The sequence below is a fragment of the Pikeienuella piscinae genome, from assembly GCF_011044155.1.
In the GTDB taxonomy this organism is placed as follows: Bacteria; Pseudomonadota; Alphaproteobacteria; order Rhodobacterales; family Rhodobacteraceae; genus Pikeienuella; species Pikeienuella piscinae.
Map to the genome: position 1 here is coordinate 170610 of NZ_CP049056.1, position 55919 is coordinate 226528.

The 55919-nt window shown below is 66.6% G+C and carries 53 protein-coding genes and 1 pseudogene (1 of these 54 only partly in view); 30 read left to right on the forward strand and 24 right to left on the reverse strand.

Annotated elements, in window-relative coordinates; genetic code table 11:
* The first annotated feature begins 111 nt into the window (after window positions 1-111).
* The 10 genes from rpmH (at window position 112) to G5B40_RS00820 (ending at window position 7752) form a co-directional block, all read left to right on the forward strand.
* Window positions 112-246 carry a 50S ribosomal protein L34 gene (gene rpmH, locus G5B40_RS00775; protein WP_165093813.1) on the forward strand — a complete coding sequence of 45 codons (135 nt, stop codon included), beginning with the start codon at window positions 112-114 and terminating at the stop codon, window positions 244-246.
* Window positions 247-250: 4 nt separating this feature from the next.
* On the forward strand, window positions 251-697 hold the full coding sequence (rnpA, locus tag G5B40_RS00780; protein ID WP_165093815.1) for a ribonuclease P protein component: 447 nt from the start codon (window positions 251-253) through the stop codon (window positions 695-697).
* Complete coding sequence (gene yidD / locus G5B40_RS00785) at window positions 694-936, forward strand: membrane protein insertion efficiency factor YidD (RefSeq protein ID WP_165093818.1); 243 nt, start codon at window positions 694-696, stop codon at window positions 934-936. The genes rnpA and yidD overlap by 4 nt, the downstream gene beginning before the upstream one ends.
* Window positions 929-1747: a tRNA 2-thiocytidine(32) synthetase TtcA gene (gene ttcA / locus G5B40_RS00790; protein ID WP_165093820.1), complete on the forward strand. Its 819-nt coding sequence runs from the start codon at window positions 929-931 to the stop codon at window positions 1745-1747. Before yidD ends, ttcA begins: the two co-directional genes overlap by 8 nt.
* A 78-nt stretch (window positions 1748-1825) precedes the next feature.
* Window positions 1826-3244: an amidase gene (locus G5B40_RS00795; protein WP_165093823.1), complete on the forward strand. Its 1419-nt coding sequence runs from the start codon at window positions 1826-1828 to the stop codon at window positions 3242-3244.
* A gap of 4 nt (window positions 3245-3248) precedes the next feature.
* Window positions 3249-3755 carry a mismatch-specific DNA-glycosylase gene (locus G5B40_RS00800; protein WP_165093826.1) on the forward strand — a complete coding sequence of 169 codons (507 nt, stop codon included), beginning with the start codon at window positions 3249-3251 and terminating at the stop codon, window positions 3753-3755.
* Window positions 3756-3809: 54 nt separating this feature from the next.
* On the forward strand, window positions 3810-5216 hold the full coding sequence (locus G5B40_RS00805) for a circularly permuted type 2 ATP-grasp protein (RefSeq protein WP_165093828.1): 1407 nt from the start codon (window positions 3810-3812) through the stop codon (window positions 5214-5216).
* A 22-nt stretch (window positions 5217-5238) separates the two neighbouring features.
* A complete protein-coding gene (locus G5B40_RS00810) occupies window positions 5239-6165 on the forward strand; it encodes an alpha-E domain-containing protein (protein ID WP_165093831.1) in 927 nt (308 codons plus the stop codon).
* 6 nt (window positions 6166-6171) lie between these two features.
* A complete protein-coding gene (locus G5B40_RS00815) occupies window positions 6172-6990 on the forward strand; it encodes a transglutaminase family protein (RefSeq protein WP_165093833.1) in 819 nt (272 codons plus the stop codon).
* A 15-nt stretch (window positions 6991-7005) separates the two neighbouring features.
* On the forward strand, window positions 7006-7752 hold the full coding sequence (locus tag G5B40_RS00820; protein WP_165093836.1) for a proteasome-type protease: 747 nt from the start codon (window positions 7006-7008) through the stop codon (window positions 7750-7752).
* A gap of 101 nt (window positions 7753-7853) precedes the next feature.
* On the opposite strand, the gene G5B40_RS00825 is transcribed toward G5B40_RS00820, so the two are convergent.
* Window positions 7854-8909 carry an aldo/keto reductase gene (locus tag G5B40_RS00825; protein ID WP_165093838.1) on the reverse strand — a complete coding sequence of 352 codons (1056 nt, stop codon included), beginning with the start codon at window positions 8907-8909 and terminating at the stop codon, window positions 7854-7856.
* 208 nt (window positions 8910-9117) lie between these two features.
* On the opposite strand from G5B40_RS00825, the gene G5B40_RS00830 reads away from it, so the two are divergent.
* Complete coding sequence (locus G5B40_RS00830; protein ID WP_165093841.1) at window positions 9118-9930, forward strand: sulfotransferase; 813 nt, start codon at window positions 9118-9120, stop codon at window positions 9928-9930.
* 12 nt (window positions 9931-9942) lie between these two features.
* Here G5B40_RS00830 and G5B40_RS00835 read toward each other — a convergent pair whose 3' ends face one another.
* Window positions 9943-11997, reverse strand: a complete 2055-nt coding sequence (locus tag G5B40_RS00835) for an ASKHA domain-containing protein (RefSeq protein WP_165093843.1) — start codon at window positions 11995-11997, stop codon at window positions 9943-9945.
* 289 nt (window positions 11998-12286) lie between these two features.
* Here G5B40_RS00835 and G5B40_RS00840 point away from each other — a divergent pair, with 289 nt between their 5' ends.
* On the forward strand, window positions 12287-12832 hold the full coding sequence (locus tag G5B40_RS00840; protein ID WP_165093846.1) for a type II 3-dehydroquinate dehydratase: 546 nt from the start codon (window positions 12287-12289) through the stop codon (window positions 12830-12832).
* A gap of 41 nt (window positions 12833-12873) precedes the next feature.
* Window positions 12874-13812, forward strand: a complete 939-nt coding sequence (locus tag G5B40_RS00845; RefSeq protein ID WP_165093848.1) for a DMT family transporter — start codon at window positions 12874-12876, stop codon at window positions 13810-13812.
* Between the two features lie 139 nt (window positions 13813-13951).
* Here G5B40_RS00845 and G5B40_RS00850 read toward each other — a convergent pair whose 3' ends face one another.
* Window positions 13952-14470: a DUF6428 family protein gene (locus tag G5B40_RS00850; protein WP_165093850.1), complete on the reverse strand. Its 519-nt coding sequence runs from the start codon at window positions 14468-14470 to the stop codon at window positions 13952-13954.
* A gap of 81 nt (window positions 14471-14551) precedes the next feature.
* Here G5B40_RS00850 and G5B40_RS00855 point away from each other — a divergent pair, with 81 nt between their 5' ends.
* Window positions 14552-14863, forward strand: coding sequence for an ArsR/SmtB family transcription factor (locus tag G5B40_RS00855; RefSeq protein ID WP_165093852.1), 312 nt, complete (start codon window positions 14552-14554; stop codon window positions 14861-14863).
* A 239-nt stretch (window positions 14864-15102) separates the two neighbouring features.
* Here the strand turns inward: G5B40_RS00855 and G5B40_RS00860 are convergent, their stop codons facing one another.
* The 3 genes from G5B40_RS00860 to G5B40_RS00870 are packed head-to-tail and all read right to left on the reverse strand — an operon-like array spanning window position 15103 to window position 17484.
* Window positions 15103-16173, reverse strand: coding sequence for a dihydropteroate synthase (locus G5B40_RS00860; protein ID WP_165093854.1), 1071 nt, complete (start codon window positions 16171-16173; stop codon window positions 15103-15105).
* A 38-nt stretch (window positions 16174-16211) separates the two neighbouring features.
* A complete protein-coding gene (locus G5B40_RS00865) occupies window positions 16212-17153 on the reverse strand; it encodes a methylenetetrahydrofolate reductase (RefSeq protein ID WP_165093856.1) in 942 nt (313 codons plus the stop codon).
* 22 nt (window positions 17154-17175) lie between these two features.
* The gene (locus G5B40_RS00870) at window positions 17176-17484 is read right to left on the reverse strand and encodes a virulence factor (protein WP_165093858.1); all 309 of its coding nucleotides are present in this window, start codon (window positions 17482-17484) and stop codon (window positions 17176-17178) included.
* 230 nt (window positions 17485-17714) lie between these two features.
* Between G5B40_RS00870 and metF the strand changes: the two genes are divergently transcribed.
* From metF to G5B40_RS00905, 7 genes are all read left to right on the forward strand, one after another.
* Window positions 17715-18599: a methylenetetrahydrofolate reductase [NAD(P)H] gene (gene metF, locus G5B40_RS00875; RefSeq protein ID WP_165093860.1), complete on the forward strand. Its 885-nt coding sequence runs from the start codon at window positions 17715-17717 to the stop codon at window positions 18597-18599.
* Window positions 18600-18679: 80 nt separating this feature from the next.
* The gene (locus G5B40_RS00880; protein WP_165093863.1) at window positions 18680-19756 is read left to right on the forward strand and encodes a Ppx/GppA phosphatase family protein; all 1077 of its coding nucleotides are present in this window, start codon (window positions 18680-18682) and stop codon (window positions 19754-19756) included.
* Window positions 19753-20478: an RlmE family RNA methyltransferase gene (locus G5B40_RS00885; RefSeq protein ID WP_165093865.1), complete on the forward strand. Its 726-nt coding sequence runs from the start codon at window positions 19753-19755 to the stop codon at window positions 20476-20478. The genes G5B40_RS00880 and G5B40_RS00885 overlap by 4 nt, the downstream gene beginning before the upstream one ends.
* A gap of 75 nt (window positions 20479-20553) precedes the next feature.
* Entirely contained in the window at window positions 20554-22302 is a 1749-nt protein-coding gene (locus G5B40_RS00890) for an acyclic terpene utilization AtuA family protein (protein WP_165093868.1), read from the forward strand.
* Window positions 22303-22305: 3 nt separating this feature from the next.
* Window positions 22306-23925: an acyl-CoA carboxylase subunit beta gene (locus G5B40_RS00895; RefSeq protein ID WP_165093871.1), complete on the forward strand. Its 1620-nt coding sequence runs from the start codon at window positions 22306-22308 to the stop codon at window positions 23923-23925.
* A complete protein-coding gene (locus tag G5B40_RS00900; RefSeq protein ID WP_165093874.1) occupies window positions 23925-24713 on the forward strand; it encodes an enoyl-CoA hydratase/isomerase family protein in 789 nt (262 codons plus the stop codon). The genes G5B40_RS00895 and G5B40_RS00900 overlap by 1 nt, the downstream gene beginning before the upstream one ends.
* A complete protein-coding gene (locus tag G5B40_RS00905; protein ID WP_165093877.1) occupies window positions 24710-26677 on the forward strand; it encodes an acetyl-CoA carboxylase biotin carboxylase subunit in 1968 nt (655 codons plus the stop codon). Before G5B40_RS00900 ends, G5B40_RS00905 begins: the two co-directional genes overlap by 4 nt.
* A gap of 40 nt (window positions 26678-26717) precedes the next feature.
* Here G5B40_RS00905 and G5B40_RS00910 read toward each other — a convergent pair whose 3' ends face one another.
* On the reverse strand, window positions 26718-27446 hold the full coding sequence (locus G5B40_RS00910; protein WP_165093880.1) for a PAS domain-containing protein: 729 nt from the start codon (window positions 27444-27446) through the stop codon (window positions 26718-26720).
* A gap of 162 nt (window positions 27447-27608) precedes the next feature.
* Here G5B40_RS00910 and G5B40_RS00915 point away from each other — a divergent pair, with 162 nt between their 5' ends.
* The 3 genes from G5B40_RS00915 (at window position 27609) to G5B40_RS00925 (ending at window position 29860) form a co-directional block, all read left to right on the forward strand.
* Window positions 27609-28499, forward strand: a complete 891-nt coding sequence (locus G5B40_RS00915) for a YicC/YloC family endoribonuclease (protein WP_165093883.1) — start codon at window positions 27609-27611, stop codon at window positions 28497-28499.
* An 11-nt stretch (window positions 28500-28510) separates the two neighbouring features.
* Window positions 28511-29152, forward strand: a complete 642-nt coding sequence (gmk, locus tag G5B40_RS00920; protein WP_165103090.1) for a guanylate kinase — start codon at window positions 28511-28513, stop codon at window positions 29150-29152.
* Between the two features lie 285 nt (window positions 29153-29437).
* Complete coding sequence (locus G5B40_RS00925) at window positions 29438-29860, forward strand: EVE domain-containing protein (RefSeq protein WP_165093886.1); 423 nt, start codon at window positions 29438-29440, stop codon at window positions 29858-29860.
* Here the strand turns inward: G5B40_RS00925 and G5B40_RS00930 are convergent.
* Both G5B40_RS00930 and G5B40_RS00935 read right to left on the reverse strand, forming a co-directional pair.
* On the reverse strand, window positions 29845-31071 hold the full coding sequence (locus tag G5B40_RS00930) for a multidrug effflux MFS transporter (RefSeq protein ID WP_165093889.1): 1227 nt from the start codon (window positions 31069-31071) through the stop codon (window positions 29845-29847). The genes G5B40_RS00925 and G5B40_RS00930 overlap by 16 nt on opposite strands.
* Window positions 31071-32375: an NAD(P)/FAD-dependent oxidoreductase gene (locus tag G5B40_RS00935; protein WP_165093892.1), complete on the reverse strand. Its 1305-nt coding sequence runs from the start codon at window positions 32373-32375 to the stop codon at window positions 31071-31073. The genes G5B40_RS00930 and G5B40_RS00935 overlap by 1 nt, the downstream gene beginning before the upstream one ends.
* Window positions 32376-32603: 228 nt before the next feature.
* On the opposite strand from G5B40_RS00935, the gene G5B40_RS00940 reads away from it, so the two are divergent.
* From G5B40_RS00940 to G5B40_RS00960, 5 genes are all read left to right on the forward strand, one after another.
* Window positions 32604-33470, forward strand: coding sequence for an SDR family oxidoreductase (locus tag G5B40_RS00940; RefSeq protein ID WP_165093894.1), 867 nt, complete (start codon window positions 32604-32606; stop codon window positions 33468-33470).
* A gap of 451 nt (window positions 33471-33921) precedes the next feature.
* Window positions 33922-34368, forward strand: a complete 447-nt coding sequence (rnk, locus tag G5B40_RS00945) for a nucleoside diphosphate kinase regulator (RefSeq protein WP_165093897.1) — start codon at window positions 33922-33924, stop codon at window positions 34366-34368.
* 122 nt (window positions 34369-34490) lie between these two features.
* Complete coding sequence (locus tag G5B40_RS00950) at window positions 34491-35426, forward strand: mechanosensitive ion channel family protein (RefSeq protein ID WP_165093900.1); 936 nt, start codon at window positions 34491-34493, stop codon at window positions 35424-35426.
* A 266-nt stretch (window positions 35427-35692) separates the two neighbouring features.
* Complete coding sequence (locus G5B40_RS00955; protein WP_165093903.1) at window positions 35693-37012, forward strand: ATP-dependent nuclease; 1320 nt, start codon at window positions 35693-35695, stop codon at window positions 37010-37012.
* A gap of 319 nt (window positions 37013-37331) precedes the next feature.
* The gene (locus tag G5B40_RS00960; protein ID WP_165093906.1) at window positions 37332-38225 is read left to right on the forward strand and encodes a ParB/RepB/Spo0J family partition protein; all 894 of its coding nucleotides are present in this window, start codon (window positions 37332-37334) and stop codon (window positions 38223-38225) included.
* Window positions 38226-38330: 105 nt separating this feature from the next.
* Here G5B40_RS00960 and G5B40_RS00965 read toward each other — a convergent pair whose 3' ends face one another.
* Both G5B40_RS00965 and G5B40_RS00970 read right to left on the reverse strand, forming a co-directional pair.
* The gene (locus tag G5B40_RS00965) at window positions 38331-40775 is read right to left on the reverse strand and encodes a GcvT family protein (RefSeq protein WP_165093909.1); all 2445 of its coding nucleotides are present in this window, start codon (window positions 40773-40775) and stop codon (window positions 38331-38333) included.
* A gap of 279 nt (window positions 40776-41054) precedes the next feature.
* Window positions 41055-41715, reverse strand: a pseudogene (locus G5B40_RS00970) (PHP domain-containing protein); the annotation flags it as partial.
* 122 nt (window positions 41716-41837) lie between these two features.
* On the opposite strand from G5B40_RS00970, the gene G5B40_RS00975 reads away from it, so the two are divergent.
* Window positions 41838-42608 carry an NAD(P)-binding domain-containing protein gene (locus tag G5B40_RS00975; protein ID WP_165093912.1) on the forward strand — a complete coding sequence of 257 codons (771 nt, stop codon included), beginning with the start codon at window positions 41838-41840 and terminating at the stop codon, window positions 42606-42608.
* 1 nt (window position 42609) lies between these two features.
* Here G5B40_RS00975 and recF read toward each other — a convergent pair whose 3' ends face one another.
* From recF to G5B40_RS01040, 13 genes are all read right to left on the reverse strand, one after another.
* Window positions 42610-43713 carry a DNA replication/repair protein RecF gene (recF, locus tag G5B40_RS00980; protein ID WP_165093914.1) on the reverse strand — a complete coding sequence of 368 codons (1104 nt, stop codon included), beginning with the start codon at window positions 43711-43713 and terminating at the stop codon, window positions 42610-42612.
* A 52-nt stretch (window positions 43714-43765) separates the two neighbouring features.
* Window positions 43766-44881, reverse strand: coding sequence for a DNA polymerase III subunit beta (gene dnaN, locus G5B40_RS00985; protein WP_165093917.1), 1116 nt, complete (start codon window positions 44879-44881; stop codon window positions 43766-43768).
* 173 nt (window positions 44882-45054) lie between these two features.
* Entirely contained in the window at window positions 45055-46902 is a 1848-nt protein-coding gene (locus tag G5B40_RS00990; RefSeq protein WP_165093919.1) for a 5'-nucleotidase C-terminal domain-containing protein, read from the reverse strand.
* A 54-nt stretch (window positions 46903-46956) separates the two neighbouring features.
* Window positions 46957-48183: an aminotransferase-like domain-containing protein gene (locus tag G5B40_RS00995; protein ID WP_165093922.1), complete on the reverse strand. Its 1227-nt coding sequence runs from the start codon at window positions 48181-48183 to the stop codon at window positions 46957-46959.
* Window positions 48180-48680, reverse strand: a complete 501-nt coding sequence (gene rnhA, locus G5B40_RS01000) for a ribonuclease HI (RefSeq protein WP_165093924.1) — start codon at window positions 48678-48680, stop codon at window positions 48180-48182. The genes G5B40_RS00995 and rnhA overlap by 4 nt, the downstream gene beginning before the upstream one ends.
* Window positions 48677-49288: a methyltransferase domain-containing protein gene (locus G5B40_RS01005; protein ID WP_165093927.1), complete on the reverse strand. Its 612-nt coding sequence runs from the start codon at window positions 49286-49288 to the stop codon at window positions 48677-48679. The genes rnhA and G5B40_RS01005 overlap by 4 nt, the downstream gene beginning before the upstream one ends.
* A gap of 32 nt (window positions 49289-49320) precedes the next feature.
* Window positions 49321-49779, reverse strand: a complete 459-nt coding sequence (locus tag G5B40_RS01010) for a DUF3429 domain-containing protein (protein ID WP_165093931.1) — start codon at window positions 49777-49779, stop codon at window positions 49321-49323.
* Between the two features lie 73 nt (window positions 49780-49852).
* The gene (gene ispH, locus G5B40_RS01015) at window positions 49853-50806 is read right to left on the reverse strand and encodes a 4-hydroxy-3-methylbut-2-enyl diphosphate reductase (RefSeq protein WP_165093933.1); all 954 of its coding nucleotides are present in this window, start codon (window positions 50804-50806) and stop codon (window positions 49853-49855) included.
* 49 nt (window positions 50807-50855) lie between these two features.
* Window positions 50856-52142 (reverse strand): cytosine deaminase, encoded by a 1287-nt coding sequence (locus G5B40_RS01020; protein WP_165093936.1) that lies wholly within the window; start codon window positions 52140-52142, stop codon window positions 50856-50858.
* 3 nt (window positions 52143-52145) lie between these two features.
* A complete protein-coding gene (locus tag G5B40_RS01025) occupies window positions 52146-53090 on the reverse strand; it encodes an ABC transporter permease (protein WP_165093938.1) in 945 nt (314 codons plus the stop codon).
* A gap of 3 nt (window positions 53091-53093) precedes the next feature.
* Window positions 53094-54143 (reverse strand): ABC transporter permease, encoded by a 1050-nt coding sequence (locus G5B40_RS01030; protein WP_165093941.1) that lies wholly within the window; start codon window positions 54141-54143, stop codon window positions 53094-53096.
* The gene (locus G5B40_RS01035; protein ID WP_165093944.1) at window positions 54133-55692 is read right to left on the reverse strand and encodes an ABC transporter ATP-binding protein; all 1560 of its coding nucleotides are present in this window, start codon (window positions 55690-55692) and stop codon (window positions 54133-54135) included. The genes G5B40_RS01030 and G5B40_RS01035 overlap by 11 nt, the downstream gene beginning before the upstream one ends.
* Window positions 55693-55701: 9 nt before the next feature.
* Window positions 55702-55919, reverse strand: the 3' portion of a protein-coding gene (locus G5B40_RS01040) for a BMP family protein (RefSeq protein WP_425500083.1). 763 nt of this gene lie beyond the right edge of the window; the window shows 218 of its 981 coding nt (coding positions 764-981); its start codon lies off the right edge, out of view; its stop codon occupies window positions 55702-55704.

Consider the following 55919-nt stretch of genomic DNA (forward strand, 5'->3'; position numbering starts at 1 on the left):
GCGGGATCGGCGCGGGAATTGACAGGGCGCGCGGGCGCGCGTATCTCACCACCTCCGAATTCAGGGCGCGCTCTGGCGCTCGCCCGACGCATGTGACGAAGGACCGAAGCGATGAAACGCACCTTTCAGCCGAGCAACCTCGTGCGCGCCCGTCGCCACGGCTTCCGCGCCCGGATGGCCACGAAGAATGGCCGCAAGATCCTGAACGCGCGCCGCAATCGTGGTCGGAAGTCGCTCTCGGCCTGAGCCGATGACGGCGCCGGGGACCGGCGCGACCGACGCCCGCATCACGGAGAGCTCCGGCGACGGCTCCGCCTCTGGCGGGGTCGTTCCGATTCGCCCCGAGCGGATCCGCAAACGCCGCGATTTCCTCGCCGCCGCGCGGGCCCGGCGCCACACCTGCCCGGGATTTCTGCTTCAGGGCCGGAAACGCGGCCCGGGCGAGAAGGCCGACCCTGACGCGCTCCGCGTCGGCTTCACCTGTTCCAAGAAGGTCGGCAACGCGGTGGCCCGCAACCGGGCGAAACGGCGCCTTCGGGCGATCGCGGCGCAGGTGCTGCCGCTGCGCGGCCGTCCGGGCTGGGATTATGTGCTGATCGGGCGGGCGGGGGTGACAGCGACACGGTCTTTCAGTGATTTGCTGGGTGACCTTGAGACCGCGCTTTCACGCGTACACGCGCCGAAGGCGCGGCGATGAGTCCGGCCGCCCATATCGTGGCGCTGCCGGTCCGGCTCTATCGCGCGACGCTTTCGCCATGGGTCGGCATGAACTGCCGCTATCAGCCGACCTGCTCGGCGTATGCGCTGGAGGCGCTGGAGGCGCACGGGGCGCTCAAGGGCGGCTGGCTGACCCTGCGGCGGATTTTGCGCTGCCATCCTTTCGGCGGTTCGGGCTACGACCCGCCGCCGGAGCGAAAGAAGAAACCCGATGCTTGATTCCCAGCCCGCGCTTTTCAACGACATGCCGTCGAGCGGCGCGTTCGCCAAGCTCCGCAAACGCATCATCCGCGAGACGCGCGAGGCGCTAGAAGCCTATGGCATGGTCCGGCGCGGCGCGCGCTGGCTGGTCTGCGTCTCCGGCGGCAAGGACAGCTACACGTTGCTGGCGGCGCTGCTGGATCTGCAATGGCGCGGTCTGCTGCCGGTTGAGATTCTCGCCTGTAATCTCGATCAGGGTCAGCCGGGATTCGATGCGTCGATCCTGCCGGATTTCCTGACGAGGATCGGGGTCGCGCACCGGATCGAGCGGCGGGACACCTATTCCATCGTCACCGAGAAAGTGCCGGAAGGGCGAACCTTCTGCGCGCTCTGCTCGCGGCTCCGGCGCGGCAATCTCTATCGCATCGCGCGGGAGGAAGGGTGTGAGGCGGTGGTTCTCGGCCATCACCGCGACGACATGCTGGAAACATTCTTCCTCAACCTCTTTCATGGCGGCAAGCTGGCGACGATGCCGCCGAAACTCCTGAACGACGAGGGCGATCTTCTGGTCCTGCGCCCACTCGCCCATGTCGCGGAGGCCGATTGCGCGCGCTTCGCGGCGGCGATGAACTTCCCGATCATTCCCTGCGATCTCTGCGGCTCCCAGGAGGGGTTGCAGCGGGCGCAGATAAAGCGATTGCTGGATGAGTGGGAGGCGCGCAGCCCGGGCCGCCGTCAGGTCATGTTCCGCGCGCTGCGGAACGCCAACCCCAGCCATCTGCTGGATTCAGGTCTTTTCGATTTCAGCGCGCTGACGCCGGAGAGGTGAAGCGCGCGCACGCGCGCGCGCCGTCGAGATTTACAAATCCGCGCGCGCGGCTAGGGTCTGGCCATCAAGGAGAATCCGATGGCAGACACCCCCCTTTGGCGCCTCGGCGCCGCCGAAACCGCCGCCAGAATCGCTGCGGGAGATATCTCCGCGCGCGACGTCATCGGCACAGCCGTCGAGCGGATGCATGCAGTCAATCCGAAGCTCAACGCGGTCGTCGCCGATCTCTCGGAGGAGGCGATGGCGGCGGCGCAGGCGCTGGATGAGAAACAGGCGAGGGGTGAATCGCTCGGCCCGCTGCATGGCGTTCCGGTCACCATCAAGGTGAATGTCGATCAGAAAGGCTGGGCGACGACGAATGGCGTGCCCGCGCTGGCGGGGAACTTCGCCAAGGAGGACGCGCCCGTCGTCGCAAACCTGAAGAAGGCCGGGGCGGTGGTGATCGGGCGGACGAACACGCCGGAATTCTCTTTCCGCGCCGATACGGATAACCCGCTGCATGGCCGTACAAACAACCCCTGGGGCGACCATGTCTCGCCCGGCGGATCGTCGGGCGGGGCTGGCTCCTCGGTGATGATGGGGATCGGCGCGCTTGCGCATGGCAACGACATTGGCGGCAGCCTGCGCTTTCCCGCCGCCGCCAATGGCGCGGCGACCGTGAAGCCGGGCATCGGGCGGGTTCCGGCCTTCAACCCCTCACAAAGGGTCGAGCGCGGCATGCTCGCGCAGGCGATGTCGGTTCAGGGACTGATCGCGCGGCGCGCCGACGATGTGCGGACCGGCATGCGCGCGCTCATCGCCCCTGACGCGCGCGATCCTTGGATGGTGGAGGCGCCCTTCGACGGCGCGCCGGTCGAGGGGCCGATCAAGGTCGCGTTCACCAAGGAGACGTTCGAGTTCGACCTTCATCCCGATGTCGAAGCGGCGCTGGATGCGGCGGCGGCGGCGCTTTCCGACGCCGGCTACGAAGTGGTCGAGACGGAGGCGCCGATGGTGCGCGAGATCGCCCATGACGGCTATCGCGCGCTGATGGGCGAGGTCGAGGGGCTGATGGGCCCCGATATCCGCAATTACGGCTCCGAGACGATCAAGGCCGTGTTCGCCAGCTACCATGAGCTTTTTCCGCCCTTCATCGGAGACGAGCTGCTGCGCGCGATGGCGAAGCGGACCTTTTACGCCCGCGCCTGGTCGAAATTCCTGGAGGCGTATCCGCTTGTCCTAACGCCATTTCTTCCGGCGCCGTTCTTCCGGCCGAACCGCGACGCCGAGGGCGTGGAGGGCGCGCGTGAGGCGCTCGGCTCCGCCATCTGGTCCTATTCGATGAACTATCTCGCGCTTCCCGCCGGCAACATTCCGGCGCATTTCAACGGCGTGCAGCCGATCTCGGTCCAGATCGTCGGTCGGCGGTTTCGCGAGGACCTGATCCTCGACGCCTGCGAGGCGGTCGAGACCCGCGTCGGGGTGATGGCTGAACGGCTCTGGGCGCGCGAATCCTGAGGCGATGCTGCCGGATATTCTGGCGGCGGAGCTTGACGTTGTCTTTTGCGGCGTCGCCGCGGGTCGACGCTCGGCGGAGGTCGGCATGTACTACGCCGGGCCGGGCAACCGGTTCTGGACGATATTGTCCGAGACCGGTCTCACCCCGCGCCTGCTGTCGCCTGAAATGGCGGGCGAGCTTCTCCATGTGGGGATCGGTCTGACCGATCTCGCGAAGGACGCCTCCGGCGCTGACAGCGAGATCCCGCGCAGCGCGCTCGCGCCCGCGCGTCTGGTGGAGCTGCTGGAGACCTGGCGGCCGGCGATCGTCGCGTTCAATGGCAAATATGCGGCCCGCACGGCGCTCGGTCGGCCGGTGGATTACGGCGAGCAGACCGGGCTTTCGCTCGGCGGCGCCACCCCTTGGGTGCTTCCGTCCACATCCGGCGCGGCGCGGCGCTACTGGTCGGTGGAGCCTTGGCGCGGGCTTGCCGCGACGGTCCGGAGCTTTCGCGCTGCGCGTCGCTCGTGATTGTATTGCAGCGCACAATCGGCTTTACTTCCGTGTCAGGAGAAGCAAGCGCGCATGTTCAACGAGATGTCCGGCGAAGACGGGGTGACGCGATCGGCCTATGAGGGTGTCGCGCGCTGGATCGATGAGACGGGCGTCGACGCGCTGCTGCTGAAGACCGAGGAGGCGGAGGCGATCTTCCGCCGTATCGGCATCACCTTTGCGGTTTACGGCGAGGGGGGCGACCCTGAACGGCTGATCCCGTTCGATCTCATTCCACGGGTTTTCGATGCGCATGAGTGGCGCCGGCTGGACCGCGGCATCAAGCAGCGCGCCCGCGCGCTGAACGCCTTCCTCTGGGATGTCTATCACCGCGGCGAGATCCTGAAGGCCGGGATCGTGCCGGAGCGGCTGGTTTATCAGAACGCGGCCTTTCTGCCGGAGATGATCGGAGTCGATCCGCCGGGCCGGGTCTATTCGCATATCGTCGGCATCGACATCGTGAGGACGGGCGAGAACTCCTTTCAGGTGTTGGAGGACAATTGCCGCACGCCCTCGGGCGTCTCCTACAAGCTGGAGACGCGTGCGATCATGATGCGGATGTTTCCCGAGCTCTTTCAATCTCTCTCGATTCAGCCGGTGGACGACTATCCGGATTTGCTCAGAAAGACGCTTGAGGAAGTGGCGCCGCCGGCCTGCAAGGGCGATCCGACGGTGGTGATCATGACGCCCGGATCGCTCAACTCCGCCTATTACGAACATTCCTTTCTCGCCGACAGGATGGGGGTGGATCTCGTCGAGCCGCAGGATCTTTTCGTCGATGAGGGCCGCGTCTGGATGCGGACGACGCAGGGGCCGAAGCGGGTCGATGTGATCTACCGGCGGATCGACGACGATTTCCTCGACCCGATCACCTTTCGCGCCGACAGCGTTCTCGGCGTGCCTGGACTGATGCAGGTCTATCGGACCGGCGGCGTCACCATCTGTTCGGCGCCCGGGGCGGGCGTCGCGGATGACAAGGCGGTCTATTGCTACGTGCCGGAGATGATTCGTTTCTACCTTGGCGAGACGGCGATCCTCGAAAACGTGCCGACATGGCGTTGTTCGGAGCCGGATGAACTGAGCCATGTTCTCGCCAATCTCGGTGATATGGTGGTGAAGGAGGTGCACGGCTCCGGCGGGTATGGAATGTTGATCGGCCCGAAGGCGACGGCGGAGGAGATCGAAGCCTACGCCAGTCGGATCAGGGCGGAGCCCGCCGATTTCATCGCTCAGCCGACGTTGGAATTGTCTGCCTCGCCCTCGCTCGCCGGCGGCGGCATCGCGGCGCGGCATGTCGATCTCAGGCCCTATTGCATGGTCGGCGCGGACATGCGCCTCGCCCCCGGCGGGCTGACGCGGGTCGCGCTGCGCGAAGGCTCGCTCGTCGTCAATTCGAGCCAGGGCGGCGGCGTGAAGGACACGTGGGTGCTGTCGGAATGAGCACCGCGAGAGGAAAACGGGCGTGCTGAGCCGGGCGGCCGAGAACCTCTTCTGGACCGCGCGCTATCTGGAGCGCGCGGAGGCCGCCGCGCGGCTCATCGAGATGGGCCAGCGCATGACGCTGATCCCGGGACCGGGGCGCGACGAATGGCGCTCCGTCGCCGCGGTCGCCGGGGCCGCGCATCTTTTCGAGGACGAAGAGCGGATCACCGAGGCGCGCATCGTCGAGAAACTGGTGCTCTGCCCGGAGACCCCTGCGTCGATCCGCTATTGCCTGAATCGCGCGCGGGAGAACGCGCGCGCGGTGCGCACCGCGATCACCGCCGAGATGTGGGAGGCGCTGAACGACGGCTGGCGCCGGCTGGAGATGGCTGACCCAGGCGCCGCCAACCGAGAATTGCCGGCGATCATCGACTGGGTGAAAACCCGCGCGGCGGTGTTCCGCGGCGCCTCGGAAACCTCGATGCTCAGGACGGACGGCTATTATTTCCTGCGCATTGGCGGGCTTCTGGAACGGTCCGAACTGACCTTGCGGCTGCTCGACGTGAAATATTACGTGCTGCTGCCGGAGACCGAGACCGTCGGCGGCGGGCGCGACCATCATCAATGGACCTCGGTGCTGCATGCGACATCGGCATCGCGGGCCTATCATCACGTGTATCGGGGCGATTTCAGCCCGTGGAAGATCACCGACTTTCTGATCCTCAACCAGCGTTTCCCGCGCTCCGTCGCTTATTGTTACAATGAGCTTTCACGCTATCTCGGGCTCCTTGCACTCGCCTACGGGCGGCGGGACCACTGCCACATGCTGGCCGGCGAAATGGTCGCGCGGCTGGCCGATGTGGAGATGGGGGAACTGTTTCAAACCGGCCTGCATGAGTTCACGACCGAGGCGCTTCAACACAATGCGCGGCTTTCGGCCGCGATCTCCCGCGCCTATCACTTCTGAGGTCCGATGCTGCTCTCGATCCGCCACCGCACGTTCTACCGCTACGATCCGCCCGCCGCCCGCGTGGCGCTGAAACTGCGGCTCTACCCGGCGGTCACCGCCGCGCAGACGCCGCGTTCATGGTCGGTGACGGTGAACGGCGAGGCGCCGCATATGCGGCTGGCGAACGGCTATGGAGACGAGGAATCGGTCTGGCTCGCCCATGACGGCGCCGAAGAGGTGGAGATCGTCGCCGAAGGCGTAGTCGAGACGCGCGACGTTCACGGCGTGCTGCGCGGCTGGCGCATGGCTGCGCGCCCGGCGATGTTCCTGCGAAAGACGCCGCTGACGGCGCCGGATGAAGCGATCACGGCGCTGGCGAAGGAAGCGACGGCGGGCAAGACCGGGATCAGCGCCGCGCACGCGCTTTCCGAAGCGGTGCGCGATGCGGTGGATTACCGTCCCGGCGCGACGACGGCGAAGACGACGGCGGCGGAGACGTTGAATCTGGGCGCCGGGGTCTGTCAGGACCATACGCATCTACTGATCTCGGGGGCGCGTTCGCTCGGCGCGGCTGCGCGCTATGTGGTCGGCTATCTGATGGTCGGCGAGGGCGATCAGCCAGAGCTTTCGACAGAGCAGGAGACGCACGCCTGGGCGGAAATCTGGATCGACTCGCTCGGCTGGGTCGGTTTCGACGCTTCGAACCGGATTTGTCCGACCGATCACTATGTGCGGCTGGCCGCGGGGCTTGACGCGCCCGATGCGGCGCCCCTACGTGGATCAATCACTGGCGCCGCCGAAGAGACGCTCGAGGCCGACGTCCAGGTGACCCAGGCTCAATAACCCGAGGATGGTCTGATGACCTATTGCGTCGGACTGAAGCTCGATGCCGGCATCGTGATGATGTCGGACACCCGCACCAACGCCGGTCTCGACAACATTTCGCGCTTTCGAAAGATGTTCAACTGGAACGACCCCGGCGAGCGCGTGCTGGTCGCCTGCTGCGCGGGAAATCTTTCGATCACACAGGGAGTTCTGAGCCGGATCAACGCCGCCATAGCCCGCTCCCAGGATGACGAACGGGTCGAGACGATCCTGAACGCGCAGACGCTCTTTCGCTCGGCTCAGCTCTTCGGCGATGCGATGAGGGACGTGCAGGCGCGCCACCGCGAGACCCTGCAGGCGCAGGGGGCGGGGGCGGACGCCTCGATCCTGCTCGCCGGGCAGCGGAAGGACGGCGAGATGCGGCTATACCTCATCTACTCCGCCGGAAATTTCATCGAAGCGACGCCGGACACGCCGTTTCTGCAGATCGGCGAGCACAAATACGGCAAACCGATCCTCGACCGGGTGATCACCCCGGAGACGCCGCTCGATCAGGCGCTGAAAGCCGTGTTCCTTTCGATGGATTCGACCCTCCGCTCGAATCTTTCGGTCGGGATGCCGCTCGACCTGACGGTGATCCGCGCCGATGAACTCGATTTCGCCGTGCAGCGCCGGATCGAGGCTGAAGACGAAGATTTCTCGGCGATTTCCAGGGGCTGGGCGGACGCGATTCGTGAAGCGTTCGAGACGCTGCCATCGGTGAACGGCGACGGGCGGTAGGGGGGCGGGCCGGCGGCAGATGAAGGATCGTCCCGACGATATCGCGCTTCGGCGCGGCGTGTTCCTGCTTCCCCTAGCTTCAGATTGATCCTCTTTTCGCCTCAGAGCGGCATTGGCCAACGCCGGTGGATCGCCTCGATACCGTCGAGAACGTCTTCCGGCAGTTCCCGCTCGGCGGCGCTGAGGGCGGTTTCCAGATGCTCCATCTTCGTTGCGCCGAAGATCGCGGCGCCCATGAAGGGCCGGGAGAGGCAGAAGCCGAGGGCCATCCGGGCGGGGTCGAGCCCGGACTCGCGGGCGAGCGCCAGATAGGCGTCATGCGCCGGCCAGAGATACTCGGTGATGCGCCCGCCCAGCGTTGCGTTAAGCGCGCGGCGCGTGCCGGGCGGCGTCTGGTCACCGGCGTATTTGCCGCTGAGGATGCCGGCCGCTAGCGGCGAATAGGCGAGGAGGCTCACCCCTTCGGCCATGCAGGTCTCAGCGAGGTCGAGATCAAAGATCCGGCAAAGAAGGGAATACTCGTTCTGGAGCGAGACGACGCGCGGCAGACTCTCGCGCTCCGCGACATCGAGAAACTGCATCAGGCCCCAGGCGGTCTCGTTCGAAAGCCCGATATGGCGGATCTTGCCGGCTTCGATCTGGCGTGAGAGCGCACCGAGGATGTCGGCGATCTCCTGTCGCTCGGTCGCGGCGTCGTGCGGCTTTGGAACCCAGCCCCAGTAACGGCGAAAATGATAGGAGCCGCGATTGGGCCAGTGAAGCTGGTAGAGGTCGACATGATCGGTCCGGAGTCGCTTCAGCGACGCGTCGAGCGCCTTGTCGATCTCGGCGGCGTCGATCGGCGGGGTCGGGGCGACCCCGGCGCGGGGGCGCTGACTGCCTTCACCGGTGATCTTGGTGGCGAGGATGATCTCGTCCCGCCTGCCGGTCTTGGCCAGCCATTCGCCGATGATCGTCTCGGTCGCGCCGGGCGCGTCGCCGGGGCCGGGATTGGCCGGATACATCTCCGCGGTGTCGATGAAGTCCACGCCCGCGTCGAGCGCGCGGTCGATCTGCGCATGAGCCTCGGCCGCGTCGTTCTGCGAGCCCCATGTCATAGAGCCGAGAGAGAGCGCGGAGACCTTCGGGCCATTCCTGCCGAGCGTTCGATAGATCATGCGTCCATCCTGTCCAGAATATTGAAGAACCCCGTCCCGCCTCAGGACGCGACGGCGGCCGAACATGGACGCCGGGGCGTCGCTGTCAAGGCCGGCGGGCCGCGCGCTGCGCCCCGTCTGATGGACGCGCCGAGCGCCTCCGCCTAGAAGAGGCGGTGAAATTTGGGGGGCGAGCCCGGATTTCACGAGCAAACCGCGGGGCCGGTCAATGAAGTTCGATGTCGCGATCATGCAGAGCTATTCGCGTTCCGGCGAGACGCTGCTGCTGCGAACGCTGAACGCGCATCCCCGAATTCACGCGGTTCACGACCTGCGCAAGACGAACTCCGAGGAAGAGCTCGCGCTTTTCGAGCATCTGCGCCGGACCGGCGCGACGGCGGTCGCCGCCGACAGCAAGCTGGCGCGGCATGTCTCGTTGCCGGATGGCGGGTTGCTTCTGCTCAAGAACGCGGTGTGGCTGTCGCCGCCGGTTCATACGAGAGGCTTCGTACTGGTCCGGAACCCGTTTTCCGTCGCGGCCAGCGCCGGCGTGATCGGAGAATCCCCGGCGCGGCGGGAAAGCAATCGTCGCATCATCATGCGCTGGGCGCGCGGCATCGCACCCGGTTTCGTCGCCGCGCTCGATGAGCTCGACAACCTCGCCGCGCTGCTCCTCCTCTGGAATGTCAAAGTCACCGAAGCGATGCGGTCCGGTCTCCCGGTCGTGCATTACGAACGTTTCGTGGCCGATCCACAGCGCATCTTGCGGACGCTGATCGCCGGACTCGGCCTTCCCTGGAACGACGCAGTCCTGACCGCGCACGAAGCTTATGCTCCGGGTGAAAAGGGCCATGGCAGGATGCCGCTTTCGGCCCCGATCCACCAGAAGTCGAGAGACTCATATCGGGACCTTCCCGACGAGGTGTTCGACCGCATCCACGCGCTCGTCTACCCGACACTGCGGCTCTGCGGCTATGTCATTGAAGGGCGAACCATCTCGATCGCCAGCGATTTTGACGACCGGCTGACCGCTCGCCGATAGGCGCGGCGCCGCTCAGGCGGCCGGTCGTGGCCTCCTTCGCCGCCGTCCGCCGCCGTCGCCGCTTTCTCCACCGGCTGCGAAGGACACGCTCGGGAGGGTGACGATCGAGTTCAGGCGCGGAAACGGATCCACCTTATGCGGCACCGCGATGGCGTTCACGAAATGCTCCTGAAAGCGCGGCTCGACCGCGGTTTCGATCTTCTCGATCCGGCGCACGACGCTCTCGATCTCCCGCCGCGCGGCCGAGTTGAGAAGCGCGATGCGGGCGCCGGTGCCGGCGGCGTTGCCGGCAGAGGTGACTTTCTCCAGCGGGCAGTCCGGGATCATGCCGAGGATCATCGCGTGTTTCGGAGAGATATGCGCGCCGAACGCGCCGGCGAGCACCACGCGGTCGACCGATTCCACGCCGCGCTTGTCCATCAGCAGCCGCGCGCCGGCGTAAAGCGCGGCCTTGGCGAGCTGAATCGCGCGCACGTCGGCCTGTGTGATCAGGATGCGCGGCCCGCCGCTTTCGGAGCCGTCATGCAGGAGATAGGCGTGCGTTCGCCCGTCGGGAACCGCGCGCTCCGTCCCGGTGGCGGCGGCGGAGCCGATGGAGCCGTCCTCGTCGACGACGCCTGCGAGGCGCATCTCCGCGATCACCTCGATGATGCCGGAGCCGCAGATGCCGGTCACGCCCTGCGGGCCGACGGCGCGCTCGAAGCCGGGATCGTCGGACCAGAGCTCGCACCCGATGACGCGAAAGCGCGGCTCCCGCGTAACGGGGTCGATCTCCACCTTTTCGATGGCGCCTGGCGCGGCCCGCTGGCCGCCGCTGATCTGCGCGCCCTCGAAGGCCGGGCCGGTGGGCGACGAGCAGGCGAGCACCCCGTCGCGGTCGCCGAGCATGATCTCGGCGTTGGTGCCGACATCGACGATCAGCACGAGGTCGTCCGAAACATTCGGCCCCTCCGACAGCGCGACGGCGGCGGCGTCCGCGCCGACATGGCCGGCGATGCAGGGAAGGATGTAGATGCGCGCGTCGGGGTGCATCTCGATCTCGATCTCCTTCGCCCAGAGTTGGATCGAGTTCGAGGTGGCGAGCGCGAAGGGCGCCCAGCCCAACTCCTTCGGGTCGATCCCGAGGAGGAGGTGATGCATCACCGGGTTGCCGACGAAGACCGCCTCGACGATCTCCTCCCGACTGATGCGGGCTTCGGCCGCGACCTGGCCGATCAGCGCGTTCGCGGCCTCGCGCACCGCTTTCGTCATCGCCTCCGCGCCGCCCTCGTTCATCATCGAATAGCTGACCCGGCTCATCAGATCCTCGCCGAAGCGGATCTGCGGGTTCATCAGCCCGGAGGAGGCCAGGACCTCGCCGGACTGAAGATCGACGCAGTGGCAGGCGATGGTGGTCGAACCGACATCGAAGGCGAGCCCGTAGATCGAGCCTTCGTGAAAGCCGGGCCAGACCTGAATGATCCGCGCCGCGCCGAGGCCCTCACCCTCGTAGATCGCGCAGGTGACCTTCCACTCGCCGTCGCGAAGCGCGGGTTGCAGCATCTGCATGGTCCGAAGGTCGCCGATCACATGGGCGAGGCCCCATTGATCGAAAAGCGCCTGCTGGAGCCGCTCTAGATCGCCAGTGGGCTTCTCCATGTCGGGTTCCTCGACCTCGACATAGTAAAGCCGCGTCGCCGGATCCATGACGATGTCGCGGGCCTCGGCGCGTTTCCTCACCACCTGCTTGTGAACCTGGCTTTCGACCGGCACGTCGATGACCATGTCGCCCTGAAGCGTCGCCTGGCAGCCGAGCCGCCGGCCCGGTTTCAGCCCGCGCTTGGAGCGATAGCGCTCCTCCACCGCGTTCCATTCGGAGAGGCCGCTTTCCTCCGCCTTCACACCGTGTTTGGCGAACTCGCCGAATTCCGGCGTGATCTGACATTTCGAACAAATCCCGCGTCCGCCGCAGACGCTGTCGAGATCGACGCCCAACTGGCGCGCGGCGGTCAGAACCGGCGTGCCGACCGGGAAATGGCCGCGCTTGCCGGAGGGGGTGAAAACCACGAGGGGGTCGGTCTTGGTCATGCTTCGGCTTCCATCGGTCCGCACAAGGGCAGTGCTAATGCTTTCCCGTCTCTGCGCCAACCGCCTGCGGAATTGCGCCGCTCGGAGGGGGGAAAGCGTCGCGGCCTGTTTTCGCGCTCTCGATTAAGGCGGCAGATGAGATTCAATTCCCGTTTCATGGACGTCGCGCGGCGCGCGCTCGACCCCGGCTGGCGGAACCCGTCGGCGATCGACGGCTGAACCACTCGTCAAGAGCTTGGCGCCGCGGGCCGGCGGCGCATAGGCCCGGGTGCGCCAATGGGAGACGCGCATGACGAAACGGATCACGATCCGGAACGGGCCGAACCTGAACCCGCCGGGCGAGTGGGAGCCGGAGATCTATGGCGCAACGACGCTCGCCGATATCGAGAGCGCTTGCCGTAGTCTCGCGCAGGATCTTGGCGTTACGCTCGTATTCCGGCAAACCAACCATGACGGGGTGATGGTCGACTGGATTCAGGAGGCGCGGGGCGCCGCGGACGCGCTGAGCATCAACCCCGCCGGCCTCTCGTTTCAATCGGTTCCGGTGCTGGATGCGATCCGGATGATGCAGGCGCCGGTGATCGAGCTTCATATCAGCAATATTCACGCCCGTGACGCGGCGCATCGCGATTCGATCATCTCCGTCGCGGCGACGGCGGTGATTTGCGGGCTTGGCGCCGCAGGGTATCCTGTGGCGATGCTGGCGGCGGCGCGGCTCGCCGGGCTCGATGCGCGTGCGCTTCCCGGGGGCCTGAGCGCCTTGTCTTGGCGCCATCTCCCGTCGCGGGCGGCGCACGCAAGCAGGGGCGTGGCCATCGGCGCGCCTTCGCGCTAGCTTGCCCGCGAAGGGTCGGACGAGCCGACGGGAGATGACGAATGGCGTTCGACTCGCTTCGCGCGGATTGGCGCGCGCAGCCGGCCGTGATCCGCGGCGTCGCGCTGATGTGCGCGTCCACGGTGTTCTTTTCGGTCATGCATGTGAGCATACGTCATGTGTCGGCGGAACTGCCGCCTTTCGAGATCGCGTTCTTCCGCAATCTGTTCGGGCTTCTGGTTCTGACGCCGCTGCTGCTGCGTTCCGGGTTCCAGGAGATGCGGACGCAGCGCATCGGGCTGCACGCGCTGCGGTCGCTCCTCAATATCGGCGCGATGCTGATGTTCTTCACCGCGCTGGCGATCACGCCGCTGGCGAAGGTCACGGCGCTGAGCTTCACCGCGCCGATCTTCACTGCGCTGATGAGCTACTTCATTCTGGGCGAGGTGTTCCGCGTCCGGCGCTGGCTGGCGATCGGGGCGGGCTTCGTCGGGATGCTGATCGTGCTTCGGCCGGGCGTCGCGATGGTGGAGCCCGGCGCGCTGCTGGCGCTCGGCTCGGCGACGCTCTGGGCCGGAGCGCTCATCGTGATCAAGGTGCTGTCGCGAACCGAATCGAGCGTCGCCATCGTCGCCTGGATGGGAGTCTTTCTCAGCGTCTTCTCGCTCGGCCCCGCGCTCTGGGTCTGGCGCGACCCGACGCCGGAAGCCTGGGTCTGGCTCGTGTTCATCGGAATCATCGGAACGCTGGGGCAGGTCGCGCTCAGCCAGGCGCTGAAGGAGGCGGATCCGGGCGCGGTGATGCCCTTCGACTTCCTGAAGCTGATCTGGATCTCGCTTCTCGCCGCCTGGGCCTTCGGCGAGATCCCGGACGCATGGACCTTCGTCGGCGCGGCGGTGATCTTTTCGGCCGGGATCTACGTCGTGCGGCGGGAGCGGCGTGAGGCCCGGGCGGCGACGACTGCGCTCCGCGACAACGCGGGCCAAGGCCGGGATTTCTGAAGCGGCGCGGAGGGAATCCCCGCGCGACGGTCAAAGCCGCGAGGTGTTGCAAACTCGCATGGCGGCCGCCAGAGCCGGGCGATCGCTCACCCGGCCGGCAGGCGGCCGTCCATGGCTTCCGAGTCGTGTCGGTCGGCGATCACATGCAACAGGCTTCGCGCGCGCCTGCCGCCCTCTCCGAACCACAGCAGGCGCTTGCGGGGTTCGACGCCCCGCAACAGCCATTCGCAGTCCCTTCGATGGATCGTTTCCGCTCCGCAGGTTTGCAGATCGCCCGTGAATCCCGAAGATATACAGTCGCCAGACCATTCTTCATGGACGGTTCGCCCGGAACCATCAGTCTGAGCCCCGAATTGCCGGGCGAAAACTCGACCAGTAGCGGCGCGTCGGAGAGTTCCGGAAGTCTGCCGAGGCTCTTTTCGAGGATGCCGCGAAACTTGCCGACGCTCATATGCGCCTCGCCGGGGCCATCCAGGAGTTGCAGGCGGGCTTCCTGCCACGTTTCAACCTTGCCGCCGCAATCGATGCCAGTCGACGTCGAGTGTCGAAGTTCAGTGACGTGATAGCCGGCGCCGACAGGCTGCCCGTCGAATTCAAAGATCAGGGCCGCAGCGGCGTCAAGCCGCTCGAGGCCGGATAGCAGGGTCGCGAAAGTCATGTCAGCTCTCACTTTCATTTCAACGAATCTTGAAATATAGAGGTGACACAGCGCGGGATACATTTCAAGGACTCTTAAAATATGCGTGAGGAAGAAGCTGCCTCCCTGTTTCAGGCCCTGTCGAATGCGGACCGGCTGAAGGTCATTCGGGCGTTGGTCATCGCCGGCCCGGACGGGCTGAACGCAGGCGACATCGCCGCGAAGGTCGGCGCCAGCCCTTCACGCGCCTCGTTTCATCTGGCCGCGTTGTCGGAAGCGAGAATCGTCCAGCGCGAAAGGCGGTCGCGCAGTCTGCGTTACACTGTCGATTTTTCGCGCATCGGCGAATTGCTGACGTTTCTCATGGACGATTGCTGCAATGGCAGCCCTCGCCTCAAATCATGTTGCCCCTGAACTTGCGTCATCGCCGACCCGCCTCTTCAACGACTACACCGCTCAATTTCGGCGTGTAGCGTCGGGATTTGTCATTGGCGATATGCGCGGCGTCAGGCGGATTGGGCGCGAAGCCGGCATCTGACGTTTTCGGTCAGTCCATGGGTCCGGATCCCGGCGCGCAATCCAGTCGGAATGCGACGCCGTTCGGCTCACGCCCCGGCTGACACGAAAGGCGTCCGACCGGGCCGGCGCTCGCCTCAGCCTCGCCGCCGCCGGCGGCCTTCGCGTGCGCCGCCCTCGCCCGGAGCGGCGGCGACCTTGTTGAAGCGGATCCAATCGGCGCCCGAGGCGTCGTTGTTGAGCAGGAAATTCGCGGCCTTTATCGCCTCGACCTCTTTCGACGGCGTGGCGGAGGCGGCGCCGAGGCCGATGAGTGGGGCGAGCGCCTTCGGGTCGATCCCATCGGGCACGACGATCCCGAGCGCGGCGAGTTCGGCGATCCGCGCTTCGATCTTCTTCGCGCTCGCCCCCGGCTGCACCGGGTTCATGATCGCCGAGGTCATCCCCGCCGCCGCCGCCATCGGCAGGAAGGCGTTGTTGATTCCGTGCCGGTTCGGCAGCCCGAAGGAGATGTTGGAGGCGCCGCAGGTGGTGTTGACGCCCAACTCGTCACGAAGCCGGCGCACCAGCGTGAAGACCTGATGGCCGGCGGTCGCCATCGCCCCGATCGGCATCACCAGCGGATCCACCACGATGTCATGCGCCGGAATGCCGAAATCGGCGGCGCGCTCGACAATCTTCTTCGCCACCGCGAAACGCACGTCCGGGTCTTCAGAGATGCCGGTGTCGTCATTCGAGATCGCGACGACCGGCACGTTGTATTTCTTCACCAGCGGCAGGACGAGCTCCAGTCGCTCCTCCTCGCCGGTGACGGAGTTGAGGAGAGGGCGGCCGTGGGCGGTCTCCAGCCCGTTCTTCAGCGCGCCGGGGACCGAGCTGTCGATGCAGAGCGGCACGTCGACCAGCCCCTGCACGCGGGCCACCATTTCCTTCATCAGCGCCGGTTCGACGAAATTATTGTCGGCGTAGCGCGGGTCTTCGGCCATTTTGTTGGAGAACACCGCGCCGGAGTTGATGTCCAGCACCGCCGCGCCGCAAGCGACCTGCTCCAGCGCGTCCCGCTCGACGGAGGAGAAATCGCCGGCCTCCAGCTCCGCCGCCAGCTTCTTGCGGCCGGTCGGATTGATCCGTTCGCCAATCACACAGAACGGCTGATCGAAGCCAATGATTACGGTCTTCGTCCTGGATTCGACGACAGTGCGGGTCATAAGGCGTTCTGCTTTCTGCGGCTGGGCGGGATCGGGAGTCAGCCGGTGGCTGCGAGCGGACGCGAGCCGCCGAAAACCCCGGTGAATTCGGCGGTCCTGGTGATGCCGCCGAGTGGGAAGAAATGGACGTTGGTGATGTTGAAGCCGGGATGCGCCGCCGTGTGCTCCGCGAGATCGGTGAGGAACTTCTCCGGCGTGAACGGGGTCATCAGCTTGGTCACGTCCGAGGCGCGGCGCTGCAGGACGCGAAGCGAAGGGCCGACGCCGCAGGCCAGTGCGAAACGGATCAACGTCTGAAGCTTGGCCGGGCCGGCGACCCCGATATGGATCGGCAGCGCGACGCCTTCCGCGCGCAGCATGTCGGCCCATTCGATGACCGGCGCGGCCTCGAAGCAGAACTGCGTGGCGATGGCCATTTCGGCGTCGGTGCGGCTGGCGAAATCCGCCTTCCAGCGCAGCGCCTGCATCGCGCGAACGCCGGAGCCGTCCGGGTCGATATCGCGATTGCCCTCCGGGTGGCCGGCGACATGGAGGCGTTTGAAGCCGGCCTCGTCGAAAAGCCCGGTCTCGATCAACTGCATGGAATCGCTGAAATCGCCCTTCGGCGCGTCGAGTCCGCCGGCGAGAAGAAGCGCCTGATCGACGCCCGCCTCGCCCTGGTAGCGGGCGATCCAATCTCCGAGCATGGCCCGGTCGCGGATGATCCGGGCCGGGAAATGCGGCATCACCGGGAAGCCCTCGGCGCGAATCCTCTTCGCCGTCGCGACCATGTCCTCGATCGGCGTGCCGTCGATATGGGCGATGTAGACGCGGGTGTCGGCGGGCAGAAGGGTGCGGAAATCCTCGATCTTCTCGGCGGTGCGCGGCATCACTTCGATCGAGAACCCGTCGAGCAGCGCGGCGGCGGCCGCTCCCACGGGCGCGAGGTTCGCGGGCGCGGCGGTCTGGCGGTGGGCAAACAGGTTCAGGATCTTCGCCATCAGAATCAAATCCCTATCAGGGTCAACGCGCTTCGGTCCATCCGTCATTTGCGATCAGGGCGCGGACGCGGTCCTGATCGTACTCCGCCTCCAGCCGCGCGGCCTCGGCCGCGGCGACCGTTTCGTCATCGGCGCCCGCCACCTCGACCGGCGTCGCCTTGCGCCATTCAGCGAGATAGGCGTCTTCGCCCTTTGCGCCGATCTTCATCGCGCATCGGTCGATCGCCTGGACAAAACGCTCTGCAAGCTGGACCTTCGCCGCCCGGCGGCCCTTTCCGACGATGACTTGCGCCGGGATGTCCCGCCAGTAGACCGTCACGACCTGAGGCACTCGATCATTCCCCTACGCTCTGTCCGGCACGTTCTCTTCCGACGCCAGATGCGCCCTCGCGCCGGTTGCGGCGCGCATGATCGCGACCGCCCATAACCGCTTTGCGACACTCAACGATAGATGGCGCGGGGCGTTTCGCGATGCAAGTCGGGTTTTCGCCTTGTAGCGTCGCTTTTACACCTGTATCCTCCGCCGGACGGCGTCGCCCGTCTTGTCCCGAGGATTGCCGCATGACCAGTTCGACCCCGTCGATATCATTCGAATTCTTTCCTCCGAAGGGGCCCAAAGGCGCGATGCGGCTCTGGCGTTCGGTGGAGCGTCTGGCGCCTCTGGGACCGCGCTTCGTTTCGGTCACCTACGGCGCCGGCGGATCGACGCGCGAACGCACGGTGGCCGCGATCCACACCATCCGGGATCGCGCCCGGCTTGATGTCGCGGGGCATCTCACCTGCGTCGGCGCGACTCGCGACGAAACGCTGGCCGTCGCGCGGACCTATGCGAAACTGGGTTGCCGCCGCATCGTCGCGCTGCGCGGCGACGCCGCGGCGGGCGATAACGGATTCCGCCCGCATCCCGGCGGATTCGAAGGTTCGGAAGAACTGATTCGCGCACTGAAGGCGGAGGGGCGCTTTCACGTCACCGTCGGCGCATATCCCGAACCGCACCCGGAAGCGGCGCATGACGGCGCCGATGTGGATCACCTGAAGCGGAAGTTCGACGCCGGAGCGGATGACGCCATCAGCCAGTTCTTTTTCGACGTCGAGACGTTTCTGCGGTTCCGCGACCGCTGCGTCGCCGCCGGGATCGAGAAACCGATCCATCCCGGCGTGCTGCCGATCGAGAATTTCGCGCGGATGCAGGTGTTCGCCGCGCGCTGCGGCGCGAGCGTGCCGGACTGGATGAAAACCGCCTACGCCAACGCCGAAGCGGCGGATGCGGTGGATTTGTTGTCGATCTCCGTCGCCTCCGAAATGTGCGACACGCTCCGGCGCGAGGGCGCGGGGCATATCCATCTCTATACGCTTAACAACCCGGATCTGCCGTATCAGGTCTGCCAGGCGCTGGGTGTCGAGGTGAAGCCGATGCGCATCGCGGCGGCTGGCGGTTGCGCCTGAAGCCAAGTCCTGCCTTGCCGTGGCTTGCAGCCTCCTCTACCTCTGGGTGCTGCAAAAGATAACCGACAACAGGGGACGGGATGGACGGCGAGACCGTTCCGAGAACGACGCGAGCCGGCGCAGTGGCGGACGGTGGCGCGGCCTCGGTCGCGGGCCTCGATCTCGGCACCAATAACTGCCGGTTGCTCGTGGCGCGCCCCGAAGGCGCGACGCTGCGGGTGATCGACAGTTTCTCGCGCGCGATCCGTCTCGGCGACGGCATGGAGAAATCCGGCGCGCTCGATCCGGCGGCGATGGACCGTGCGGTCGGAGCGCTGAAGATCTGCGCCGACAAGATCGCAAGAGCCGGGCCGCAGAGTTTTCGCGCGGTCGCCACGGCGGCTTGCCGACAGGCGCTCAATGGCGACGAATTCGCGCTCAGGGTGCGTGAGGAGACCGGTATCCACCTCGAGATCATCACGGCGGAGGAGGAATCGCGACTCGCTGTCGCCGGCTGCGGGCCGCTGGTGGACCCGGAGGCCGAGCGGGTGCTGATCTTCGATATCGGCGGCGGCTCGACGGAACTGGTCTTGCTCGACCTTGCGGAGGTCGACCCGGCGGAGCGCGCCGACGGGGTGCGCGGCATCTGCGCAAGCACTGGAGATGCGGGCGGCGCAGAGGGCGGGGCGCGGATTCTTGATTGGGTATCGATCCCGGTCGGCGTCGCGACGCTGGAGGACAAGTTCGCCGAGATCGCCGATCCGGGCCGGCGATTCGGCTTGATGACCTGGTATTTCGAAGAACTGATCGCCGGTTTCGCCCGGCCGATGGCGGAGGAGGCCGGCGAGCGGCCGCTTCAGTTGATCGGCGCCTCCGGCTCAGTCACCACCATCGGCGCCGCGCATCTCGGACTGCGGCGCTACGACCGGAGCCGGGTCGACGGGCTCTGGCTGCCGTTCCGCTCCGCGCGGCGCATCGCGCGCGAACTCGCATCGCTCTCTGACGACGCGCGTGCGCATCATCCGAGCATCGGCGCCGATCGGGCCCGGCTGATCGTCGCAAGCTGCGCGATCCTCTCCGCGATTCTGAACGCCTGGCCGACGCAGCGGTTGCGCGTGGCCGACCGGGGGCTGCGCGAGGGGTTGATCTATACCCTCAACGCCGGCGCGCGGGCATGAGCGGGGCCAAACCCTCCGGCGGCGGGCGCGGGGCGCGCGAGTTGCGCCAAAAGGTGAAGACCGCGAAGGGTCGAAAGCTGTCCTCGAAGCTTTGGCTGGAGCGGCAGATCAACGACCCTTATGTCGCCCGCGCGCAGGCGGAGGGCTATCGCGGCCGCGCGGCGTTCAAGATCATGGAGATCGACGACAAGCACCGGTTTCTGGTTCCTGGCGCCCGCGTCGTCGATCTTGGCTGCGCGCCGGGCGGCTGGCTTCAGGTCGCGGTCCCGCGGATCAACGCGCTTGGCGAGAAATCCGGCAAGCGGACCGGGCGCATCGTCGGCGTCGACCTTCAGGATGTGGACCCGGTTCCGGGCGCCGTGTTGCTGAAGCTCGACTTTCTCGATGAGGGCGCGGACGATGCGGTGAAGGCCGCGCTCGGCGGACCGGCCGATGTGGTGATGTCAGATATGGCGGCTTCCTCCTCCGGCCACAAACAGACCGATCACATCCGGATCATGGCGCTTTGCGAGGCGGCTGCGCTGCTCGCCTTCGATATTCTGGAGCCGGGCGGCGTCTTCGTCGCAAAGGTGCTCTCTGGCGGGGCGGAGAACGAGTTGCTGGCTGAATTGAAACGCCGTTTCAAAAAAGTTTCGCACATGAAGCCGCCGTCGTCGCGGAAGGACAGCTCCGAGAAATTCGTCGTCGCGACGGGCTTCAGGGACGCGCCGGCGGACGACTGACGGAACGGCGCTCTTGACGCGCCGCCCTGCGGTTTCCTTTCTGAGCGGCGAGATGGTTGAGAGGCGGGGCGCGGAATGGAACGGCTGATCGTCGGTGGCGCGAGCGGGTATTGGGGCGAGGCGCCTCATGCGACGGCCCAATTGCTTGCGCACCCCGGCCTCGATGTCGTCATCCACGACTATCTCGCGGAGATCACCATGTCGCTGCTGGCGCGGGCGCGGGCGAAGGACCCGGATGCGGGATTCGTTCCGGATTTCGCCACCGCGGCGATGGCGCCGAACCTGAAGGCGATAGCGGAAAGGGGGGTGCGCGTCATCTCCAACGCAGGCGGGTTGAACCCGGCGGGCTGCGCCGCGGCGCTCCGCAAGGAGATCGCCGCGCAGGGCCTGACGCTCAAGGTCGGAGTCGTCGAGGGCGACGATCTGACCGCGCGGGCGGCGGAGTTCGCGGGCGTCCGCGAGATGTTCTCCGGCGCGCCGTTCCCGCCCGAGGTCGCCTCGGTCAGCGCCTATCTCGGCGCCTTTCCCATTGCTGCGGCGCTGCGGGCCGGGGCCGATATCGTCGTCACAGGGCGCTGCGTCGACAGCGCGCTGACGCTGGGGGCCGCGCTCTGGCGGTTTGGTTGGGAGGAGGAGGATTTCGATCTTCTCGCGGCGGGCTCGCTGGCCGGGCATATCCTCGAATGCGGGCCGCAGGCGACCGGCGGTAATTTCACCGACTGGGAGGCGGCGGGCGACATCGCCGCAATCGGCTATCCGTTGGCGGAGATTGCGGCGGACGGCGCCATCGCCGTGACACGACCCGAAGGAACGACGGGGTTGGTGAGTCGGGCGACGGTGGCGGAGCAGATGCTCTACGAGATCGGCGATCCGCGCGCCTATCTGCTGCCCGACGTGAGTTGTGACTTCTCTGAAGTCAGGATCGAGGAGGAAGGCTCGGGCAGGGTGCGGGTTTCCGGCGCGCGGGGCGGCGCGCCAAGCGGAAAGCTGAAGGTTTCCGCGACCTGGCGGGACGGGTTTCGCGGCGGATATCTCTTCGAGTTCAACGGGCGGGATGCGGGCGCCAAGGCGCGCGCCTTCGCAGCCGCCGGGCTGACGCGGGCGCGCGCCCGGCTCGGTGCGCTGAACGCGCCCGATTTCGCCGAGACCTGCGTCGAGGTCAGCGGCGGGCGGCCGGGCGCCGGGGCCTATGAGGAGGTCACGCTGAAAACCGCCGTCCGGCACGAGGACGCGCGGGCGGTCGGGTTGTTCCTGAAGGAGACGATGGGCGCCGGTCTCGCGGCGCCGCCGGGGCTGCATGGCTTCACTGGGGCGGGGCGGTCGAAGCCTTCGCCGGTGGTGCGGCTCTTCTCCTTTCTGATCGACGCCGCCGCGGTTCCTGTCCGCGTCAGCGTCGATGCCGCTGTCGTCCCGTTCTCTCCGCCGGCGCCGCAAGCCGCCGGCGCGGCGCCCGGTCCCCACGCGCCGCCGGAGGCAGCCGGCGAGGCGGACGCGGCGCGGTCGCTGGAGGCGCTGGCCTGGGCGCGATCCGGCGACAAGGGCGACGCCGCGAACATCGGCGTGATCGCGCGCCGCGCGGACTATCTGCCCTGGATCTGGGCGGCCCTGACCGACGATGCGATCCGGGAAGCGATACCGTTCGCTAAAGGGAGGATCGAGCGCTTTCACCTGCCGGGGTCGGCGTCGATGAATCTCCTGCTTCACGGCGCACTCGGCGGCGGGGGGATCGCCAGCCTCCTGAACGACGCGCAAGGCAAGGGCTACGCACAGCGGCTTCTGGCTCTGCCGGTGCGCCTGCCGGCGGCGCTTGCGCCCGAGGGATAGAGTATGGCTTTTCAAAGTCGCGTAGCGCCCGGATCGCCTGAATTCGCGACCAACGCGGCGGCGATTCGCGCCCTCGTCCAGCGGCTCCGGGCGCTCGAAGCGCGGGCCGAGGCGGCCTCGGAAGCCTCGGCCGCGCGGTTCGAAGCGCGCGGCCAGATCACCCCGCGCGAACGGCTGGCGCGCCTTCTCGATCCGGGGATGCCGTTTCTGCGGTTACATTCGCTGGCCGGCTATCAGGTTGACACGGCTGAGGAGGAAGCGTCGATCCCCGGCTCGTCGCTGATCGCCGGGATCGGCTTCGTCGCCGGGACGCGGGTGATGGTCTGGGTCGACGACAGCGGCATCAAGGCCGGCGCGATGGGAGCGATGAGCCTCCCGGTCACGCAATCCATTCAGGCCATCGCGCTTCGCCAGAAGCTGCCGCTGGTGCATCTGGTGGAAAGCGCCGGCGCGAACCTGATGAAGTATGAAGTCCGGCACTGGGCCGAGGGCGGGCGGATCTTCGCAAATCTTGCCCGGGCCTCGGCGGCGGGCATCCCCTCGGTGGCGGTGCTCCACGGCGCCTCGACCGCTGGCGGGGCCTACATGATCGGCCTCTCGGACTATGTGATCGGGGTGAAGAAGCGCGGCATGGCGGCGCTGGCGGGCGCGGCGCTGGTGCAGGCCGCAACCGGCGAAGCGGCGGAGGATCGGGCGCTTGGCGGTTCAGAGATGCACGCAGAGGTCACCGGGCTGGTCGAATACCTCGCCGAAGACGACGCGCATGGCGTCGCCCTGGCGCGTGAAGTGATCGGCCGGCTCGACTGGAACAAGAGCCTCGCGCCCCGTCCTGCGCGCGCCTATGCGCCGCCCATTCACGATCCGGCGGAACTTCCGGGCGTGATTCCGGCCGATCCGAAGACGCCGTACGAGGCCCAGGAGATCGTCGCGCGCATCGTCGACGGCTCCGAATCCACCGCTTTCAAACCGGATTACGGCCGTACGACGCTTTGCCTGCACGCCGCGATCAACGGCTTCGCCTGTGGGCTGATCTGCAATAACGGGCCGATCGACCCGGCCGGCGCCACCAAGGCGGCGCAGTTCATCCAGCTTTCCGACCAGGCGGAGACGCCGCTAATCTTCCTTCACAACACCACCGGCTATTTCGTTGGAACTGAATATGAGAGAGCCGGCATGATCAAGCATGGATCGAAGATGATCCAGGCTGTGGCGAACGCGCGGGTCGCGAAGATCGCACTCCATGTCGGCGCGTCCTACGGGGCTGGAAATTACGGCATGGCGGGTTACGGTTTCGACCCGGATTTCCTCTTCGCCTGGCCGAACGCGCTCACCGGCGTGATGGGCGGCGCGCAGGCGGCTGGGGCGATGGTCTCGGTCATGCGGCAGGGCGCCGAACGCAAGGGCGCGCCGGTGGATGAAGCGGCGCTCGAAGGTCAGCGCGAAGCGATTCAGAAGGTTTTCGACCGGCAGGCCGATGCGTTTTACACCTCCGGACGCTGCCTCGACCACGGGGTGATCGACCCGGCGGATACGCGGCGGGTGCTGGGCTTCTGCCTGGAGACGATATGGGAGGCGCGAAACCGGCGGCTTCAGCCGAACGCATTTGGCGCGGCGAGGATGTGATGAAACTACCGAAAAGCGCCGCGCTCGACCTGGAGGTTGCGGAGGGCTGGCTCACGGTTTGGTTCAACCAGCCCGAGGCGCGAAATCCGTTGACCGCAGCGCGTATCGAAGCGCTCGTCGCGCTATGCGCCGCGTTGAAAGGCCGGCGCGACATCCGTGGCGTGACCTTTCGCGGGCGCGGCGCGGTCTTTTGCGCGGGGGGCGACCTGAAGGCCTTCGCCGCCACGGAGAACGCGACACGCGAGGAGGTCATCCAACTCAGCCTCGCCGGCGCGGCGGCGTTCGATGCGGTGGAGACGCTCGATCAGGCGACGGTGATGGCGGTGGAGGGGTTCGCGATGGCGGGCGGCTTTGGCCTCGCCTGTTGCGGCGACGTCGTGATCGCCGAGGCCGGCGCGCGCTTTGCGCTGAGCGAGGCGCGGATCGGCCTCGTCCCGGCGCAGATAGCGCCCTTCGTCGTCCGGCGCCTCGGCGCGCGTGAGGCGCGCCGTCTGATGCTGACCGGGACGATGATCGACGCCTGGGGGGCGGAGCGCGCCGGGCTGGCGGACGAGGTGACGGCGGATATGGACGCCGCCGTCGCCGGCGTGCGCGATGCGGTCCTGAAATGCGGCCCCGCCGCCGTCGCCGCGACGAAGGCGCTGATCCGATCGCTTCCGGGCGAGAGCCGGGCGGCCGAGCGCCGCCACGCCGCCGAGGTGTTCGCCGACGCGCTCCTCGGCGACGAAGGCCGCGAGGGCGTGGCGGCCTTCGTTGGCAAACACCGGCCAAGCTGGGCGCCGGAATGACGCTCGAGACGGTTCTGATCGCCAATCGCGGCGAGATCGCCTGCCGGGTGATCCGCACGGCGCGGGAGATGGGGCTGCGGACGGTCGCGGTATATTCTGACGCTGACAGGGGCGCGCCACATACGCTAATGGCGGATGACGCCGTCCGCATCGGCCCGGCCCCGGCGGCGGAAAGCTACGTCTCCGCCGAGCGGATCATCGAGGCCGCGCGGGCGGCGGGTGCGGACGCGATCCATCCGGGCTACGGGTTTCTCTCGGAGAACGCCGATTTCGCCGAAGCGGTGGCGGCCGCCGGGCTGGTCTTCATCGGCCCGCCCGCCGCCGCGATCCGCGCCATGGGCGACAAGGCCGGCGCGAAACGGCTGATGATCGAAGCCGGCGTGCCCTGCGTTCCGGGCTACGAGGGCGAGGACCAGTCCGAGACGGCGCTGACCGACGCCGCCGCCAGAATCGGCTTTCCGGTCATGGTCAAGGCCGCGGCGGGCGGCGGCGGCAGGGGCATGCGGCTAGTCGAGGCGCCGGAGGCGCTGCCGGAGGCGCTGGCCCGGGCGCGGGCGGAGGCGGAATCGGCTTTCAGCGACGGCCGGCTGATCATCGAAAAGGCGATCAGCCGGCCCCGCCATGTCGAGATCCAGATCTTCGCTGACGCGCATGGCGCCTGTCTCTCGCTCGGGGAGCGGGACTGCTCGGTCCAGCGCCGGCACCAGAAGGTGATCGAGGAGGCGCCCTCGCCGGCGGTCGGTCCGGCGCTCCGCGAGGAGATGGGCCGCGCAGCGGTGGCGGCGGCGCGCGCCGTCGCCTACCGCGGCGCGGGAACCGTGGAGTTTCTGCTCGATGCGAACGGCGGATTCTACTTCCTTGAGATGAATACGAGATTGCAGGTCGAGCATCCGGTCACCGAGATGGTGACCGGGCTCGATCTCGTCGCGCTGCAGATCAGGGTGGCCCGAGGCGAAGCATTGCCCCTCACGCTAGGCGACGTGCGAATCTCGGGCGCGGCGATGGAGGCGCGGCTCTACGCCGAGGACCCGGCGGCGGGATTCCTGCCTTCGACCGGGATGATCGAAATCTGGCGTCCGGCCTCCGGCGCGGGGGTGCGGATCGATTCCGGGGTCGCCGAAGGCGACGAGGTTTCTCCATGGTACGACCCGATGCTGGCGAAGATCGTCACCTGGGGGGAGACGCGGGACGAGGCGCGCAGGCGGCTGATCCACGCGCTGGAGGAAACCGCGCTGGTCGGGCCGGAGACGAATACCGACTTTCTGATCGACGCGCTCGGCGCGCCGGCTTTCAAAGCGGGCGAGGCGACGACGGCGTTCATCGAAGAGACCTGGCCCGAGAGGCCGGCGGCGAAGGCGCCGGTGAAGGAGGAATGGGTGCTGGCGGCGGCGATTGCGCTCGATGCGGACCGCGCTTTCGCGCTGGACCGCGCCGGGCTGATCGGCGCGGACCAGCTTGGCTGGCGGAGCGACGGGCCGGCGCGCGCCTATCTGACGCTTGAGACCGCTGGCGAGGCGGCGGCGCTTGTCGCGACGCCGATCGCCAACGGCTGGCGCGTGACGCTGGGGGCGGAGACGCTCTCGGTCGAACTGACGGGCGAGGGAACGGCGCGCATATCCGGGCGTCGCCGCCGGTTCGCGGCGAAGGCGCGCGCCGGCGGCGAGGTCGCGCTGGCGCTCGGCGCGGCGCGGCGGCGATTCTTCCGCGCCGCACCGGCGGGAAAGGTGGTTGGGGTGGCGGCGGATGGCCTGATCCGCGCGCCGATGCCGGGGCTTTTGAGCGAAATCGCCGCCGAGCTGGGCGCCACCGTCGCCGCGGGCGAGACGCTGGCGGTTCTGGAGGCGATGAAGATGCAGCACCGGATCGTGGCGCCGGTCGCGGGCAAGGTGACTGCGGTGCGTGTCACGGCTGGCGAGCAGGTGGCGAGCGGCGCGCCGCTGATCGAGATCGCGCCGATCGAGTGAATGGCCTTCGCCCGCACCGCCGCGTCTGACGCGACAGCCGTTAGTCCTTGACGATTCTCAAATGATCGCGTCGCCGCGCGCCGTTTCCCGTCCCGCCGCCCGCCACACCTTTCAGCGCGGGCCGGTCATGGTGGAAGGGCGCCGCTCCCTCGGCGAAGCCGGGCAGAGGTTCCGCTCGCGTGAGGGGCGGGCCGTCGCCGGCGATCCGGCTCGTTCTCAGAAGCCGGCAACGCCGCACCGTGCGCGCGACGTCCGGAGAGCCGATGACATGCGCGGCGCCGAGCAGGCGATCGACGCGACCGAAATCATTGCGAAGCGGCGCGAGGATGAGTTCGAGTTCTATCGGTTCGGCGGCGGGCGCGTCCGCAGGCGGCGCGGCGACGGCGCGGGCGACGGCGACCTCGCCCGATTCAAGGGTCTTTTCCGCCAGGGTGAGAAAGCTCGCGCGGCTTTCGGCCACCATGAGCGTATCGGGGCGCATCCCCCTCAACTCCATGCCGAAGAGCTCGAACAACGCGCTTCCGGCGCGGCGAATGCGCAAATCGCCGGGGCCAAGAGATTCCAGCACGAACGCCCGTTCGCACAGCGCCCGTCCGAGCGCCGCGTTCGTCACCTCCGCCAGATAGGGCGCCGGGCGCGCGCCGCGGAGCGCGGTCCAGAATGCGTGGAGCGCTCTTGTCCCCGCATGTTCCATATCGGCCGCGTTCATCGCAGGTCCCGGTCCCAGTCTGATACAGATTTCACCGTATTTGAATGAATCATAGCGCATTTTCACACTCCTTTTTACGTGTATTCAACAAGTTATGAATCGTTCGCCGGATTTCGGGATGAATCGGCGCAAGACCCATGCCAATTCGTTCGAACTCTCCGCGTGCGGACTTGGCGCGCGGCGTCGGGGGGCCTAGTCTCCGGCGCCGATGAGAGAGGGACCATGATGCAGTCGATGACCGGATTCGCCGGGGTGGAGCGCACCGCCGCCGGGCGGCGCTGGCGCTGGGAGGCGAAGAGCGTGAACGGGCGCGGACTTGACCTCCGGTTCCGTCTCGCCGAAGGGACGGAAGCGCTGGAGCCGACGCTGCGCGCGCAGGCCGCGAAGCGATTCAGCCGCGGCAACGTCAATTTTACACTCCGCGCCGACGATGGCGGCGAGAGCGGCGCGCCGGCCCTCAACCGAACGGCGCTCGACGCGGTGATCGCGGCCGCGAGCGCGGGCGAGGCGGCGGCGAAGGAAGCCGGCCTCGATCTCGGTCAGACGACGATCGGCGAGTTGCTGGCGGTGCGCGGGGTGATGGAGCAGACCGGGAGCGGCGCGCCCGACGATGAGGCGGCGGCCGCGCTCCTGGCCGGCTTCGCCGCGCTGCTCGATGATCTCGCGGACTCGCGCGGGGCGGAGGGCGCGCGGATCGCGGTGGTTCTCGAAGGTTTCATCGATCGGATCGAGGCGCTGACGGGAGAGGCGGCGAAAGCCTTTGAGGCGAGTCGGGCGGGGGCGAAGGCGCGCCTCTCGGAAAAGGTGGCCGCGCTTCTGGATGCGGGGGCTGAAACCGCGCCCGAACGGCTGGCGCAGGAATTGGCGCTGATCGCGGTCAAGGCCGACGTCCGCGAGGAACTGGACCGGCTTTCCGGCCACGTCGCCGCGGCGCGGGGGCTTCTGCGCGCCGAAGGTCCGGTCGGGCGAAAGCTGGATTTCCTGACACAGGAGTTCAATCGGGAGGCGAACACGCTCTGTTCGAAAGCATCCAGCGCTGCGCTGACCGCCGCGGGCCTGGAGCTGAAGGTGGTGATCGATCAGATGCGCGAGCAGGCGCAGAACATAGAATGAGAGAACCGGCGATGACGCGGCGCGGCCTTCTCTTCATCCTTTCCTCGCCCTCGGGCGCGGGGAAATCGACGATCTCGCGCATGTTGCTGGAAAAGGAGGCCGATCTCAGCTTCTCGATCTCGGCGACGACGCGCCCGCCCCGGCCCGGCGAGGTCGAAGGGCGCGAGTATCATTTCATGGATCGCGAGGCCTTCGCCGCGATGGTGGAGCGCGGCGAGATGCTGGAGCACGCCGAGGTTTTCGGCAATCGCTACGGCACGCCTCGCGCCCCGGTCGAGGCGGCGATCAGCGCCGGGCGCGATGTGATCTTCGATGTCGACTGGCAGGGCGCGCAGCAGATCGCCAATTCACCGCTCCGCGAGGCTGTGGTCTCTGTCTTCATCCTGCCGCCGTCGATCGCGGCGCTGGAGGCGCGGCTGCGCACGCGCGCGCAGGACAGCGACGCCGTGATCGCGGCGCGTATGGCGCGCAGTCGCGACGAGATCAGCCATTGGGACGCCTACGACTACGTGCTCATCAACGAGAATGTCGATCAATGCGCGGCGGAGGTCGCCGCCATCCTGACCGCGGAGCGGCGCCGTCGGGCGCGGCGTCCGGCGCTCAGCGGATTTGTCCGGAGCCTGAACGAGGAGTTCGAGGAAAGACAAAAATAGCGCCTCTTCACGGGCCTGCCCGGAATCCTGGCTTGGGCCCTACGTTCCGACATGGGCGATCCCCAGCCGAAACGCGGCGCAATGCGGGCTTCCACAGCAGTCTCTCGTATCCTAGTTTGACGTCCGCGCCGGTCCGATTGGAGGTTAGCGTATGCCGTCATATGCGACCGACGCCACTTGCGCCGCACGCGAACGAAACTGTCGCACTGAAACCATGAATTTTTCGAGGTGAGTGAAAATGCCGAGCTTCGCTGATGCTCCATCCGTTCCGAAGGAAGGCTTCTGATGGCCTACTGGTTGTTCAAATCCGAACCGGGCGCCTGGGGCTGGGACGATCAGGTCGCCAAGGGCGCGGCGGGCGAGGAGTGGGACGGGGTGCGAAACTATCAGGCGCGCAACAACATGCGGGCGATGAAGGTCGGCGATCTCGGCTTCTTCTACCACTCGATCGACGAGAAGCGCATTGTCGGAATCGTCGAGGTCTGCGCCGAAAGCGCGCCGGATTCGACGACCGACGATCCCCGCTGGGAGTGCGTCCATATCCTCGCCGTCGCGCCGATGCCGAATCCGGTGACGCTGGACCAGTGCAAGGCGGAGCCGAGGCTGAAGGACATGGTCCTCGTCAACAACACCCGTCTTTCCGTCCAGCCGGTGACCGAGGCGGAATGGAAAGTGGTTTGCGAAATGGGAGGCTATTCCGCCGGCTGATCTGCGCTCATCATGCGCGCCCGATGAATGACGTAACTCGTAGAACCGACCGAAAGCAGCGCCGAGACCAGCATCAGCGCGAGCAGCGGCGAGGCGCCGCTCGTCGGGCTCAGGATCCAGCCGGCGACGGCGGCAAGCCCCGCCCCGCCGCCGATCATCAGCGCCGCGCCCAGCCCTGACGCCGATCCGGCGAGGCCGGGCCTGACGGAGAGGAGCCCGGTCGTCGCCGCCGGCATTGTCAGCCCGTTGCCGAGCCCGACGAAGATGCAGAAGCCGAAAACGACGAGCGGATGCTGATAAATGAAGAGATCGACGAGGAGCCCTGCCGACAGCCCGGCGACGCTGATCAGGCAGCCCCAGAGCATTAGCCGGTCGATGCCGGTTCGCGCCGCGACCCGTCCGGTGATGAGATTCCCGGTCATGTAGCCGATCGCGGTGGTGCCGAGATAGAGTCCTGTCGCCGCCGGCGTCTGCGCGAAAATCTCGCGCGCCACATAAGGCCCGCCGCCCAGGAGCGCGAAGAACGAGCCGGAGGCGAAGGCCGCCGTCGCCGAATAGCCCCAGAAGCGCCGCGCGCGCAGAAGATCGGGATAGGCGCGGAACTGCGCCGTGAGCGAGCGCGACCGGTTGAGATGCGTCTCTCCGAGATCGAGCCAGCAGAGGGTCATGACGACGCCGCCGAAGATGACGAAGCTCCAGAACGTCGCGCGCCAGCCCAGCGCCTCCTCCACCGCGCCGCCATAGAGCGGGCTGATCATCGGCACCAGCGACATCGCCGCCGTCATGTAGCCGATCATCGACGCGGCCTCGTCCGGCGGCAGAAGATCGCGCACGATGGTGCGCGACAGCACCATGCCCGCCGCGACGCTGGCCTGCAGCATCCGGAAGAACATGAAGATCTCGGGGTCGGTGGACAGAACGCAGCCGATCGAGGCGGCGATGAAGACGCCGAGCCCGAGCAGGATCACCGGGCGCCGCCCGTAGCGGTCCGAAAGCGGGCCGATCATCAACTGCATCACCGCCGTCATCCCGAGGTAGCCGGAAACCGCGATCTGCATGAAGGCGTAGGACGAACCGAGATCGTCAGCGATGGTCGGCAGCGACGCGATGAAAGCGTTCATCGAGAAAACGCTGACCGAGGTCAGCAGGATCAGCGTGATCAGGGCGGGCGGCGAGCGCCGATCGCCGAAGGTCGCGCCGGCGAACTGCATTAACCAAGGACCGAGAAGGACGAATTCGGGTTGATCTCCCGATTGCGCGAGAAAAAGCCGATCGAGCAGTCCATGCCGACATTCTCGAACCGGAACGACGCCGGCTCCGCGTCATGGTCGCGTCCGGCCTCGCATTCCTCGATCAGCTTCGTCATCATCTTGCCGACCACCGGCGCATTCTTGAACTGGTTGCCGGAGGTGCCGATGGCGACATAGAAGCCCGGCAGCGCGGTCTTGTCGTAGATCGGAATCCAGTCCTCGGTCACGTCATACAGATCGACGACGCCCTTCACCTTGTTCGGGATCGGCAGGCCGGTATAGCGCTGCGCCAGCCGCATCGCCTGCACCCGCGCCTGTTCGCTCAGATCGCGATTCCAATCGTCCGGATCGACCCATTCCCGGGTATCGCATTGCGGGTCTTCCGAGCCGATCAGCACATGGTCGCCCCGCTCCGGCCGCGCGTAAGTCGCAAGGTCGCTGTCTGAGGTGACCATGCCGTGCGCGCCCATGTCGAAACCCGGCGGCGCCGGGACATGCGCCACTTCATGGCGAAGCGCGCGGGTCTTGATGTTCATCTCGTCGAACACCCCGGCCATCCGGTTAATCTTGGAGGAATGCGGCCCGGCGATATTGACCACGATTCCGGCGCGGAGCTCCCGCCCGTCGGAAAGGCGCACGCCGGCGGCCCGACCGTTCTCGGTCAGTATGCCCGCGACTTCGGAATTGTAGAGGAATTCCGCCCCGTGGCGCTTCGCGGCGAATTCGGCGTTCTGCGCGGCGAGCGCCGGATCGGTGACGTACCCGCCGCAGGGAAAGAAGATTGCGCCGGGCAACTCGCCGCCGGTCGGTTCGCCGAAGCCCGCGTCCTCGGGCCGCTTCGCCGGGCCGAAGAGCTTCAGGTCGAAGAACGGGAAGCGTTCCCTGATCCGTTCAGGCGACCAATGTTCATAGGGGGCGTGGATCGCCTCCATCAGTTCCGCCGCCCGCTCCAGATAGCCGTTCTCGGCGCATTTCATCACCAGCGTGCCGGTGTCGCGATAGTCGATCATGCCGCGCGGGTCGGGCGCGCCGAGATAGCCCGCCCAGTCCTTCCAATAGAACCAGTTCTCATAGGCGAGCGCGCAACTCTCCACGTTCGAATAATAGAGCCGGATGATCGCGCAGGAGCCGGAGGTGGAGCCGTGCCCCGCGCCGCCCGTCTTGTCGATCGAAAGCGTACGGTACCCGGCCTTCGCCATCTCGAATGCGGTGCAGGCGCCGATCACGCCGGCTCCGATGATGATCGCGTCGTAATTTTCTGACATGGCGGAAGTCCTATGTGTTCGTCCTGCTTTCAGACAAGCAGCAAGAGGGCATGGCTGCTACGGCGTTTCCGACATGGCCCGCCGGATCGCCGCCGCAGCCGTCGCAACCACAGGTCTTTAGCATGGATGCGCCGCGCCGCAATCGCCCATGCGCGGGGCGGCGGCTTGCGCTTGACGAGCCGGCGCCGTTAGCCGCAGCCTGCGCTCAGGCGGAAGCGGGAGGGCGCGATGTTCAGCGACGGGCTTTTTGACGGCAAGCGCATTCTCGTGACCGGGGGCGGGACCGGACTCGGTCGGGCGATGGCGGAGCGATTGCTTGCGCTCGGCGCCGATATCGTCATCTGCGGCCGGCGCGAGAACGTGCTCCAAGCGGCTGCGAAGGAGATGACCGCGAAAGGCGGGCGGGTGGACTGCTACGGGCTGGACATCCGCAACGCCCAGGCCGTCGATGAGATGGTCGCGGATATCTTCGCCACCGGCGGGCTCACCGGCCTTCTGAACAACGCCGCCGGCAATTTCATCGCCCGGACCGAAGATCTCTCGCCGAAGGGTTTCGACGCCGTCGCCAATATCGTCATGCACGGCACGTTCTATGTGACGCAGGCGGTCGGCAAGCGCTGGATCGCGGCGGGGCAGGGCGGCTCGGTCCTCTCCATCGTCGTCACCTGGGTGCGCAATGGCGGCCCCTTCGTCACCCCCTCCGCCATGTCGAAGGCGGCGGTGGCGGCGATGACGAAATCGCTGGCGGCTGAATGGGGCCGCTACGGCGTGCGCCTCAACGCCGTCGCGCCCGGCGAGATCCCGACCGAGGGCATGTCGAAGCGCCTCAATCCCGGCGAGACGCCTGGCGCCCGCACCGCGGCGCGCAACCCGATGGGGCGCGTCGGGACGATGGAGGAATTGCAGAACCTCGCGGCATTCCTCCTCTCCGACGGCTGCCCGTGGCTTACCGGCGAGGTCATCGCGATGGACGGCGCCCAGGCGCTGGCGACCGGCGGCAACTTCTATGAATTGCGTGAATGGGGCGACGCGGAGTGGAAAGCCGCCCGTGAGCGGATCGAGGCGGTGAACGCGAAGGACCGCAAGGAGCGGTGAGGGAACGGTCGTCATTGGCGATCACCCGGTGATATTGACTATCGATGAGCGAACGCCTAGCTCTCAATACATGTTGGCGCACGCAGACCATTTCCGGTTTCTTCTGCTGAACCGCTCGGTTCCCCGGGCGGGATAAGCGCGTTCGCGCCTGCCAGACCTCCCGGGGCCTCCTCAATATCCTGAACCCAGCGCGCGACGATTTATCGTCCGAGGAGCCGCCATGTCCCGCATCGACCATTCGCCTTCGCACTCTACAGATTCCCGCGATCGCCTGAAATCGCCCTCCGTGCGGCCGACAGAAACGCCGGCGGTTCTCGCGGAAGGGCGCCGCGCCGGCTGACCCTCCGTCCGCGCTGACGGACCGAGCCAACCGGACGCTCCGGCGCCCGGCGGTCCGCTTCACCGGCCCCATACGCACGTCCAGTTCCGAGCCACCTTCAGGAGAAGAGCAATGACGCCCCTCAAGACCGAGCCCGCCAAGAAACGCCGCATTCGCGATCCGAAGATCGTCATCGACGCCCGGCATCTCGATCATATCGAGGCCCTCGCCGAAGGCGCCATGCAGCGCAACCCGACCATGGCCGACCGGCTCCTGCACGAGATCGGGCGCGCCCGCGTCGCGCCTTCGAAGAAGATGCCGAAGACTGTCGTCTCGATCGGCAGCATCGTGACCTATCGGGACGAGACGACGGGACAGGAGCGCACGGTCCAGTTGGTCTACCCGGAGGATGCCGACATCGCCCGCCAGCGCGTCTCGCTGATGACGCCGATCGGCGTCGCGTTGCTCGGTCTGGCCGAAGGCGCCGCCTTCTACTGGGATACGCGGGACGATCAACGCCGGACGCTGACGGTGATCCGCGTCGAGCAGCCCGCCGACGCCGAGCAGAGCGCGGGCTGATCGGGCGCCGGCCCGCCATGACCGTATGAAGCCGCCCCGCCGAGGGCGCAGGAGGACGGGCGCCGCGACCTGGCGGCGCCCGTCGTCGATCCGTTCACCCCCGTCATGAGGAGCGCGTCGAGATGAGCGCCATGAATCATGCGAGACAGCTTCTCTGGCCGACCGTTCTCGTCGTCCTGAGCGTCGGGTTGGCGCTCTTCCAAGTCGAGCTCACCGGCGTCTTCGGCGACAGCGAGATGCTGGCGCTCTCCTTCCGGGCGCTGGCCTATTTCGCCGCCGCCTGGCTCGCGGGCCGGCTCGTCGCCGTGGCGCTCGACCAGACCGCGGGGCGCCGGCGCCCCTATCCGCGGCTTCTGAAGGACATGTTCGCGGCGCTCTTCTTCATGGCCGCCTTCGCCGCGACCGTCGCGCTCGTGATGGGCGAGGGCGCGGTCGGCGCGCTGGCCGGGTCCGGCATCATCCTGGCGCTGATCGGCTTCGCCATCCGCAACGTCGTGGCGGACACGCTCTCCGGCGTCGCGCTCGGCGTCGAGGGGCCGTTTCGCATCGGCGACTGGATCGACATCGACAAGCTCGCCCTCGGCAAGGTGATCGAGATCGGCTGGCGGACGACGCGCATCCTGACCGCGGATTCGACCTACCTGATCCTGCCCAACAGCCAGATCGCTCGCCAGCGCATCACCAACTATTCCGCGCCGAGACCGCATTACCGCGCCCAGATCGCCATCACCCTCGACCACACCATGCCGATCGGAACCGCGCGCGAGATCATGCAGGCGGCGACGCGCGGCGCGAAGCTGATCCAGCAGGACCCGGCGCCCGATATCCGCGTCCAGTCCTATGACGAGGGCGGCATCACCTACGCCGTGCGCTACTGGGTCTCGCGGTTCGAGCGGCATGTGGACTGCCGCGACGAGGTCTATTCCGTCATCGACAAGGCGCTCCGCGACGCCGGCATCGTCGCCCCGCACCGCCGCATCGAACTGGTTCGCGCCCACCAGACCCCCCGCCCCGCGCCTTTCGAGAGGGCGGAGCCGATTGAGGCGGACGCGATGTGAGGGGGGAGGGTGCCGGAGCGGACCGCTGCCGAGTCGTCTCCGGGCGGCGGTTCGTGGTTGTAGACGGGAGCGGATATTCGTCGCCGGCGCGAAATGGCAAGGAAGAAAGCTAAATCGACGTACGCTTGGCGCGTCGTGCTTTTCTGGATACGACTTACATACGAGAACTTATGCGCAAACGGCGCTTGCCGCGATCAGGTCTCAGTTGCTTGGAACTTGATTTTGAGACACTTACAAGGAACGACACGTCAAGAGCATGGTAAAGCATGGCATATGGATTTGATGAGCGCCCGAACACGGCATTGACGGCGGATGCGACGAAACACCTTGAATCAATTAAGAGCTCCGAATACGCAGTTCTTGTTGGGCGTAATAATTGCGGCAAGTCGTTTCTCCTAAAGACGCTTACAGAGAAAATTGGACAGGAGGCGGCGTATATTGGTCCAGCGAGATATACGAATTTTAATAGACTTGCATTTTATACACCAAATCGACGGAGGAAGAAAGAATGGTGGCAGAAATTTTCCCAGTGGAGGAGAGAAAATCACAATATGGACAATTCTCCGATAGATCTGCAGAGAGCGATTGCCGAATTTGATGATGTGACAATAAATGTATTCTTTGGATTGATGAGAGAATTACTTAATATAGATATTGAAATAGCAAAGGCGGATCCTACAAATGAAATGTCTCAACCTTACCTGAGCTGCGGTGGCCATAATCTTTCGTACACGAGCTCTGGAACTAGGCTAATAGCATCTATACTAACATGTCTCTTAGACAAAGAGTATAAGGTTATTCTTATAGGCGAACCTGAGCTTGGCATTAGTCCAGAAGTACAGGGAGTTCTTGCGGATTTTTTATTTAGCAAGAAATCTAGACAAAAGTATTTTTCACATATCGAAACTTTGATCTTCGCCACTCATTCGACAGTATTCTTGAATAGAAAGAGAATATCAGACAATTACATGGTAGAGAAATCTGGTGACACAATTGATATTTCTAGGGTCCAAACTCAGCAGGACCTTAACGGCATCCACTTTTTCCTTTTGGGTAATCGATTAGAAACACTATATCTGCCTAGCGGTATTTTTATTGTCGAGGGGAAGTGTGATGAGATATATCTTAAACGGCTGTTCGAGATTGAGTTCCCCGGAGCAGTGCTCAGCGTTGTGCAAGCTGGAGACGACTCTAGAATTTCTCAGGTTATTAGTATTGCGTCTGGGTTCTTCTCCGACCTTCAAAAAAGTCCGTATCGAGATCGCATTGTTCCGGTCCTAGACTCAGTTCACGCCAACGGGCTGGTCGGGAAAATTGTTAAACAAGGTATCCCGATGGATAACATTGTTATTTGGTCAAAGAACGGTATTGAGCATTTTTATCCTGAGAATATCTTCGATGATATTTTTGGCGAAGGCGGAGAACTTGTAATTGATGGCGATTCAATCTCTCGCAATGGCGTTTCTTATAAGAAATTTGAACTTGCAGAGAAGGTAACAGCAAGATTATCTACGAATGCGACTCACCCAAGCGAGGTAGATAAAAAGCTTTTATCCAAGGTTCGTGGGATGATTGGTGAGGCGTAGTTTGGTATTGCTAAAGTCTGTTTTTGTTGCATTATTTAGTCCCTCTGTCTTGGCGTTACTGGAAAAAATTCCGCAAAATCAGGCAGCGACCGCGGTGCATAGATCTCAAGCGCATTCAGGCGCCTACTTTCGAGAAGCTGCGCTGGACAAATCGGTGACTAGTCAACCGCCGGTTTGGGTCGCCGCTTCCGACGCGAAGTCTTCAACCCCAACAGCGTCCACCCACCAACCCCCCACGCAACACCACCGCGCGCTCCTGTCAGACTTTCCTAACCAGCTTCCCCGATCCTCCCCGCCGTTTGAACCGAAGGAGGAAGCCATGGCCGTCGCCGATCCGCCGCATGAGGAAGCCACGCATCTGATCCCGATCGGGGAGATCGACCCCGACCGTCTTCTGCTCCGCGACCGCATCACGAAAGACGCGCCGGCGATGGAGGAGCTGATCAACGCCATCCTCCGCTCCGGGCTCCGCTCCCCGATCGAGGTTTTCAAGCTGAGCCAGGCGCGCCCGCCGCATGTCTACGGGCTGGTCTCCGGTTTTCGCCGGCTCGGGGCGTTCCGCCTCCTGACCGAGCGGAGCGGCGCCGATATCTGGAAGCGCATCCCCGCCTTTCTCCGCCAGCCGGAATCCGAGCAGGACATGCTCCGACGTATCGTCGAGGAGAACGACGTGCGCCGCGACGTCTCGCCATGGGAGAAGGCCCGCGTCGCCGTCAGCGCGGCTGACCGGGGGTATTTCGAAAGCGTCGAATCAGCGGTCGACGCGCTCTATTCCACCGCCTCGCCGATGAAGCGCAGCCGGATCCGCGCCGCCACCCGCGCCGTCATCCTGCTCGACGATTATCTCGCCGACCCCTGGCGCCTCAGCGAGCGGCAATGCGCCCGCATCGCCGCCGCCGCCGAGCGCGAGAATTTCGGCGAGGCCATGCAGGTCGCCCTGATCGAGACCAAGGAGCGCAATTTCGAGGGCCAGTGGCGGCTGATCGAGCCGCTGATCGCCGAATCCGAGCGCCCGCGCCGCGCCACGGCGACGCCGATGGCCGAGGGTCGTCCGCGCCGGGTTCTCCGCGCCCGCCGCACCCTGACCGTGCGCCGCGAGCGCACCCGCGACGGCTACAGCCTCCACTTCACCGGCAAGCTGGCCGAGGAGGGGCTGATCGAGGATGTGCTGGACGATATCGAGCGCAAATTCGCCCCCGCGCCGGCGGATTGAAGAGGCGCGCTAACAATGCATTAACTATTTTAATATTGTGATTTCAGTAGCTTGCGGCGGATAACCATGGTTATGCCCGGTTATCCGCCGCCATACCCGCCCATGTCAGCCCCGCATCCGCGCTCCGTCGGCGTCGAAAAGCGGCGTCGTGATCAGCCGGGCCTTCCGCATCTCCCCGAGGATTTCGATGGAAGCCGCCAGCCCGTCGACCGCCTGATCGATCGGAACGAACCCGAGCGCGACCGAGGTTTTCGCGTAGTGCGAATACCCCCCCGATGTGCAGAACCCCCGCACCTTTCCCTCGATCCAGATCGGTTCGTAAGCCACCACGTCGGCGTCCGCCGCATCGACGGCGAAGGCGCAGAGTTTGCGCGCCGGCCCGGCGGATTTTTCCGCCAGCGCCGGCCCTTTCCCGATCCAGTCGGCCGGCTTGTTCCAGGCGATGAACCGGTCCATCCCGGTCTCCGCCGGCGTGTAGTCGGGGCTGTATTCCCGCAGCCATGAGCCGAAGAATTTGTCGAGCCGGAGGCTCATCATCGCCCGCATACCGAAGGGCTTCATTCCTAACCCCTCGCCGGCCTCGGCAAGCGCCGCGTAGAGCGCCCGCTGATCGTCCGCGCCGACATAAATCTCGTAGCCGAGATCGCCGGTGTAGGAGACCCGCTGCACCAGCGCCCGCGTCAGCCCGACATCCATCTCCCGCGCGTCCATGAACCGGAACGCCCCGGCCGAGACATCGGCCCGCGTTGTGCGCGCCAGCAATTCACGCGCCTTCGGCCCGGCGATCTGGAACCCGATCCGGCGGGTCGAGACGTTCTCCACCGCGACGCCTTCTGGCGGCAGATGCGCCTCGAACCAGCGCATGTGGAACGCCTGCGCCGAATAGCTGGCGGTGACCTGGAAACGCCCCTCAGCAAGGCAGGTGACGGTGAAGTCGCCGATTAGCTTGCCCTTCGGTGAAAGCATCGGCGTCAGCGAAAGCCGGCCCGGCTTCGGGATGCGCCCGGCCATGATCCGGTCGAGCCAGTCCCGCGCCCCCGGCCCGGTGACGAGATACTTGCCGAAATTGTGGATCTCGTTGATCCCCACCGCTTCGCGCACCGCCATCACCTCGCCGGCGATGGCGGCGAAGGCGTTGGAGCGTCGAAAGCTCGGCGTTTCCCACAAGGGCTCACCCGCCGGCGCGAAGTAGTTCACCGCCTCCATCCCGAATCCGGCCCCGAAAACCGCGCGCTGTTCGCGCCAGATGTCATAGGCGGGGGTGGTCTGGAACGGGCGCGCCGCCGGCAGTTCCTCGTTCGGGTAGCCGATGGAGAAACGGCGCTGGTAATTCTCACGCACCTTGGCGCGAGTGTAGCCCGGCGTGATCCAGCGCCCGGCATGGCGGTCGGTCCTGAGTTCGCCGAAGCGTGAGACGTCCATGGCGAAGACGTCGCGCTCCGCTTCGCCCTCGACCATCCACTGCGCGAGGCTGAGGCCGACGCCGCCGCCCTGGCTGAACCCCGCCATCACCGCGCAGGCCGACCAGTAATTTCGCAGCCCCGGAACCGGCCCGACCAGCGGATTGCCGTCGGGGGCGAAGGTGAAGGGGCCGTTGATCACCCGCTTGATTCCCGCGCGCTCCAGCACCGGAAAGCGGCGATAAGCGAATTCGACCGAGTCGGAGATCCGGTCGAGCTTGTTCTCCAGGAGCTCATGCCCGAAATCAGCCGGCGTGCCGTCCACCGCCCAGGCGTCGCAGGGCTGCTCGTAAAAGCCGATGCAAAGCCCGCGCCCCTCCTGCCGCAGATAGCTCTCGCCGCCGGGGTCCATCATGTGCGGAAGCTCGGTCTCGCGGTCATAAACCTCCGGCGTCTCCTCGGTGACGAGATACTGATGCTCCATCGGATGGAGCGGCAGGAAAAGCCCGGCCAGCGCCCCGACCTCCCGCGCCCAGAGCCCACCGGCGTTCACCACATGTTCGGCGTGGATCGTCCCGTCCTTGGTCACCACGTCCCATGTTCCGTCGGCGCGCGGGTTGGTCTCCAGCACCGGGTTGCGGAGCACGATCTCCGCCCCCGCCATCCGCGCCGCCTTCGCGTAGGCGTGGGTGGTCCCCGAGGGGTCGAGATGGCCGTCGAGCGGGTCGTAGAGGCCGCCGATCACGCCCTCGGTGTTGGTGATCGGCGAGAGCTTCCTGATTTCGTCGGGGCCGACGAGTTCGGTTTCCAGGCCCATATAGCGGTGCTTGGCGCGCTCGGCTTTCAGAAAATCCATGCGCTCTGGCGTGTCGGCCAGAGTCACCCCACCGACATGGTGGAGGCCGCAGGACAGGCCCGTCAGCGCCTCCAGTTCCTTGTAGAGTCGGATCGTGTAGCCTTGCAGAGCCGCCATGTTGGTGTCGGCGTTGAGCGTGTGAAACCCGCCCGCCGCATGCCATGTGGAGCCGGAGGTGAGTTCCGAGCGTTCCACCAGCATCACGTCGGTCCAGCCGAACTTGGTGAGATGGTAGAGCACCGAGCAGCCGACGACGCCGCCTCCGATCACTACGACTCGGGTCTCTGTCTTCATAGCGGGTCTCCTCTTACGACATTTGCACCCGGTCAGAAGCGCCGGCGGCGCGCAAGTCGAAAAGCGGCGCGCGCCGCCGGGTTTTCGCATCTTCGGGACCGAAAGCGGCCGGGAGGCGGGCCCGGCGCGCCGTCGGCGTCCAACGCCTCGGGCGCGGGGACGGGGGCGGCTGCTCGGGAATCGACGCCCCTGGCGGCGCGGTCGCCGCCGCGGGGGAGCGTCGCCGTGGCGACGGTCGGTTGGAGTTCAGCGAAGCGGCGCAGGTGAAGCGCGGGCGGCCTTCAACGCGTCGAGAAGGGCTTCGGGCTCGTTCGCCTCGGCCTTCACCATCACCCAGCCGCCGAAATGATCGGGTTCGGAGAAATGGGCGTTATCCGTCGCGACGAGGTTCGCGACGCCGGCCCTCGGAAAGCAAGAGATCCCGCGTCGCGAACCCGTGCGGGCGGTCGGCGCCGACGCCGCATGTTTGATTATAGACGTCGACCGCATGCGCCGCCTCGATGCTTCGGGCGTCGGCCAGCGTCAGGCCGGACCATTCGGGACGCGCGATGGCGACGAAGGCCCCGGCGGCGCGGGCGCGGGCGCGGGCGGCGATGGCGGCGCCGCTCTCTTGTCCGTCGACCGGCAGGAAATGCGGCGCGTCGCCGGGCGCGAAATCCTGCGGGAGGCCGACCGCGAGGATATGCCAGAGCTCGCCATTCTCCATCGCGCCGGAGTGGAGTTCGGCGCCGAGGATGGTGGTGAACCGGTTGTCGCGATATGGGGCCGTGTTGGTGATCGGGTAGTCGAAAAGGCCAATGAAATGATCGGTGAGGGCGATGAAATCATACCCTTCCTCCCGATAGCGACGGCAAACCTCTTCGCGGGCGAGAACGCCGTCGGGCCGTGTCGAATGGGTGTGGAGATTGCCGCGATAGAAGGCTCCTGCGGCGGTGAAGGCGAGCGGGCGCTTGGCGGTGTCCTCTGGCGGTCCGGCGCGGGCGCGCCGGCTTCGCGACGCTTGGGTTTGAAGCCTCGTCCAGGCTAGCGTCGCGCCGGTGCGATTAGAAAGAGGAAAAAAGCATGGCGCGGGTCGGATTCATCGGAACTGGAGAGATCGCCGCTGCTCTGGCGCGAGGGCTCGCCGGTCGCGGGCATGAGATCGTCGTCTCGGAGCGCGGCGCCGGTTTCGCCGCCGCGCTCGACGCGGAGATCCCCGAGCTTTCCGTCGCCGCCAACCAGGACGTGCTCGATCGGACGGACGTGGTTTTTCTCTGCCTGATGGAACGCGCTGCGGAGGAAGCGCTAACGCCGCTGAATTTCCGGCGCGATCAGCGGATCGTCTCCGTCATGCTCGCGGTCGATCTCGCCACGCTCGCCCGGCTCTGCGCGCCGGCGAAGGAGATCAGCATCACCATTCCTTTGCCCTTCATCCGCGCCGGCGGCTGCCCGCTGCCGGTGTTTCCCGAGAGCACGGCGCTGGCGGAGCTTTACGGCGACCGCAACACGATCATCCCGCTGGGCTCCGAGGCGGCGATCCCACCGCATTTCGCCGCTTCGGCGATGTGTTCGAGCGTCTATGATCATCTAATGACCGGCGCCGAATGGCTGGCGGGACTGACCGGCGACAAGGCGGGCGCGGAGGCGTATCTGATCGCCCTGATCGGCGGTTATCTCGCGCAGACCCCGCTTGACGGGAAGGACCAACTCGCCGCGGTGCTGGAGAGCCTGGACACCGAGGGAGGCCTCAATACGACGCTGCGCGAGCATATGCGCATGCGGGGGGCGAACGCCGCGCTGATTGATGGGCTCGACGGGTTTCGCGAGCGACTCGGCCTGCCGCGCGATACCTGACTCAGCCGGCGCCGACGTGAATGATCTGCCCGCGCGCGCCGAGCGCCTCGAAAAGCTCGGCGCCTGTCCCCGTCATGAAAGCCGGCGCGCCGAGCGCGACGATCTCGTCGAAAAGCGCGGCGCGCCGATCCGCGTCGAGATGCGCCGCGATTTCATCCAGGAGCAGAACCGGCGACGCGCCCCGCTCTGCCGCCAACGCGCGCGCGTCTGCGAGGATGATGGAGATCAGGAGCGCCTTCTGTTCGCCGGTGGAGGCGAGCCGCGCCTCCACGCCCTTCCCGTCATGTGTCGCGATCAGATCGCTCCGGTGCGGCCCTTGAAGCGCGCGCCCGGCGGAGGCGTCTGCGGCGCGCCCCGCAGCCAGCGCCATCCTGAGCGCAGTCTCCGCTTCATCCTCCGCCGCGCGCGGATCGTCCGCCGCGGCGACTCGCGCCTCGGTCGCGCCCTCGATCCGGAGCCCGGCGCGGGGAAACGCGCTCGCGGCGTCGTCCTGAGCCGCGATCAGGCGCGCCACCGTCTCAACCCGGGCGCGGGCGATCCCGGCGCCGGCCTTCGCCATCCGCGCCTCCAGCGCGTCGATCCAGGCGGGGTCGCGCCGCCCCTCGGCGAAGAGACGGTTTCGCTCGCGCATCGCGTGTTCGTAGGCGAGGGTGCGTTCGCCATGACCCGGCTCGAAGCTGAGCGTGGCGCGGTCGAGAAAGCGCCGCCGTTCGGATGGACCTTCGGTCCAGAGCCGGTCCATCGCCGGAGTGAGCCAAAGCATCGGCAAGAGCGCGCCGAGCGCGGCTTGCGGCGCCGTCTTTCCGTCGATCTCCACCGATCGGCGCTGGCCGGGCAGGGCGCCCGTCGCGACCTCATGCGCGCCCGAAGGCGTCTCGACGCGCGCGCGCACTTTCCAGCCGATCGGATCGGGCCGGCGCGCAAGTTCGTCCGCGGCGGCGCGCCGAAGCCCGCGGCCGGGAGAAAGCATGGATATCGCTTCGAGGATATTGGTCTTGCCCGCCCCGTTCGGGCCATAGAGCGCGACCGGGCGGTCGTCGACCTCCAGCGCAAAGGCCGCGTGGGAGCGGAAATGCGAAAGGCTGATAGAGCGGAGCGCGGCCATTCCGGTCGTCAGACGGCGGGCGCCGCCGCGCGTGGGGCGGGCGGCGTTCCGGTCACACTCGCATCGGCATGACGACGTAGATCGCGCTGTCGTCGTCGCCCTCGCGCACAAGCGTCGGGTCGCCGGGGCCATTGAACAGGAGGACGGCGTTCTCCCGATCCACCTGGCCGGCGATCTCGAGAAGATATTTCGCGTTGAAGCCGATCTCCATCGGTTCGTCGGTGTAGGCGACCGCCATCTCGTCGGTCGCCGACCCGCTATCCGGCGCGTTGACCGAAAGCGTCAGCCGGTCCTCTGAAAGGCTCAGTTTGACGGCGCGCGAGCGCTCGGCCGAGACTGTGGCGACGCGATCCACCGTGCGAGCGAAATCGGCGGCGTCGACCTCCATCCGCTTCGTATTGTTGGCGGGGATCACCCGTGTGTAATCCGGAAAGGCGCCATCGATGACTTTCGAAGTCAGCGTCAGATCGCTCGCCGCGAAGCGGATCTTGGTTTCGGACACGGACACGGCGATCGTCGCTTCATCATCCTCCAGAAGCTTTCTCAACTCGCCCACGGTCTTGCGCGGAACAATCACGCCAGGGCAGCCCGCGGCGCCCTCCGGCAGGTCGGTGTCGATCCGCGCCAGGCGGTGCCCGTCGGTGGCGACGGCGCGCAGCTTCGGCGGAGTCGCCTCGGGCGCATGGAGATAGACACCGTTGAGATAATAGCGCGTCTCTTCGGTCGAGATCGCGAAATTCGCTTTTTCGAAGAGGCGCCGCAGCGCCGGCGCGGCGATCTCGTAGCTGGTCTGATACTCCGCTGAGGCCATGACCGGGAAATCCTCGCGCGGCAGGGTCGGCAGGGTGAAGCGCGCGCGTCCGGCGGTCACTTCGAGGCGACCGTCGCCGACCGCATCGTCCAACGTCACGGTCGCGCCGTCGGGCAACTTGCGGGCGATTTCATGCAGGACATGCGCCGGCGCTGTGGTCGAACCGGCGGTCGAGACCATCGCGGGCATCGACTCGCGGATCTCGATGTCGAGATCGGTGGCGCGGAACGACACCGCAGCGCCCTCCGCCTCGATCAGCACGTTCGAGAGGATCGGGATCGTTGTCCGCCGCTCCACCACGCCCTGCGCCCGGCTCATCGCCTTCAGCAGCGCCGCCCGTTCGATGCTGATCTTCATGTCTTCAGGTCCCTCTCGACCGGCCGGTCGGCCGGATACGCCCCTCGTGATGGACGGCGGAGCGTAACGGATTCCGACCGGCGGTCAATCGGCCGAAGGCGCTGATGCGGTCCGCGCGTCCGAAATCCGGAAAGCTGCGCCGATGGGGCGCGATTCTCCGGCTCCGTCGGAGCCTATTCCGGAAGCCTGAGTTCCTGCCCGATGGACAGAACGGCCCCGGACGGGAGGCCGTTCATTTCGATGATCCGCGTGTAGAGCGTCGCATCGCCGAGTTTCGCCTTGGCGATGTCCCAGAGCGTGTCGCCCGGGCGCACGACATAGATCATAGCGGTGTCGGCCGCCGTGGCGGGATCCGCGCTTTTCGCCGCCGGCTTCTCGGAGTCGGCGGTCATGGCTGCGCCTGAACCGAAGCCCGCGCCCTCGACAATGTTGCCGAGGAGCTTGGGCTGATAGGGCGAATGCGCCCCGAGGTATGCGGCGACCGCTTCCTCGAGATTAGGGCCGTAATCATAGGCGTCCATCGCCTTGTCGCGGAACGTCGCGTATCCGTCGCCGCCGCCGCGCATGTAGTTGTTGGTGACGACGCCATAGACCGTCTCCGGCTCGATCGGCGCCCAGCCGTCGCCGGCCTTCACCTCCACGGTGGTGATGCGGGAGCCCGGCTCCCTGTCGGCGTCGAAGGCGTAGCGCAGCCCCGCGACCTGCGCGAAGCGTCCGGCCCCCTCTTCGATCTTTGAGACGGCGTTCTCCAGCGCCTCAACCACATCGGCGCCCTTCAGCTTCATCGTCGCGATGGTGTTCTGGAACGGCAACACCGTCAGCACCTCGCCCATCGTCACAGGACCGGCGTCGATCGAGGCGCGAAGTCCGCCGCCATTGGCGATCGCGATCGTGATCCCGCTCGGCGCGGTCTTGGCGAGCATCGCCTCGGCGACGAGAACGCCCATCTCGCATTCTCTCGCGCGGCAACTCGCGCGCTCACCGTCGATCGACGCCGCGGCTTCGGCGACCACCTTGGCCTTGATCTCTTCCAGCGGCTTCGCAAGCTCCGCCACACGGGCCGCCATCGCGGGATCGGGCGTCACCGACGCGTCGAGCAGCATCGAATCGCCCTCGGCGAACAGCACATTGCCCTCATCGTCGAAATCGACGGTCAGATCGCCAATATACTTGGAATAGGCGTAGGACTGCACGATGGGCACGAGCGCGCCGGCGGGCCCGGTCACCCAGGTCGGATAGCCGCCCTGGCGTTTCGGGTCGGAGGCGGACAGAAAAGTGTGGCTGTGGCCGCCGACGATCACGTCGATTCCCGGCGCCGCGGCTGCGATCTCCAGGTCGCGGGGGAAGCCGGAATGGGTGAGCGCGATGATCTTGTTGACGCCCTGTTTCTCCAGCTCGGGCACGGCGCGCGCGAGGTAGGCGATCTCGTCCTCGAACTTCACGTTGGGTCCGGGCGCCGAGGTTTCATCCGTGTCGGTGGCGAGAACCGAGACGACGCCGATCTTCTCGCCGCCGACATTCAGGACGACATATCCGGGTATTTTGTTCGCGAGCAAGGGTTCGCCCGAAACGTCGGTGTTGCCGGAGATGATGGGATAATTCACCTTCGCGAGATAGTCCGCGAGGACGCGGGGACCGTCGTCGAACTCGTGATTGCCGAGCGCGACCACGTCGAGCCCTATCTCGTTCATCAGTTGCGCCGTCGCGTCACCCTTGTAAGTCGTATAAAAGAGAGAGCCTTGGAACTCGTCGCCCGCCGAAATCGTGATGACGTTCTCGTCCGCGAGTTCCGCGCGCCGTTTGTCGAGCCAGGTTTTCATCCTGGCGATGCCGCCGAAGCACTCGCCCGCCTCGTCCTCCTCGGATGAGCAGGGACCATCATATTTCGATACCGGTTCGAAGCGACTGTGGAAATCGTTGAAATGCAGGATCGTGAGCCGGTAGTCGGCGCTTGCTGCGCCGGCCATTGCGGCGACGGCGACGGCGGCCGCCAGCGTTGCGAGAGAACGGGGGGCGGTCATCAGAAGCCTCCTACCTGATACGATGCAAAACCGTGAGCTTTTGTCAGGGCGCCGTCAAGACGGGGCGCGCCGCCGATTGGCGCCGATTTCCGGCGTTCCGAACTCCGCGTGGCAAATATCGGCGAGCCGGGCGACGCCGTCACGGATCGCCTCTGGCGCCGGATTGGCGAAGCAGAGCCGGATCCAGCGACCGGCGTCGGCGCCCTTCGACCATTCGCGCCCGGGATTGACCGCGACGCCCCCGGCGAGCGCGACCTCGGCCAGGCGCGTCGTCTCCACGCCTTCGGGCAGCTTGACCCAGAGGAAAATGCCGCCGGGCGGGCGTTCGAACTCCACGGACGCGCCGAAATGCTCATCCAGCGCGTCGATCAGCGCGTCGAGCTTCGCCTCCAGCGCCCGGTTCAGTCCGGCGACGTGATCGTCAAAATGCGTCGCGCAGAACTCCGCCAGCACCATCTGCTCGAGCGCGCCCGAACCCGCGTCATGTTTCACCGAGAGAATGTGCGAAAGTACCGCCCAGGGCGCGACGATGTAGCCGACGCGAAGCGCCGGCGCGATGGACTTGGAGAAGGAGCCGACATGGATCACCAGCCCCTCACGGTCCAGCGCGTGGAGCGCGGGCGGGCGTTCGCCTGACCAGATCAGATCGGAATAGCACTCATCCTCGAAGATCGGGACGCCGTGCCGCGCCGCCAGCGCGACGAACCGTATGCGCCGCTCTTCGGGCATGATCGTGCCGGTCGGGTTGTGGACGGTCGGGATCGTGTAGATGTATTTCGCCTTGGTTCCTTGGCCGTCCAGCTGCTTTAGCGCGGTCTCCAGCGCGTCGATGTCCATGCCGCCCGCATCGACGGGTATCGTGACGATCTCGACCCCGGCGCGCGCGAGACGTGGAAAGACGCCGCCGTAATTCGACTCTTCCACGATCACCGTGTCGCCTGGCGCGAGCATCGCGGCGTTGATCAGGTCGATCGCCTGGAGCGAGCCGGAGGTGAGCAGGATCTCGTCAGGGTCCACATCCATCGCCGCCGCGCGCTTCAGTTTCGCGCAGAGAAATTCGCGGAGCGGGCGATAGCCGAGCGGCCCGGATTGCAGGAAATATGTGCCGAGATTCGAACCCTCGCGCATCAGCACCGCGTCGGCGGCGGCGCGGAGGGCTTCGACCGGCACCGAGGCTTCGTCATTGTGGCCGCCAACGAAGTTATATGCGGGAAACCCCGTCCAGCGAGCGGCCGCCGGTGGCAGGTCCTCCCGTACGAAGGCGTTGAAATCGAAGCTCATCTTTTCTCTCCGGCGGCTTGTTTGCTGCGGCTCCTGCGTTCACTCGCGGGTTTGTAGGGCGCCATCCCTTCGCGCGCCAGAAGGTCGGCGCGCTCGTTCTCCTCGTGCCCGGCATGGCCCTTGACCCATTCCCAGGTCACGTCGTGGCGCGCCTGCGCCTCGTCGAGCGCACGCCAGAGGTCCTCATTCTTCACCGGTTTCCGGTCGGCTGTTTTCCAGCCATTCCGCTTCCAACCGTGCATCCATTGTGTGACACCGCCTTTCACATATGCAGAATCGGTGACGACGGTGATGCGGGTGGGGCGGCCGAGGGCGTTCAGCGCCTCGATCGCCGCGGTCAGTTCCATTCGGTTATTGGTCGTCATCGCCTCGCCACCCTTGAGGGCGCGTTCGCGCGTGACGACGCCGTCGCGCCGCGCGACCAGCAGCGCGCCCCAGCCGCCGGGCCCGGGATTGCCGGAGCAGGCGCCGTCGGTATAGGCGGTGAACTCGATCATTCGCGGGCTTCCGCGGGCTTCTTGCAGAGGATGTGCATCACCTGTTCGGGAACCCCGTCATAGCCGCCGCCCTTGTTCTCGTGGATCTCGATGTTGTGGAACCCCGTATCCTCAAGCAATTTCACAATCTCGTCCCTCTCAAAATAGGTATAGAACCGGCCGAGCGAGTCGCGCGTCTCTCCCGCGCCGCGCTTCAGCCCGAGATAGAAGACCCCGCCGGGAAGAAGCGCGCGTTCGATGCGCGTGAGATTGCCCGGCATCGCTTCGCGCGGCGCGTGGAGCAGGCAGAAGGAGGCCCAGACGCCCGCATAAAGCCCGCTTTCCGCGAACTGCTCGAAACGCATGACGTTGACATTGAGTCCGGTGAGCTTCGCCGCTTCCCCGGCCAGCGCGGCGGAGCCGTCGAACGCATCGACGCGTCGCCCCGCGTCCAGCATCCGCTTCGCCGCCCAACCACCGCCGCAGCCATAGTCGAGAAGACGACCGTCCGCTGGAGACATCGCGATGAACCTGTCGAGCGAAACGTATTCGCCGCTCGGCGCCGCCCAGATGGCGTAGTTCGCGCCCTCCCGGTCATAGAAACGGAGCGTCGCTTCGTCGCCGCTCATTTCCCCGTTCTCCGGCGTCGCGGCGGGCCGCCTCAAAGCGCGAATCCCGCGCCGTTGGCGATAAGCCAGAGGCAGGCGGTGACGATCGCGGTCAGAAGAACACGGAGCGAAAGCCACCAGCGGGGCGCCATCTTCGCCCGCCAGAAGAGATAGTCGATCGGCAACAGCGCGGGAAAGCCGAAGAGCAGGATCTCCACCGTATCGCCCGGCGCGACGAGCATCGCGACGAAAATACCAGCCGCAGGCGCGCCGGCGAGTCCGAGCCAGCGCCAGCCGGCGCGGCCCGAGGCGCGGTTCGCCCCCGCCGCGAAGCCCCAGAAGACCCCGCTCATGTAAGCGAAGAGAAGCGGCCCGAAGACTTCGATAATCACCAGGGGGGGAGCGGAGTCCGATTCCCACGCCGGCAGATGCGCCGCCGCCGCGCCATAGATGAAGGGGATCAGCCCCATGAGGCCGATCGCCAGCGGCGGGCGCGGGATCGAGAAACTCAATTTCGCCCCGTCGCCGGCGCCGCGCGTACGCGCGACTTCCCGGCCGGGCAGGCGGGAAGGAGGCGGAGCGCGATCATGCGGCCGGCGCCCTGAGAATGCGCGGCGCCTTGAACTCGACCGTCTCCACCGCCGTTTCGACCACTTCCAACGTGACGTCGAAGCGCTCGCGGAAGGCGGCGATCACCTCCTCGACCAGCACTTCGGGGGCGGACGCGCCGGCGGTGACGCCGACCGCTTTCGCGCCGTCGAGGGCGCGCCAGTCGATATCGTCCGCGCGGGGCGCGAGCTGGGCGTAGCCGCAGCCGGCGCGGCGGCCAACCTCGACCAGCCGCTGCGAATTCGAGGAGTTCGGCGAGCCGATCACGATCAGCGCGTCGATCGCCGGGGCCATCGCCTTCACCGCCTCCTGCCGGTTGGTGGTGGCGTAGCAGATGTCTTCCTTGTGGGGGCCGACGATGCCGGGAAAGCGCGCCTTCAGCGCCGCCACGATCTCCGCTGTGTCGTCGACGGAAAGCGTCGTCTGGGTGATGAAGGCGAGCCGCGCGGGATCGCGCGGCTCAAGCGTCGCGACATCCGCCGCCGTCTCGACCAGCAGCACCTCGCCGGGCGGCAACTGGCCCATCGTGCCGATCGTCTCCGGATGGCCGTCATGGCCGATCATCACCATTTGCAGGCCGTTGTCGTAATGGCGCTGCGCCTCGATATGGACCTTGCTTACGAGGGGGCAGGTGGCGTCGACGAAAAGCATCTTTCGCGCCTCCGCTGACGCCGGCACCGATTTCGGCACGCCATGCGCGGAGAAGATCACCGGCCGGTCGGCGGGGCATTCCTCCAGCGTCTCGACGAAGATCGCGCCCTTCTCGCGAAGTCCGTCTACCACGAACTTGTTGTGGACGATCTCGTGCCGGACATAGACCGGCGCGCCCCATTTCTGGATGGCCATCTCGACGATACGGATCGCGCGATCGACGCCGGCGCAGAACCCGCGCGGCGCGGCGAGATGGAGGGTGAGGGGCGAGCGTTTCATCGCCCGAAGGGTTACATCAGGGGCGCAGGGATGAAAAGCCGGACGGCGCTCAGCCTCGCGCCGCGCCATGGCGCCGGCGGACGGTTTCCGGCCGTCCGGGCAAGGTCAGCCGCGCGTCGCCCCGCGGCCGCGTCGCGATGACGCGGCCCTTCGCGACGACGGCCAGGCGGTCGGCGCGCAGGCGCAGCGCCTCCACCGGGTCGCCGGCGTCGAGAACGACGAGAGAGGCGAAATCGCCGACCTTCAGGCCGTAGCCCTCCAGATTCATGATCCGGGCGTTCACCTCCGTCGCCATCTCATAGGCGCGGCGCATCCCCTTCGGGCTGGTCATCTGCGCGACATGGAGGCCCATGAACGCGACGTCCAGCATGTCCGCGGTTCCGAGCGGATACCAAGGGTCGAGGACGCAATCCTGACCCCAGCCGACATCTATGCCCTCTGCCTGCATCTCCCGCACCCGTGTCATTCCGCGCCGTTTCGGATAGCTGTCGTGTCGGCCCTGAAGGGTGATGTTGATGAGCGGATTCGGGATCGCGGCGACGCCGGCCTCGGCGATCAGCGGCAGCAGTTTCGAGACATAGTAATTGTCCATCGAATGCATGGAGGCGAGATGCGATCCCGCTGCGCGCCCGCCAAGGCCATGGCGCAAGACTTCCCGCGCCAACGTCTCGATATGACGCGACATAGGGTCGTCGGTTTCGTCGCAATGCAGGTCGATCATCAGCCCCCGTTCGGCGGCGATCCCGCAGAGCTTCGCGACGGAGTCCGCGCCCTCCGCCATCGTCCGCTCGAAATGCGGGATGCCGCCGACGACATCGACGCCCATGTCGAGCGCGCACAGCGTGTTCCGCAACGCGCCCGGAGTGCGATAGAGCCCGTCCTGTGGGAAGGCGACGAACTGGAGGTCGATATATCCCTTCACCGCTTCACGCACGGCGAGGAGCGCCTCCACGCCCTTGAGCGCATCGGCTGTCGTATCGACATGGCTCCGGATCGCCAGCAGTCCCATCGACGCGGCCCAGTCGCAATAGGTCAACGCCCGCTCCGCGATCGCCTCTACGGTATCGATCTCTCGCAACTCGCCCCAGAGGGAAATCCCCTCCAGCAGCGTGCCCGATTCGTTGACCCGGGGCGTTCCGTAGGAAAGTGTCGCGTCCATGTGGAAATGCGGGTCGACGAAGGGCGGTGAGACGAGATCCCCGGCGGCGTCGATCACGCGCCCGGCGGCGACATTGTCCGGCAGCGTCTCCACCGCCGCGATCCGCTCTCCCCGGACGCCGATATCGGCCCGGCGCCCGTCCGGCAGCACGCCGCCCTTCACCACGAGATCGAACATCGGTCAGCGTTCCCCCTTGTTATACGGCGTCATCAGCGCCGCCGGCGCGGCGCCCCGGCGCGACATCAGGATCAGCGCCAGAATGGACAGGATGTAAGGCGCCATCAGAAAGACCTGATAGGGCAGGGCGGCGCCAAGCGGGGTCTGCTGGAGCCGGATCTGCAGGGCGTCGAATGCCGCGAAAAGCAACGCGCCTAGCACCGCCTTCCCCGGCTTCCACGCGCCGAATACAACGAGCGCGATGCAGATCCAGCCGCGCCCGTTCACCATCTCGAAGAAGAAGGAGGAGAACGCCGACATGGTGAGGAACGCCCCACCGACCGCCATGAGCCCGGAGCCGACTATCACCGCCCCCATCCTGAGCGCGGTCACCGAGAGCCCCTGCGCCTCCACCGCCTCCGGGCTTTCGCCCGCCGCGCGAATGGCGAGGCCGAGCGGCGTCCGGTAGAGGACCAGCGCCGTCAGCCCGGCGACGGCGAAGGCGAGATAGGTCATCGGGGTTTGCGCGAAGAACGCGGGGCCGATCAGCGGAAGCGCGGAAAGCCAGGGGATTTCGAGGGCCTGAAAGGGCTCGATCCGCGGCGGGCTGGTCACCTCGGGCAGCGCAAGCCGATAGGCGTAGGCGGCGACCGCAGCGGCCAAAAGCGTGACGCCGAGGCCGACGACGTGCTGCGAGAGCCCGAAAGGCACGGTCAGCACCCCGTGCAACGCGCCGAAAAGCATGCCGACCGCCATCGCCGCGGCGACGCCGAACCAGAGCCCGGCCCCGGCGTAGACGGTGATCCAGCCGGTGAAGGCGCCGATCACCATGATTCCTTCGATGCCGAGATTGAGGACTCCCGCGCGCTCGCAGATCAATTCGCCCATCGTCGCAAAGATGAGCGGGGAGGCGATGCGCACAGCCGCTGCCCAGAAGCTGGCCGAGATCAGGATGTCGAGGATATCCATCGCCTAATCCCTCACCACGCGGAACTTCGTGAGCAGGATCGCCAGCACCATCAGCAAGAGCGCGGTCGCCAGCAGGATGTCGGCGATATAGGTCGGCACCGCCGCCGCCCGGCTCATGCTGTCAGCGCCGACGAACACCCCGGCGACGAATAGAGCGGAGACGACGACGCCAAGCGGATGGAGGAGCGCCAGCATGGCGACGATGATCCCCGTGTAGCCAAAGCCCGGCGAGAGATCGAGCGTCAGATTGCCCTTTAGCCCGGCGACTTCGGAGAACCCGGCGAGCGCGGCGAGGCCGCCGGAAAGGAGCGCCGTCTTGACCAGCACCGCGTTCACCGGAACGCCGGCGAAGCGCGCCGCCTCCAGGTTCTGGCCGACGGCGCGAATCTGGAACCCGAGCACGGTGCGGGTCTGGATCAGCCAGATGACGAATGCGGAGATCAGCGCCAGCGCGAACCCCCAGTGAAGCCGCAGCCCCTCCACGATGCGCGGCAGGCGCACGGCCTTCGACAGCGCCTCGGATTTCGGCCACCCCATGCCCATCGGGTCTTTCAGCGGTCCTTCGAGCAGCATCGAGACGAAGAGGAGCATGATGAAGTTGAACAGCAGCGTCGTGACCACCTCGTCCACTCCGAAGCGGGTCTTGAGGAGCGCCGGGCAGAGAAGGACGAGCGCCCCGGCCAGCATCGAGGCGAGCGCCATGAGCGGGAGGAGCGCCGGGCCTTCGATCAGCGGCGTCCCGGCGCCGATCATCACCGTCGCGAGGGCGCCGGCGTAGAGCTGCGCCTCCGCCCCGATGTTCCAGAGTCGGGCGCGAAAGGCGACCGCAGCCGCGAGTCCGGTGAAGATCAGCGGCGTCGCCCGGTTCAGCGTCGCCAGCAGCGCGAACTCCGACCCCGCCGCGCCTTTCAGGATCAGCCCGAAGGTCGCGAAGGGATCGGCCCCGGCGAGCAGCGCGAGCAGGGAGCCGACCAGCACCGTTGCGCCAAGCGCCAGCGCCGGCAGGCCGAATCGGCGGAGGGGACCGGGATTGGCGATCGGTTCAAGCCGCATCTTCTGACGCCTCGAAACCCTGGCCCGCCATCCAGAGGCCGAGCTCGGCCGCGCTCATCGCGCCGCGCGGGAAGCCGGGTGAGAGCCGCCCTGCCGACATGACGTGAACAATGTCGGAAAGCTGCATGATTTCGTCGAGATCCTCGGATATCAGCAGGATCGCGGCGCCGTCGTCGCGCGCTGCGATCAGCCGCGACTGTAGATATGCGACCGCGCCGACATCGAGCCCGCGCACCGGCTGGTCGGCGAGGATGATTTTCGGCCCCGGCGCCAACGCGCGACCGAGGATCAGCTTCTGCATGTTGCCGCCGGAAAGCAGCCGGATGCGGGTCTCCGGGCCGGGGCAGCGGACATCGTAATCCGCGATGATGTTCCGTGCGAGCCGGTCGGCCTCGCCCCAGTTCATCCATCCGCCGCGGCTATAGGGCGCGTCGCCATGGCATTCGAGGACGGCGTTCTCCGCCAGTGTGAAATCGGCGATGGCGCCGGAGCGGTGGCGATCCTCGGGGATGCGGCCGACGCCGGCCCTGAGCGCGGCGCGTGGCGACCAGCCGGCGCCGGCCTCGGCGCCCCCGGCCAAAAGGATGCGGCCGGATGCGGGCCGCGCGACGCCGGCGACGAGCGCGGAGAGCGCCGCCTGACCATTGCCGGAAACCCCGGCCAGCCCGGTGATCGTTCCGGCGCGTAGCGCAAGGGTGACGGCGCGCAGCCCCGGCCGCGCGCCCGAAGGCGGCGTGGATACCGTGTCGAGCGTCATCAGCGCCGGTCCCGGATTCGCCGGGGCGGGGTGCGGCTGCGCGATCTCCGCTCCGACCATCATCGCGGCGAGGCGGCCCCTGTCGGTCTGATCCGTCGCCACCTCGCCGACGAGCCGGCCATGGCGGAGGACCAGAACGCGCGATGAGACGGCCATCACTTCGTTCAGCTTGTGGCTGATGAAAATGATCGAAAGCCCGAGCGCCACCGCGCGCCGAAGCGTGACGAAAAGCGCTTCGCTCTCCTGCGGCGTCAGAACCGCGGTCGGCTCGTCGAGAATCAGGATCTTCGCGTCGCGCCAGAGCGCTTTCAGGATCTCAACCCGCTGGCGCTCACCTACCGTCAACGCGCCGATCCGCGCGTCGGGATCCACCGCGAGGCCGAAATCCTCGGAGAGGGCCTTGATCCGCGCCCGCGCGGCGCGCCTGTCGAGGCCGGGCGCGCGGAGCGAGCGGGCGCCCAGAAGGATATTCTCCCAGACGGTCAGGTTGTCGGCCAGGGTGAAATGCTGATGCACCATGCCGACGCCCGCATCGAGCGCGGCGCGCGGCTGCCCCGGCGGCAGAGTGGCGCCGAGCACCTCCACCTGACCTTTGTCGGCCGTGTAGTGGCCGAAGAGGATGTTCATCAGCGTGGTCTTGCCGGCGCCGTTCTCACCCAGAAGGGCGATCACCTCGCCGCGCCGCAGCGAAAGACTGACGTCTTCGTTCGCGACCAGCGCGCCAAACCGCTTGGTGATCCCGGAAAGGCGGAGGACGACCGGCGCCTCCGCCCCCGTTTCAGGCGCAGACATCGCGCGGAATCACGAGGATTTCGGCTCTTCGTCGTTGATCTCGACGGTGAACGACCCGTCCTTGATCGCCGCCTCGCGCTCCGCGACCATTTTCATGGCGTCCTCGGGAACTTTGCCCGCGAACGTGCCGAGCGGCGCCAGCGAGCAGCCGCCCGCCTTCATGTAGGAATAGACGCCGTAATTCGCCGCCGTGAATTCGCCGGCCTGAATCGCCTTCAGCGCCGCGT

Bases quoted from the DNA above. Each gene is read 5' to 3' on its own strand.
- rpmH (WP_165093813.1), top strand. From the start codon at position 112: ATGAAACGCACCTTTCAGCCGAGCAACCTCGTGCGCGCCCGTCGCCAC.
- rnpA (WP_165093815.1), top strand. From the start codon at position 251: ATGACGGCGCCGGGGACCGGCGCGACCGACGCCCGCATCACGGAGAGC.
- yidD (WP_165093818.1), top strand. From the start codon at position 694: ATGAGTCCGGCCGCCCATATCGTGGCGCTGCCGGTCCGGCTCTATCGC.
- ttcA (WP_165093820.1), top strand. From the start codon at position 929: ATGCTTGATTCCCAGCCCGCGCTTTTCAACGACATGCCGTCGAGCGGC.
- G5B40_RS00795 (WP_165093823.1), top strand. From the start codon at position 1,826: ATGGCAGACACCCCCCTTTGGCGCCTCGGCGCCGCCGAAACCGCCGCC.
- G5B40_RS00800 (WP_165093826.1), top strand. From the start codon at position 3,249: ATGCTGCCGGATATTCTGGCGGCGGAGCTTGACGTTGTCTTTTGCGGC.
- G5B40_RS00805 (WP_165093828.1), top strand. From the start codon at position 3,810: ATGTTCAACGAGATGTCCGGCGAAGACGGGGTGACGCGATCGGCCTAT.
- G5B40_RS00815 (WP_165093833.1), top strand. From the start codon at position 6,172: ATGCTGCTCTCGATCCGCCACCGCACGTTCTACCGCTACGATCCGCCC.
- G5B40_RS00820 (WP_165093836.1), top strand. From the start codon at position 7,006: ATGACCTATTGCGTCGGACTGAAGCTCGATGCCGGCATCGTGATGATG.
- G5B40_RS00825 (WP_165093838.1), bottom strand. From the start codon at position 8,909: ATGATCTATCGAACGCTCGGCAGGAATGGCCCGAAGGTCTCCGCGCTC.
- G5B40_RS00830 (WP_165093841.1), top strand. From the start codon at position 9,118: ATGAAGTTCGATGTCGCGATCATGCAGAGCTATTCGCGTTCCGGCGAG.
- G5B40_RS00835 (WP_165093843.1), bottom strand. From the start codon at position 11,997: ATGACCAAGACCGACCCCCTCGTGGTTTTCACCCCCTCCGGCAAGCGC.
- G5B40_RS00840 (WP_165093846.1), top strand. From the start codon at position 12,287: ATGACGAAACGGATCACGATCCGGAACGGGCCGAACCTGAACCCGCCG.
- G5B40_RS00845 (WP_165093848.1), top strand. From the start codon at position 12,874: ATGGCGTTCGACTCGCTTCGCGCGGATTGGCGCGCGCAGCCGGCCGTG.
- G5B40_RS00850 (WP_165093850.1), bottom strand. From the start codon at position 14,470: ATGACTTTCGCGACCCTGCTATCCGGCCTCGAGCGGCTTGACGCCGCT.
- G5B40_RS00855 (WP_165093852.1), top strand. From the start codon at position 14,552: ATGCGTGAGGAAGAAGCTGCCTCCCTGTTTCAGGCCCTGTCGAATGCG.
- G5B40_RS00860 (WP_165093854.1), bottom strand. From the start codon at position 16,173: ATGACCCGCACTGTCGTCGAATCCAGGACGAAGACCGTAATCATTGGC.
- G5B40_RS00865 (WP_165093856.1), bottom strand. From the start codon at position 17,153: ATGGCGAAGATCCTGAACCTGTTTGCCCACCGCCAGACCGCCGCGCCC.
- metF (WP_165093860.1), top strand. From the start codon at position 17,715: ATGACCAGTTCGACCCCGTCGATATCATTCGAATTCTTTCCTCCGAAG.
- G5B40_RS00880 (WP_165093863.1), top strand. From the start codon at position 18,680: ATGGACGGCGAGACCGTTCCGAGAACGACGCGAGCCGGCGCAGTGGCG.
- G5B40_RS00885 (WP_165093865.1), top strand. From the start codon at position 19,753: ATGAGCGGGGCCAAACCCTCCGGCGGCGGGCGCGGGGCGCGCGAGTTG.
- G5B40_RS00890 (WP_165093868.1), top strand. From the start codon at position 20,554: ATGGAACGGCTGATCGTCGGTGGCGCGAGCGGGTATTGGGGCGAGGCG.
- G5B40_RS00895 (WP_165093871.1), top strand. From the start codon at position 22,306: ATGGCTTTTCAAAGTCGCGTAGCGCCCGGATCGCCTGAATTCGCGACC.
- G5B40_RS00900 (WP_165093874.1), top strand. From the start codon at position 23,925: ATGAAACTACCGAAAAGCGCCGCGCTCGACCTGGAGGTTGCGGAGGGC.
- G5B40_RS00905 (WP_165093877.1), top strand. From the start codon at position 24,710: ATGACGCTCGAGACGGTTCTGATCGCCAATCGCGGCGAGATCGCCTGC.
- G5B40_RS00910 (WP_165093880.1), bottom strand. From the start codon at position 27,446: ATGCGCTATGATTCATTCAAATACGGTGAAATCTGTATCAGACTGGGA.
- G5B40_RS00915 (WP_165093883.1), top strand. From the start codon at position 27,609: ATGATGCAGTCGATGACCGGATTCGCCGGGGTGGAGCGCACCGCCGCC.
- gmk (WP_165103090.1), top strand. From the start codon at position 28,511: ATGACGCGGCGCGGCCTTCTCTTCATCCTTTCCTCGCCCTCGGGCGCG.
- G5B40_RS00925 (WP_165093886.1), top strand. From the start codon at position 29,438: ATGGCCTACTGGTTGTTCAAATCCGAACCGGGCGCCTGGGGCTGGGAC.
- G5B40_RS00930 (WP_165093889.1), bottom strand. From the start codon at position 31,071: ATGCAGTTCGCCGGCGCGACCTTCGGCGATCGGCGCTCGCCGCCCGCC.
- G5B40_RS00935 (WP_165093892.1), bottom strand. From the start codon at position 32,375: ATGTCAGAAAATTACGACGCGATCATCATCGGAGCCGGCGTGATCGGC.
- G5B40_RS00940 (WP_165093894.1), top strand. From the start codon at position 32,604: ATGTTCAGCGACGGGCTTTTTGACGGCAAGCGCATTCTCGTGACCGGG.
- rnk (WP_165093897.1), top strand. From the start codon at position 33,922: ATGACGCCCCTCAAGACCGAGCCCGCCAAGAAACGCCGCATTCGCGAT.
- G5B40_RS00950 (WP_165093900.1), top strand. From the start codon at position 34,491: ATGAGCGCCATGAATCATGCGAGACAGCTTCTCTGGCCGACCGTTCTC.
- G5B40_RS00955 (WP_165093903.1), top strand. From the start codon at position 35,693: ATGGCATATGGATTTGATGAGCGCCCGAACACGGCATTGACGGCGGAT.
- G5B40_RS00960 (WP_165093906.1), top strand. From the start codon at position 37,332: ATGGCCGTCGCCGATCCGCCGCATGAGGAAGCCACGCATCTGATCCCG.
- G5B40_RS00965 (WP_165093909.1), bottom strand. From the start codon at position 40,775: ATGAAGACAGAGACCCGAGTCGTAGTGATCGGAGGCGGCGTCGTCGGC.
- G5B40_RS00975 (WP_165093912.1), top strand. From the start codon at position 41,838: ATGGCGCGGGTCGGATTCATCGGAACTGGAGAGATCGCCGCTGCTCTG.
- recF (WP_165093914.1), bottom strand. From the start codon at position 43,713: ATGGCCGCGCTCCGCTCTATCAGCCTTTCGCATTTCCGCTCCCACGCG.
- dnaN (WP_165093917.1), bottom strand. From the start codon at position 44,881: ATGAAGATCAGCATCGAACGGGCGGCGCTGCTGAAGGCGATGAGCCGG.
- G5B40_RS00990 (WP_165093919.1), bottom strand. From the start codon at position 46,902: ATGACCGCCCCCCGTTCTCTCGCAACGCTGGCGGCCGCCGTCGCCGTC.
- G5B40_RS00995 (WP_165093922.1), bottom strand. From the start codon at position 48,183: ATGAGCTTCGATTTCAACGCCTTCGTACGGGAGGACCTGCCACCGGCG.
- rnhA (WP_165093924.1), bottom strand. From the start codon at position 48,680: ATGATCGAGTTCACCGCCTATACCGACGGCGCCTGCTCCGGCAATCCC.
- G5B40_RS01005 (WP_165093927.1), bottom strand. From the start codon at position 49,288: ATGAGCGGCGACGAAGCGACGCTCCGTTTCTATGACCGGGAGGGCGCG.
- ispH (WP_165093933.1), bottom strand. From the start codon at position 50,806: ATGAAACGCTCGCCCCTCACCCTCCATCTCGCCGCGCCGCGCGGGTTC.
- G5B40_RS01020 (WP_165093936.1), bottom strand. From the start codon at position 52,142: ATGTTCGATCTCGTGGTGAAGGGCGGCGTGCTGCCGGACGGGCGCCGG.
- G5B40_RS01025 (WP_165093938.1), bottom strand. From the start codon at position 53,090: ATGGATATCCTCGACATCCTGATCTCGGCCAGCTTCTGGGCAGCGGCT.
- G5B40_RS01030 (WP_165093941.1), bottom strand. From the start codon at position 54,143: ATGCGGCTTGAACCGATCGCCAATCCCGGTCCCCTCCGCCGATTCGGC.
- G5B40_RS01035 (WP_165093944.1), bottom strand. From the start codon at position 55,692: ATGTCTGCGCCTGAAACGGGGGCGGAGGCGCCGGTCGTCCTCCGCCTT.